Genomic DNA, 57,671 nt, shown 5'->3' with positions numbered 1-57,671 from the left:
GTAAATTTCCAGTACTTGTGGCCTGGACGATGCGTAAACAAAAAGGATTGCCATTAGATTATGGCGATAATTCTTTAGGATATGTTGAGAACGTTCTTAAAATGATGTTCAAAAAACCAAATGAAGAGTACACTCAAAATCCTATTCTAGTTAATGCTTTAGATAAATTATTAATCTTACATGCCGATCATGAACAAAACTGTTCTACCTCTACGGTGAGAATTGTTGGATCGTCTCATGCCGGTTTATTTGCCTCTCTTTCAGCGGGTATTTCAGCTCTATGGGGGCCTTTACACGGTGGTGCAAACCAAGCGGTGTTAGAAATGTTAGAAGCTATAAAAGAAGACGGTGGGGACACCAAAAAATTTATGGCAAAAGCCAAAGATAAAGAAGATCCATTCCGTTTAATGGGCTTTGGACACAGAGTCTATAAAAACTTTGATCCACGCGCAAAAATTATTAAAAAAGCAGCAGATGAAGTTTTAGCAGACTTAGGTGTAGAAGATCCTGTTTTGGATATCGCCAAAGGTTTAGCAGCAGAAGCTTTAAGTGACGATTATTTTGTGAAACGTAAGCTCTATCCAAACGTAGATTTCTATTCAGGTATTATATATAGATCTATGGGGATTCCTGTAGAAATGTTCACAGTAATGTTTGCCTTAGGACGTTTGCCAGGTTGGATCGCACAATGGAGAGAAATGCGTTTGCGAAAAGAACCCATTGGAAGACCAAGACAAATCTATATTGGGGAAACCCACAGACCATTTAAAGAAATTAGTAAACGCTAATATTTTTATATAAAATTGAAAAGCTTCATAATTTCTTATGAAGCTTTTTTTATATTTACACCATGCTAAAACTAAACGTAAAAAACGAGACCTCACGATTAAAAGCTGTTATACTAGGAACCGCTAAAAGTAATGGGCCTACTCCAAAAGAAACTGAAGCGTATGACCCTAAGTCATTAGAGCATATAAAAGCAGGTACCTATCCTTTAGAAAAAGATATGGTAGCAGAAATGGAAGCGGTGGCTAGCGTGTTTGATAAGTATCATGTCAAAGTCTATAGACCCGAAATCATTGAACATTGTAATCAGATTTTCACAAGAGATATTGGTTTTGTTATTGATGATGTGTTCGTTAAAGCAAATATTCTCCCAGATCGAGAGAATGAGCTCGATGCGATTCAATATATAATAGACCAGATAGATCCGGAAAAAGTAATTCGCCCGCCGGAAGAGGTTCATATTGAGGGTGGAGATGTTATTCTTTGGAATGATTATATCTTTATCGGGACTTACCGTGAAGCCGATTATCCAGATTATATTGTAGCGCGCACCAACATGCAGGGTGTGGCATTTATTGAAAAAGCATTCCCTCATAAAAAAGTGAAATCATTTAATTTGCGTAAGTCTCAAACCATCGCTCAAGACAATGCCTTACACTTAGATTGTTGTTTTCAGCCTATAGGGTCGAATAAAGCGATATTACATAAGGAAGGGTTTATCCAGGAAGAAGAATATGAATGGCTCTTAAACTACTTCGGAAAAGACAACTGTTTTATTATTTCCAAAGAAGAAATGTATCATATGAACAGCAATGTGTTTTCCATTTCTGAGGAGGTGATTGTTTCCGAAAAAAACTTTGTAAGATTAAACACTTGGTTACGTAAAGAAGGCTTTACCGTAGAGGAAGTTCCTTATGCAGAAATAGCAAAACAAGAAGGTTTACTGCGCTGTAGCACGCTGCCTTTAATTCGGGAGTAGATTTAGTCATATCGTTATTTCTCAACAGTAAAAAATCGCAATGTTTTGATATCAAAAACATCCATAGACCAAGTATATGAAACGGCTCGACTAGAGGAGGTTATTGGTGATTTTGTTCAGCTAAAAAAATCAGGAAGTAGTTTTAAGGGTTTGAGCCCCTTTAGTGAAGAGCGTACGCCAAGTTTTATGGTGTCGCCTGTGAAACAAATATGGAAAGATTTTAGTACAGGAAAGGGAGGTAACGTGGTTGCATTTTTAATGGAGCACGAGCATTTTACTTATCCTGAAGCCATAAAGTATCTTGCTAAAAAGTACAATATTGAAATTGAGGAAACCGAGCAATCTAACGAACAAAAAGAAGCACAAGATAAGCGGGAAAGTTTGTATTTAGTAAGCGAATTCGCTAGCCAATATTTTCAAAATATTTTACATAAAACAGATCCAGGTAAAGCGATTGGCTTAAGCTATTTCAAAGAACGTGGGTTTACAGAAGAGACCATAAAGAAATTTGATTTAGGATATTCGTTAGACCAATGGAGTGCGTTTACGGATGAAGCGATAAAAAAAGGCTACAAATTAGAATTTTTAGAAAGTACGGGCTTAACTATTGTAAAGGAGAACAAGCAATTTGACCGTTTCAAAGGGCGTGTAATGTTTCCCATACAAAGCATGAGTGGTCGCGTGTTAGGCTTTGGTGGTCGTATTTTAACCAACGATAAAAAAGCCGCTAAATACCTCAATTCTCCGGAGAGTGACCTCTATCATAAAAGTAAAGTACTTTATGGTATTTATCATGCAAAACAAAGCATAGCAAAAGAAGATAATTGCTACCTGGTTGAAGGTTATACAGATGTGATACAGTTTCATCAAACTGGAATACATAACGTGGTGTCCTCCTCCTGGAACCGCGTTGACCAGTGATCAAATTCGATTGATTAACCGACTTACTAAAAACATCACGGTACTTTTTGATGGGGATGCTGCTGGAATGCGCGCCTCTCTTCGTGGCATTGACTTAATTCTTGAGCAAGGCATGAACGTTAAAGTGTGTACCTTTCCGAAGGAGAGGACCCTGATAGTTTTGCTAAAACAAATATCTTAGAAGAACTGACGCATTATTTAAACGAGAATGCTAAGGATTTCATTCAATTTAAAGCGTCGGTTTTATACGAGGAATCTAAAAATGATCCAATTAAAAAGGCCGAAACGATAAGAGATATTATTAACAGTATTTCTAAAATACCGGACCGAATAAAAAAGGAAATTTACATCCAGGAATGTGCACGCATTATGGATATTCGTGAAGAGGTGCTTTTTAGTACTCGGCACAAATTAATAATAAAGAAGCTCAGGGTACACCAAAAACGTCGCAAAATCAGCCAAAAGCATTTGATGTAATTAAAAATCAAGAGCCTGTAAAAAAGGTCGATGTACAGTATGTTTTAGAACGTAAAATTATAGAAATCCTTTTGCTTTATGGTAATAGAACAGAGGAATTTGAAGATTTGGTTTTAAAAGAAAATGAGACCGGTGATTTGGTTTTAGAACCCGTTATTCATCAAACTAAGGTGTTTGAAAAAGTGTTTTTAGACCTACAAGATGATGAAATGGAGTTTTCGAACGAGCAATTTAAAAATCTATATTATAAAATTATTGAAACCTTAAATCAGAATCCGAATTTTCTTCAGAGGAGTTTATAAAAAATGTAGATGCAGAAGTAGGAAATCAAATCACTACCATTTTAATGGAAGATGAGCGCTATGAACTTTCAGATTGGAATCGTAAAGATATTTATCCTAAACCCAAGGATGAAACCATAGCACAGCTTGTAAGTGATACTATTTTAAGTTTACGTTGCCATTTAATAGATAAGAAAGTGATTGGCTTTCAACAACAAACCATGGCGATTAAAAACGAAGTTAATAAATCGATATTAGAGGAGGTTAAAGAGTATTCGGCCTAAAACGGTTGCTGTCTCGTAAACTTAATCGCGTCTTATAGGTGTAAAGAATTGGCTTGATTTACTAAATCTACTAAATTGGTGACATTGAGTTTTTTCATTAAACGCGCTCTATAAGTGCTCACTGTTTTTTCGTTGATATTTAATTCTTCAGCAATTTCCTTGTTTCTTCTTCCTGAAGCTAGAAGTTTTAGTACTTCCACTTCTCGGGTCGAGAGTTTTTTATAATAAGAGCCATTTTTTATGCCCTTAGAATTTATACTTAAGCGCTTATTTAACGTGTCGCTTAAATAAACTTTGTCGTCATTATAGACAGAAGTAATAGCGTTTTTCAGCGTTATAATGTCTGTAGTCTTCTGTACATAGCCATCAGCCCCCGCTTTGATAGCACTTACGGCATAGACGTCTTCGGGCTGCGCGCTAAAAATAATAACTTTAATATTCGGGTATTCTTGTTTTAAACGTCGCACAGCAGTAATGCCATTAAGTTTAGGCAAATCAATTTCTATTAAAATGAGATCGACACGATTTTCAGAAATGAAACTAAACAGTGTTTCACCATCAGAAACACTACCAATAAAATTTATTTCTTGAGTCGTGTTAAATATTAGCTCTAAACCTTTACTAATAATAGGATGCTGATCAACCACCAATAGTTTTATCATAATTAAATGTTTTGCTTTTGTTCAACTTAAACAAAAATGATAATAGATGTATTAAGGAGCTATATAAAGATAGTGTTTTTGTGTAAAATTATCAATATTTATTTGTATTCTTTAGGAATTTCGCAAATAGGAATGGCTTGCATTTTGTGTTTGTTCGAAGTATTATATCGCTTATATATTTTAAATACGTTTTTCTCGCGACCAGTGAAATCGTTTTCTGTTTTTCCAGCCTCATCCATTTGCATGGCCCATTCTAATTCGGGTAAGAAGCTCCTATTTGGTCCTCGTCACTACGAGCATCACCAAATAAGCCATCGCTTGGTGCTGCTTTCATTATCGAAGCAGAAACGTCTAGAAACGTACCAATTTTGTAAACTTCACTTTTTAGTAAATCTGCTATGGGACTCAAATCTACACCGCCATCACCATACTTTGTGTAAAATCCAACTCCAAAGTCTTCGACTTTGTTGCCAGTACCCGCGACCAATAAACCTAATAAGCCCGCGTGATAGTACAAAGTTGTCATGCGTAAACGCGCACGCGTATTGGCCAAGGCCATATCAACAATTTCTTTTTTGCCTGTAAGAGAAACTTCGGTTTTAAATTCCTCAAAGACAGGGGTTAAATCTGTTCGAGTATCACTTACATTGTTGAATTTTGATTTGAGTTGTGCTATGTGCTCTTGGGCACGTGAAACGTGGCTTTCTGCTTGATGAATTGGCATTTCAATACACAACACTTTCAAACCCGTTTGGGCACACAAAGTGGAGGTGACGGCAGAATCTATTCCACCGTAAATACCAATAACAAAACCATTAACATTGGCGTTAATGGCATACGCTTTTAACCAATTTACAATATGATTGACAACCTTTTCTGTTTGCATTTTATAAGAATTTTAAACAAAGAATAGTACCTTTGCAAAACAAAAATAGAGCAAACGCTTTAAGTATAAAAATGAATAGACCACTAACTAATATGTATAAATATATTTTTTTGATATTTTTGTTTTTAGCATTGACTTCTTGTAAAAATGATAGCACAGTGGAAGCAGAGATTGCCCAAATAGAGGTGCCTTTTAAAATAGAGCGTTTTGAAAGGGCTTTTGCCAAAACGACACCGAGATAAGCTTCATGATTTAAAACAAGCGTATCCGTTTATGTTTCCGAGAAAAGTATAAAGATTCCTTTTGGTTAGCACAAATGAAAGACACATTACAGCAAGAATTACAAACAGAAACACTAAATAAATTTCAAGACTTAAACACCGAGAAGCAGGAAATAGCATCTCTTTTTAAACATTTGAAATATTATTTTACAGCGTTTAATGTCCCTAGAGTGGTAACCACAACCTCCAATGTAGATTATAGAAATAAAGTCGTGGTAACCGATACTATTGTATTAGTGTCCTTAGACACTTATTTAGGAAGTGATCATCATTTTTATCAAGGGATCCAAGATTACATAAAATCTCATCTTGAACCTGGTCAACTTGTGGTCGATTTGGCTACTAAATATGGAGAGCGGTATACGCTTCAGCAAACACGAAAAACGCTATTAGACGAATTAATTTATGCAGGTAAGATTCTTTATTTTAAAGATAAGGTCATTCCTTTTAAAACAGATTTTGACAAAATCGGTTATACATCTGAACAGTTGGAATGGGCTAAGGCCAATGAAGAAGAGATTTGGCGTTACTTTGTAGATAAAGAATTATTGTTTAGTACAGATTCAAAACTGCCCAATCGTTTTATTAATCCAGCACCGTTTTCCAAATTCTATTTACAAGAAATAGATAATGAATCCCCTGGGGAAATTGGAAAATTTTTAGGATGGCAAATAGTGAGATCTTATATGGCAAATAATGAGGTTTCATTCGAACAAATGTTGGCAAAAGAGTCTAAAGAACTATTTGATAACGCAAAATATAAACCCGGAAAATAATGGCAAATATTACATCACAAATTACTTTAAATGTTGAGTTAGACGAAAACCGTGTTCCGAGAAAAGCTGCAATGGACCGCGCAAGATGGCGGCATTGATAAAGCCGAAGCAAAAGCAATGATGCTTTCGGTTTGGGATCATAAAGCCCAAGAATCTTTGCGTATTGATTTGTGGACTAAAGACATGCCTGTTGATGAGATGAAGGTGTTTTTTCATCAAACCTTAGTGGCTATGAGTGCTACTTTTAATCGTGCCACGCAGGATGAAAAAATGACTGCAACGATGAAAGATTTTTGCGATTATTTTGCCGAAAAATTAGAGTTAAAGAAATAAAAGAAGCATTAACCATCTTCCTTTTCAAGCTGTCTATTTATTTTTTCTATGGCATTCTCAATCGATTTTTCGGGTTCAATAATATTATATTCACCCCAAAATCTAGGGTCAGAAAAACCGAAGCTTTATCAACGAGTATACTATTAGGCCTTAAACGGTCTTTAGGGCTGCTCGTAAAAGTAGTTGTGTCTTGATTCCAGTCGGTAATGGCCATTTCACTTTGAAGTGTATAACGACTGTTGAATAATTTGTTCTCCCAGTTTACTTTAAAGGTCAATAATATATTACTATAGCCAAAATACCATTTGCCATTTTTAACTCTATAATTTATCCGATACGCTGCTTCTGTTGGATAGACTCTTGCTTTTCTTGGTTTCTTTCTAACAAATAATTTACTAGCGGCTTCTCGATCACTAACGTTTAAATTATAGGTTGCGCTCGTTAAAGCATAGGTTTCTGCATCAATAAATAGCTGACCATAATATAATGGCTCTGTTATTTCTTCTTTTTGTTTAAAGGCAACGACATAAATAAGATGATTATTTATTTGTGTTGAACGATTAAAGGTAAACTCATAATTACTTAAATTTTCTGCTGTGAAAATGTATTCTTGATATTTAATGATGTCTGTATATAAAGTGCTAAATGGACCACCTTGAAGTTTTAATGCAACAGTGTCTAAGCGTGAGTAAATGGTGTTTTTTCTTGCTTTCACAATGGAGATAGCATCTTTTTTGTTCGAGGTATAAGGTTGTTTATGAATTTTTAATACCGCCTCAGAGAGTGACGCATTTTTATTACGTTTTTTAATGGTTTCTCTATAGAAACTTGTCATGATTGCTTCTTGGTTTATGTAATTTTCTCCTTTTGATGCAAGTGTCCTTCTAACTAATGATTCAGCATCTTTAGGGGTGTTAATATCTACACGTGCTAAAACAGTGGCTGCCATAACCAATTTAATTTTTGTTTTATTAGTTTCAAATTCAGAGAGTGGTATCTCTTGACTTTTATATCCTAAAAAAGAAATTAATACAGATTTTGATACATGTTCATTAGGGACTTTTAATAAAAACTCACCATCAGCATTTGTGATCGTGCTGATGTTGGTGCCAACAACTAGTAGGTCAGCCAAAGCCAGTTCTTTGTTAGATTCAGAATCAACCACTTTTCCACGAAATTCTTTACTGTTTTGAGCGCATACAAATAGGGTACAAAGAATAAAAAATAAGCAAAAGAAAGAGAGGCGTTTATAGTAATGCACATTATTGGGAATAAAAGGTTTCATAGCTTTCTCTTTAAAATTAAATTACTTCAAATTACGTAAAATTAAAGATTTTACCTCTTCTTTTTGGTGTTAAATGTTTGAAGTTATATGTGTTTTTTGTTTAAATGTACTGAAAAAAAAGGATTCTAACAGATGTGTTAAATCAGTACTAAAATATAGAGATCGTATTTGAGATTTTAAAAAGACCGTATCTTTACCAAAAGAAGTTAAATTTTTTATGCCAACAGACAGTATTTCGTTTCAAGCCACGGGCTATTTCTCAAAATTAATAGCAGACTATTTAGCAGAGGCTGACGCGTTAAGCCCCCTTTACAACCGTTTTCCAAAACTTGAGAATTTTAAAATCCAAATGGAAGAAAAATCTTTGGAATTTTCAGAAGCATCCGAGAACCGTATTGTCAGAAACGCTGTTGTCTCAATATAAGAACCTTAATGCCTCTAGCATTACCCTAAATCACATTAAAAGTTTAAAAGATTCAAATACGTTTACAGTAACAACAGGGCATCAACTTAATTTATTTACAGGGCCCTTATATTTTTTACATAAAATAGTATCGACTATTAATTTGGCAACACAATTAAAGTCAAAGTACCCTAATTGTAATTTTGTTCCAATCTACTGGATGGCTACTGAAGATCATGATTTTGAAGAAATTAATTATTTTAATTTTAATGGTAAGAAACTACGGTGGAATCGCGAAGCAACAGGTGCTGTTGGAGAACTCGATACGGTGGGTTTAGACGCTGTTTATGATATTTTTTCTAAAGAATTAGGGATAGGAAAGAATGCCGAAACCCTTAAGGTGCTTTTTAAAAGCGCCTATGTAGGGCATAATAATTTGGCAGAGGCTACACGCTTTTTGGCTAATGAATTATTTGCAGATTATGGGTTAGTAGTATTGGAAGCTAATAATGCAGCCTTAAAAAGATTATTTATTCCACAGCTTAAGAAAGAATTAGTAGAGCAAGTATCCTTTAAGACCGTCTCTAAAACAAATGCCTTTATTGAAGATTTAAAAGGGGTGAATTATCCAATTCAAGTGAATCCACGAGAAATTAATCTCTTCTATTTATCTAATAATCTTCGAGAACGTATTGTTTATGAAAATAAGGTTTATAGAGTTTTAAACACTAAAATCGCTTGGTCGCAAAGTCAAATTTTAGATGAAGTTAACGCCTATCCGGAACGTTTCAGTCCTAACGTTATTCTAAGACCTTTGTACCAAGAAGTGATTTTGCCAAACTTATGTTATATAGGCGGCGGCGGCGAATTGGCCTATTGGTTTCAATTAAAGGCTAACTTTGAAGCCCACAATATAGTATTTCCTATGTTGTTGCTTCGTAACTCTGTTTTAATTAAAACAAAGCAACAAGCTGAAAAATTAGAAAAACTTGATATATCTAATGAAACTATTTTCTTAAAACGTGATGCTTTTATTAATAAACGCGTGCGTGCTATCTCGAATATTGACATTGATTTTTCGGAACAACTTGAACATTTAAAATCGCAGTTCCAAAAACTTTATAAACTTGCAACACATACAGATAAATCTTTTATTGGAGCTGTTGCTGCACAGGAGAAAAAGCAAATTAATGGATTAAAGCATCTAGAAAAGCGCTTGCTAACCGCTCAAAAAAGAAAACTTAAAGATCAAGTCGCGCGAATGACCGCCCTTCAAAATGAGTTGTTTCCTAATCAGACTTTGCAGGAACGACATAAAAATTTTTCAGAATTGTATTTAGAATTTGGAGACGTATTAATTGCCTCATTAATTCAAAATTTAGAGCCTTTAAAAGGCGAATTCACAATTTTAACATTGTAACTAAAGTTTGAGCATCGGTTTTTTACTGGCTTAATTAAAAACAGCAGGAGTGTCATGGTGTCAATAAGGCACGTGCCCACTTGAAATCCGGATGTTTTTTTGAGTAAAAATCACTGTTAATAAAACAATGGAAAATTCGCCATTTATAAATTAGTAATTATAAAATCAATTACTATTTTTGTGCATGCAACACGACAAGGTATTAATTTTAGATTTCGGATCGCAATACACACAGCTTATTGCGCGTAGAGTTAGAGAACTTAACATCTATTCCGAAATACATCCATTCAACAATCCTCCAAAAGACATAGACAGTTATAAAGCGGTAATCCTTTCGGGGAGTCCAATGTCTGTTAGATCAAAAGAGGCATTTCATCCGGAACTATCAGAAATTAGAGGTAAAAAACCTATGTTGGCGGTATGTTATGGGGCTCAATATTTAGCCCATTTTTCAGGAGGAGAAGTCGCCGAATCGAATACAAGAGAATACGGTAGAGCACACTTGAGTTATGTGAAAGACGATCCCTTTTTTAATGGGATTTCTAAAGGGAGTCAGGTTTGGATGAGTCACAGTGATACTATTAAATCTTTGCCTACAAAAGGAATGCTCTTAGCAAGTACACACGACGTGAAAAATGCCGCGTTTAAAATAGAAGGAGAAACAACCTACGCCATACAATTTCATCCCGAGGTTTATCATTCCACGGATGGCAAACAATTGCTTGAAAATTTTTTAATCAAAATAGCCCAAGTAAATCCAGATTGGACACCAGATAGTTTTGTAGACGAAACGGTAGAAGCCCTACAGAAAAAAATAGGAAAAGATAAAGTTGTTTTAGGTCTATCCGGCGGGGTAGATTCATCAGTTGCGGCGATGTTATTACATAAAGCTATTGGTGAAAATTTGTACTGTATTTTTGTCAATAACGGCTTGCTACGAAAGGACGAATTCACACAAGTCTTAGAACAATATAAGGGCATGGGTTTAAACGTGAAAGGGGTAGATGCTTCAACACGTTTTCTTGATGCTTTAGCAGGTAAAAGTGATCCGAACTTAAACGAAAAGCTATAGGTCGCGTGTTTATTGAGGTTTTCGATGATGAAGCACACCAAATACAAGACGTAAAATGGTTAGCGCAAGGCACCATTTATCCGGATGTTATAGAAAGTGTAAGTGCTACTGGTGGTCCAAGTGCGACTATAAAAAGTCACCATAATGTTGGCGGTTTACCGGATTTCATGAAGCTCAAAATCGTTGAGCCACTGAAAGCCTTATTTAAAGATGAGGTACGACGCGTCGGCGCCTCAATGGATATGGATAAGCAATTGTTGGGACGCCATCCTTTTCCAGGACCGGGTTTAGCTATTCGTATCCTTGGAGATATCACTGCAGAAAAAGTGCGCATTTTACAAGAAGTAGACGCCGTGTTTATTAATGGGCTTAAAGATGCTGGGCTTTACGATAAAGTATGGCAAGCCGGAGCTATTTTGCTTCCTGTGAATAGCGTTGGTGTTATGGGAGACGAAAGAACTTACGAAAAATGTGTGGCTTTGAGAGCTGTTGAAAGTACAGATGGCATGACCGCCGATTGGGTTAACTTACCTTATGAATTTCTACAAAAAACGAGTAACGATATTATAAATAAAGTCAAAGGTGTTAATCGTGTGGTGTACGATATTAGTAGTAAGCCCCCAGCAACTATTGAGTGGGAATAACCCCCCTTTAACATAAAAGAAGGGTATTTTGTTTGCATACTCATACCGTAATAGTGCTGCTACTTGGCGGTAGACAGGTTGCGGCTAATAGGTAAAGCTTTTAAGGTTTTTGAAATAAATTTTCTAGGCAATGCCTTATCTCTGTATAATGTTTTGAGGACATTTTCTTTTTGGAATGGTAATTGAATATTAAATAAAAACAGTAATTTGTCGTTCTATAGATAGAATTGCCAAACATAAATTTAAGCGTCCTGTTTTTCAGGAATAAAGCATTACATATTTTTAATGAAAAAAATAATAGTTATATTAAGTCTGTTCATTTGTTTCTCTTGCTCTTCAGTAAAAGCACAAAATTATAAGACACATAAAGTAAAAGAAGGAGAAACAGTAGAAAGTATTGCTAAGCAATATAACATGTCTACCAGCGACATCTATAAATTAAATCCGGATGCCCGAAGAAAACTACGCCCGAATGCTATTTTAATAATTCCGAAAGAAAGAACAACAGCGGGAACCACCACTACTATAGAAACACGCACAACGGAAACGACTCCGACAGTAACAAATGTTGCAGACTCTACTAAACAGGAGCAAACTGTAGAGAAAATATTTGAGCGTTATATCAATCATAGAGTGCATCGTAAAGAGACCTTATATGGTTTGTCTAAAACCTATAATGTGACGGAAGAGGACATTAAAAAACACAATAAATTTTTATATGCCAATAATTTAAAAAAAGGAGATAAATTAAAAATTCCGGTTTTTAAAAAAATCATAAGATTAGCGCCTGTAGAAGCTACTACCAAAACCTATGAGGTTAAACCAAAGGAGGGGAAATGGCGTATCGCTTATAAATATGGCATTTCGGTTGCAGAATTGGAAGCTTTAAACCCACAGCTGGATTCAATTTTACAGCCCGGTCAAATCATAAACATTCCTAATTTAGAAGCCGACCGCGTGAAAATGGTTGATGACCAATATAGCTACTATACCGTATTGCCAAAAGAAGGTTTTTATCGTTTAAAAATTAAAACGGGTATGGAGCAAGCTGAACTTGAGCAATTAAATCCAGGGTTAGCAGAATCCGGATTGAAAGTAGGAATGATATTGAAAGTAATTTACAACGAGGCTTTGAATACAGAAACTTCAGATGCTGTAATTGATGATCTGGATGAGATTGTAGATTTATCAAAAAAAGAGTTAGATCGCAGCTTGAAAAACATAGTGATAATGCTTCCTTTTAATACCAATAAAATGAAATCAGATGCGGTATTGGATATTAAGCAAAAAATACGAAGTGATAAAACATGGAGTATTACTTTAGATTTCTATTCGGAATGTTAATGGCATTTGATGAGTTGGAAAAGAAAGGGGTTAACTTAAATGTAAAGGTCTATGATACACAGTCCCGCGAGAATGAAGTCAATGCAATATTAAGGAATAATGATTTCACAGAAGCAGATGTCGTTATAGGACCACTTTTAGCACCAACTTTTAATGCCGCAGCAACTAACCTAGCGTATAAAAGTGTTCCTATGGTGTCGCCAGTGATTAAGAATGTAAATGTCGGGAACAATGTCTTTCAATCGAGACCATCAGACGAGATATTGAAGAATAAAATAATTGACTATGTAAAAAAAGATAGTACTTCCCATATCGTTGTCATTTCAGATTTAAAAAGGAAACCAATAAGCACTATGCTTAAAGAAAAGTTTGCTAATGCTAAACTGGTAAGTTCAAGGCTGGATAAAAAAACTCAAGAAGATGAATATTATATCTTAGAACAGGATTTAACCAGTGTGCTTAAGCCAGGGAATAATATGGTATTTTTAGAGACGGATCATCCTGGTTTTGTGTCTAATGTTGCCAGTATATTAAATGGTTTAAATAATGATGAAACGATGATTACATTAGTGACTACAAATCAAAACAAAGCTTTTGAAAACGAAGAAGTTTCTAATTATCACCTATCAAATTTACATTTTACCTACCCGTCCATTTCTAAAATTGTAAGTGAAGATTCTAATATTGATTTTGTAAAAAATTACAAAAAAGAATATCGTATTTCACCAAACTCGTATGCCATACGGGGGTACGATTTAACAATGGATGTGGTTCTTCGATTAGTGACTGCAGAGAGTTTGTTTTCTTCGGTAATGGAAACACCAATGACATCTTATATTGAGAATAAATTTGGGTATAAAAAGAAAATATTTGGAGGCTATTACAATAATAGCGTTTACATTGTGCGCTATAATGATTTAAAAATAGACGAGATTAAGCAATAATTTATTATATTGTTACCATTATTTAGCCCCCTAAATTATGTATAAATTAATACTTACGTTGGTATTCGCTGTCTGTTTCAGTAGTGACGTCTCATATTTTTCTTGGAATCAAGAACAAAAACTACAATGGGAAGATTTTAAAGGAGAAGCAAATCATAATATTGATGCAGTTGCCGTAACGGCTTCAGGAATTACCTTTAGTTATGGGATTCAAAAAAGCTCAACAAAAGGAATTGTAGGTTTTAAAACAGAAGCTTTTGCGCATTTCTATCCGAGCATTCTTGGTATAAGAAAGAATTAATTAACGATCATATTTTAGCGCATGAGCAGCTTCATTTTGATATTACAGAGCTAAATGTAAGGTACTTAAGAGAAAAAATAGAGCGGCTCAAAATATCTCCAACTGTTGCGCAAGAGTTGGATGGTTATCATGAAAAAGCGAATGCATCATTAGAAAAAATGCAAAAAAAATATGATACGGAAAGCCATTTCTCTATTAACAAAATAGGGCAGGCAAAATGGAAGAGCTTTGTAGAAAAGGAACTTTTACGGTTAGAAAGGTTTAAATCTTAATAATGCTTCAGCCGGATAGAGAATTTCTAATTAAATTAGCACACACCAAAATGCCTTATGGTAAATATAAAGATAGGGATCTTATAGATTTGCCTGAGTACTACGTGGTTTGGTATCACAGCAAAGGCTTCCCTAAAGGAAAATTGGGTGAAATGCTTGAAACGGTTTACACATTAAAGTTGAATGGACTAGAGCAAATAATTAAAAATATTAAGCGAAATTTTCCTAAGAAATAAAACTGAAAAGCCCCAACATTTCAACTTAAAATTGTAAATTTGCTCGCGTTTAACAACGCACAATGACAACTACAACAAAATACATATTTGTAACAGGAGGAGTGACCTCTTCACTTGGAAAAGGAATAATCGCAGCGTCCTTAGCGAAATTATTACAGGCCCAAGGTTACAGGACTACCATTCAAAAATTAGACCCATATATCAACGTCGACCCAGGGACCCTTAATCCTTACGAGCATGGAGAGTGCTACGTTACAGATGATGGGGCCGAAACCGATTTAGATTTAGGTCATTACGAGCGTTTTCTTAACGTGCCTACGAGTCAGGCCAATAATGTAACTACAGGGCGCATATACCAAAGCGTGATTGATAAAGAACGTCGTGGGGAGTTTTTAGGTAAAACCGTCCAAGTGATTCCTCATATAACTGATGAAATAAAATACCGCATTCAAATTTTAGGAAACTCCGGTGATTACGATATTGTAATTACAGAAATTGGTGGAACCGTTGGGGATATTGAATCACTGCCCTACATAGAAGCCGTGAGACAACTTAAATGGGACTTAGGAGAACATAATGCCTTGGTTATTCATTTAACATTGATCCCTTATCTTTCTGCAGCGGGAGAATTAAAAACAAAACCCACCCAGCACAGTGTTAAAACTTTAATGGAAAGTGGGGTGCAAGCCGATATTTTAGTGTGTAGAACGGAGCATGAATTACCTCAGGATATAAGAGAAAAATTAGCTCGTTTTTGTAATGTTACTCAAGAATCTGTCATTCAATCCATAGACGCTTCTACAATCTACGATGTGCCCAATTTAATGTTGGAGCAGGGCTTAGATAAGGTGGTTTTAAAGAAACTGGATTTAGAAAGTAACACACCAGATTTAGGGCGATGGAATGCCTTTTTAAAGTTACATAAAAATCCAAAATCGGAAGTTACAATAGGACTTATTGGCAAATATGTAGAACTTCAGGATTCTTATAAATCTATATTAGAGGCGTTTATTCATGCGGGAGCAGAAAATGAAGTGCGGGTGAATATAGAATCCATTCATTCCGAATATCTAAACGATGACAATATAAAACTTAAACTCTCTCATTTAGACGGTGTTCTAGTAGCGCCTGGCTTTGGTGAGCGGGGAATTGAAGGGAAAATTGCAGCAGTAAAATATGTGAGAGAACATAATATACCGTTTTTTGGCATTTGCTTAGGAATGCAAATGGCTGTTATTGAATTTTCACGAACGGTTTTAGGACTGAAAGACGCTAATTCAACCGAAATGGATGAAAATACCCCAGATCCTGTAATTGATTTAATGGAAGCACAAAAAACCATTACAGATAAAGGGGGTACTATGCGCTTGGGTGCTTGGGATTGTCAACTGGTAGCTGGTAGTATTGTAAAACAAGTTTATAATGCCGAAAGCATTAAAGAACGACACAGACACCGCTACGAATTTAATAGTAAGTATAAAGAAAGAATAGAAGCTGCTGGCATGATTGCTACGGGTTTTAATCCGGAAACCAATCTCGTAGAGATTATTGAAATCCCTAGCCACCCGTGGTTTGTGGGAGTCCAATATCATCCGGAGTACAAAAGCACAGTAGCCAATCCACACCCACTTTTTGTGGCATTTGTTAATGCAGCTCTCCAACACAATAAGAAGAACAAAGGTGTCACTATGACACAAAATAAATAAACGGATTGCTTTTTGAATAGTAAATCCACAGACCAAAAAAACAGCTCAAACCTGTAGGGTTTTTTAACCGGACAAGTTTTTGTGAAATAAATAATTAGATTACCGTCAAGGTTTATCTTGAGCACAGTCGAAAGACGATTATGATATGGAAGAAAAAAAATTAGATGTTAATTCAATTATAGGCTTCGTGCTTATTTTTGGGATTTTACTATTTATGTTATGGCAAAGTAAGCCATCTGAAGAAGAAATAGCAGCAGAAGAAAAAGCAAAACAAGAGCAATTAGATGCCCGTAATGCAAAAGAAACGACTAAAAAAGAAGCTACTAAGGTTGTGACAACTGAAGATTTTTCTAATGTAACTGTTTCAGATTCATTACAACAAATAGCATTTCAAAATAAACTAGGTGCTTTTGCTTATTCTGCGACCTTGCCTTCAGCTACAAACAAAGAAACCACTATTGATAATGGCGTACTAAAGTTAAAGTTCTCCAATAAAGGCGGGCATTTATCTGAAGTGAAATTAGATCAATTTGTAGATTTTGATTCGCTACCCATCTACCTAGTAAAAAATAAAAATGCGAGTTTTAACATCAATTTTGGAACTACAGACAGTCGCATTTTAAATACTGAAGATTTATACTTTCAACCATCCGTGTCAAAAAGTGGAGAAAACACGATAGTTTCTATGAAACTTAAGGTCTCTGAAACACAATTTTTAGAGTATTTATATGTCATCAAGCCAAATGATTATATGATAGATTTTTCTATCAAATCGCAAGGGTTGAGTGGTATAATAAACAGTTCTCAAGACATCAATTTAGATTGGACTCAAAAAACGATGCGTCATGATCAAAGTGTCTCTTACGAGAATCGTTATACGCGATTAACGTACCAACACGACGACGGTAATATTGATAAATTGGCTCAGGGAGGGGAAGATGAAGAGGTAGAAAAGGACGTGGAATGGTTATCTTTTAGACAGCATTTCTTTAGCTCAATTTTGGTGGCAGATAACAGGCCGTTTAAGTCAGTCGTTTTAGGTTCTAAAGATTTGGTTGAAGATGAAAAAGTGGATACACTTTTTACAAAACAATTTTCAGCAAAAACGGCTTTGGTGCTTAGCGGGAATGAGATTAATGAGAATTTAAAATTATACTACGGCCCGACCGATAGTAAAATTTTAAAAAAATATGATAAAAATTTAGAAGAAAGCATTCCCCTAGGTTGGGGGCTCTTTGGCTGGATAAATGAGTACTTGTTTATTCCGTTGTTTGGTTTTTTAAGCTCATTTCTACCCTTTGGTATTGCCATTATAGTTATGACGGTTTTAATCAAATTAGCCATGTCATTTGTACAGTACAAACAGTATTTGTCGCAAATGAAAATGAAAGTGCTTAAGCCGAACTAGATGCTATACGTGAGAAGCATAAAAACAATAAAATGAAGGCGCAGCAAGAAACAATGGCCTTGCAAAACAAAGCAGGAGCAAGTCCGTTAGCCGGTTGTTTACCAGCCTTAATTCAAATGCCTGTGTTTTATGCTTTGTTTATGTTTTTTCCAACAGCCTTTGCCTTAAGACAAAAAAGTTTCCTTTGGGCAGATGATTTGTCGTCTTACGATGAAGTTTTTAAACTCCCTGTAGATATTCCTATTTATGGTGATCACGTGAGTTTATTTCCAATTTTGGCTGCCATCGCTATTTTCTTTTATATGAAAATGACAACCGGTCAAAACTCTGCATCCATGGCACAACCCCAACAAGAAGGGATGCCCGATATGGCAAAAATGATGAAGTATATGATTTATTTTGCACCAATTATGATGATGGTATTCTTTAATAAGTACGCTTCGGATTGAGTTTGTACTATTTTATCTCTAATTTAATTAGTATTGGTATTCTCATTGTTATTAAAAATTATGTGCTAGACGAAGATAAAATTCATGCTAACATTCAAGTTCAAAAAGCGAAACCTAAAAAAGAAAATAAGTTTCAACGCAAAATGAAGGAGATGATGGAGCAGGCAGAGCAGCAAAAACAAAGTCAAAATAAAAACAAGAAATAAATAATAATCCATTAAAAAAAAGCTGCCACTTTATAAACTAATGTAGGCAGCTTTTTTTTATCCTAATCTAAGTATTGGAGCATCATTAAAACGCTTTTAAGGCTATTTAAGTATTATATTTAATATCCATTAGAAATCGAAGCCATTTAACAACTTAGTATACGCTTCAATTTTCCAGTGCGATGACAATGGAATAGATTTTGCTGTAGATGCTGCAGACGCATTACAATACAACACTTCAAATCACGTTTACTACTTATGAAACTAATTTACACCATTTTGTTGAGTCTATTTATAAGCTTCAGTTTTGCTCAGGACTTGAATCAGTTGGACTCCAACGGAGAGCGTCACGGTAATTGGAAAAAGAATTTCGAAGACACCAAAGTGCTACGGTATGAAGGTACATTTGATCATGGTAAGGAGGTTGGGACTTTTAAGTTTTATAAAAATATAAACGGTCAAGCCATATTAACGGCCACTAGAACTTTTAATTCAGATACTGATTTAGCACAAGTCAAATTTTATTCGTCCACGAAACATTTAATTAGTGAAGGACAAATGAGAGGTAAAACCTATGTTGGGCGTTGGGTCTATTATCACAACAAGTCAAAGCAAATTATGACTCAAGAGTTTTACAATAATAAGGGGGAATTGGAAGGAGAGAAGCGCACCTATTATTTAAGTGGTAAGATGGCTAAAAAAGAAAATTATGTAGGAGGCGTTTTAAATGGCGAATCCCGATCTTTTTCTGAAACAGAAAAACTAATCAGTGTTTTTAACTACACGAATAATGAATTACATGGTCCAGCTAAAATTTACGATACTAAAGGCGATTTACAAATGGAAGGTGTCTATCAAAAAGACCGAAGACATGGTCTTTGGAAATTTTACGAAAACGGAAAACTTAAGGAAGAAAAAGATTTAACAAGACGCAGCAATAATCCCGTTAAGAAAAGATTGTAACAAGAGTTGGTTACAGCTCAAAAAAAAAGCGCTTTGATATATTCAAAGCGCTTTCTTTGTATAAGGCTGTTTGCTATTAATCATCATAGAGAAGATATGCCTTATAAAAACATTATTATTCTAAAAGAACTTTATCGATGGCGTGAATCACTCCGTTAGAGGCTTGCACGTCGGTAGCAATAATATTACTCACTCTCATATTTGGATCTGTAAGGGTTGCTCCACCAGTGACATTCGCTGTTAAATCACCGCCTAAAGTTGCAATCATCATGCCATCAGATAATCCTGAGGCTTGTACATTTGCTCCAGCCACGACGTGTGTATTTAAGGTTGATTCCAAAGTAGCTGTTGGTATTGAGGCTAAATCGGCAAGCTTAATTCTGTTAATAAATCTGCGAAAGCAGCATTGGTTGGTGCAAAAACAGTAAAAGGAGCAGGGGCGGTGCCGTTCGCTGTGGATAACGTTGCAACATAAGTAAATGAAGCCTCTCTTGTTAAAGCAGCTACTAATGTTGAAAAATTAGGATCTGCGGTCGCAAAAGTAACCACTGTAGGTAACGTCACAACCGCATCAACAGCATGTACAATACCATTAGTGGCAACAATATCAGCTACGGCAACAGTAGAGATGCCATTAAACGTAACTCCGTTGGAGGTGTTATAGTAAAGGCTCATAGGGTTACTTCCTGCACCTGTTGCATTGGTGTTGGTATAACCAGCACCTCCAGCAACTAAATCAGAGGATGTTAAAAACGCGTTTATTGTATGATTAAATAATGTAGCCGTAAGTGCTGCGGTTGGTACGTCGTCTAAATCGGCATAACTGTTGTCCGATAAAAAGGTAGCAAAAGCATTATCTACAGGTGCTAAAACCGTGAGGGGATTTGTTTCTGTTGCTCCTGTAAGAGCTGAAAATACAGCCACTTGGTCGTTTCTCGGTTACTGCAGCTACTAAACTAGATAAGCTCGGGTTTGCAATAGCATGATCTACAATACTTGGCAACGTAATTACTTTATCTACAATGTGTACAATACCATTAGAGGCTGATACATCAGCAGTGGTAACTGTCGCTAAATCGTTGAATTTAACCCCACTTGAGGTGTTGTAATAAATACTTAGGTTTTGTCCTCCAGCGCCGTCGGCGAGCGTACTGGTATAACCGGAACCTGCACTAATAAGAGTACTTGAAGTCACCGTTCCGTAAATCACATGGTTTAAAAGGACTTGTGTTAAAGTTTCATCATCAATATCAGCTAAACTATTCCATGCAGGATTACTGTCTAAAAATTCTTCAAAGGCTGCATTGGTAGGAGCTAAAACAGTATAGGGTCCCGTTGCACTTAAAGTAGCTGTTAAATTTGCTTGAATAACGGCCTCTACTAAAATACTCAAATCTGCAGTAGCTTGCGCGGTTTCTACAATATTCAAAGAGGCGGTTGGAGGGTTAATAGGAGTCGAGCCGTCATCGTCATTGCTACATGACCATAAGACGAAGGTTGCTAACAATAGCATCGATAATTTTTGAATTGTTTTCATAATTTTTTTTTGTTTAATGGATTATTATTAATGTTTTACGAATTTATAAAAAGACTAAACAAAAAGAATTAAAATTTTGTTAAACCTTCCTGTAGATCTTCTAAACAAAATATACGTTCATTCTTATTGAATAGATTTTAATACTTGAACATTTTATTTGTGTTATCTTTGCAATCAGTTAAAAAAGAGATGAAAAAAAGAGTAATTGTCGGACTTAGTGGCGGAGTTGATTCTAGTGTTGCGGCCTATTTATTAAAGGCGCAAGGCTACGAGGTCATAGGACTTTTTATGAAAAACTGGCATGATGATTCTGTAACCATATCAGACGAATGTCCTTGGCTGGATGATAGTAATGATGCCATGTTAGTGGCAGAGAAGTTAGGAATTCCTTTTCAAACAGTGGATTTAAGTGAACAATATAGGGAGCGTATCGTAGATTACATGTTTAATGAATATGAAAAGGGCAGAACACCAAATCCGGATATATTATGTAATCGGGAGATAAAGTTTGATGTTTTTATGAAAATCGCTTTAGATCTTGGTGCCGATTATGTCGCCACAGGTCATTATTGTAGAAAAGGCATCCTAGATAGGGATGGAAACGAGGTCTTTCAGTTGTTGGCTGGAAAGGATAAAAATAAAGACCAGTCTTATTTTCTATGTCAATTATCACAAGCGCAATTGGCAAAAGCATTGTTTCCTATTGGCGAATTGCAAAAACCGGAGGTTCGAGCAATAGCTGCAAAAGCCGATTTAATTACCGCTGATAAAAAAGATTCTCAAGGGCTTTGTTTTATAGGAAAAGTAAGATTGCCCGATTTTCTTCAGCAACAGTTAAAACCTAAAGAGGGCGTTATTGTTGAAATTCCAAAGGAGCATTCACATTATAAAATAAGTCTAAATAATTTTGGTTCCAAGACCGAAGAGCTTCAGTATCTCTCTAGAAAAGCAGTGTATGCTATAGAAGATGGAGAGGTTGTAGGAAATCATCAAGGCGCACATTATTTCACCAAAGGACAACGTAAAGGACTTTCTGTTGGAGGAAAGGTAGAACCTCTTTTTGTTATAGATACAGATGTTGAAGAAAATGTGATTTATACGGGACAAGGTAAACAACACCCTGGATTATACAAAAAAGCACTATTTGTGACCCAAGATGAACTGCATTGGGTTCGACCAGACTTGGCATTGGAAGCTGGTGACACTCTAGAGGTTTTAGCACGAATTCGCTACCGGCAAGCTTTAGAAAAAGCGACTTTATACAAAACGGATTCCGGTATGTATGTAGAATTTGAAAATAGGCAATCTGCTATTACAGAAGGTCAATTTGTTGCCTGGTATTTAGAGGACGAATTGGTGGGTTCCGGTGTGATTTCTTAAAAAATTAAATATTAATCCCCAATATGCTGAGCCTGTCGAAGCATTTTTTAAACCAGTATATGCAAAATAAAATAACAACACTCTTTAATATAAAACACCCAATCATTCAAGCCGGGATGATTTGGAATAGTGGCTGGCGATTAGCTTCAGCAGCAAGCAATTCGGGAATTCTTGGACTTATTGGAGCTGGAAGTATGTATCCGGAAGTACTTCGCGCGCACATTCAAAAATGTAAAAAAGCCACCAGTTTGCCGTTTGGTGTTAACGTGCCAATGTTATATCCTAACATTCAAGAGATTATGGATATCATCGTTGAAGAAGGGGTGAAGATTGTATTTACCTCTGCAGGAAATCCTAAAACGTGGACTAAATGGTTACAAGATCAAGGCATTATTGTAGTGCATGTGGTGAGTAGTGTTAAGTTTGCCTTAAAAGCGCAGGAAGCCGGCGTGGATGCGGTAGTAGCAGAAGGCTTTGAAGCCGGCGGACATAATGGTCGCGATGAAACCACTACGCTTACTTTAATTCCTATGGTAAAAGAACAGCTGCAAATTCCGTTAATCGCTGCTGGAGGGATTGCGACAGGAAAAGCGATGTTGGCGTGTATGATTTTAGGCGCAGACGGCGTACAAGTGGGGAGCCGTTTTGTTGCCAGTGAAGAAAGTTCTGCACACCAAGCGTTTAAACAAGTTGTGGTGGATGCGAAAGAAGGTGATACGCAATTGACTTTAAAAGAATTGGCGCCCGTTAGGTTAGTAAAAAATAAATTTTATAACGATGTTCAAGAACTGTATAAAACGGCGCCTACACTAGAACAGCTTAAGGAATTTTTAGGTCGTGCTCGCGCTAAAAAAGGGATGTTTGAAGGAGATCTTGAAGAGGGTGAATTAGAAATTGGGCAAATTGCTGGGTTGATTCATGATATTAAGCCTGTGGCTGAGATTGTCAAGGAAATGATTGAAGAGTTTGAGACGGCTAAGGCAAGCGTTTCTATAATATAAATACCATCGCTATTTTTTCAAAATAGAATCTAAAGCAACCTTATACAGCCTACTCAGTCCGTTCTCATATTGAAAAAATTGGTTTTTAAGGGCGTCTATAGCAAGTGGTTTACTAAATACCGTTTTAGTATTATCCCGTTTACTAGTAAAGTAAAGGATGTTTTTTTTAACGTCAACAAAGGGGCAATATTCCATTTTTTCAGTATTCACTAAGGCACCAATATTTTGGGCTGGAGTCCAATCTGTTTCTGTTCTATAGCTCATATATAAATCGCCACTTCCCAATCCGTCTTTTCTGTTATAGCAGGTGTACAAAATATAGGATTCATCAGGGGAAATGAAGGCGTTAAACTCGTAACCTGTAGAGTTTATGTTTTCACTTAATACTTTTGGAGCGTTATATTTTCCATCACTAAATACGCTAACATAAATATCATCCTTACGCGCTAATTCTTTTTTATCTACAGTAAAATATAAATTCCCATTATCTGCCAATGCGGGGTAAAATTCATCATTTATTGTATTAATGGGACTTCCTATATTAATCGGCCCTGACCAAGGGTCTTTTAATGCTTTGCGCTCGACATACCGAGATATCAAAATCTTTAGTGTCATTTAAGGTGCTAATTAGAGGCCTATTTGAAGCATAGTAAAGTTTTAAGCCATCTTTCGAAAAGAAAGGTTCAATATCAAAAAATTGACCTGAAAAAGAAGCTACTTGTGGGGTACTCCACTTATTTCCGATTTTAGATAAAGTAATAATTGCCGATAAATTACCCATAACACTTTGTGCAGAGAACAGAATGTCTTCTCCATTGGGAGACACCGCAATATCTCGAACGTTAGGGAATTGTTTTACTATTTCCGGTATAAAAGCCTCAGGGGTGTGTTGCGAGAAACTAGAAAAAGGGAAAATTAAAAGCAATAAAAAACGTGTCATAATCTGATTAATTTATGGCAATATATGTTAGTTACTTGTAATTTTTAAAAAAGCTATGTTAAACTAAATCTAAAGGTTATTTTTGCCAAATGCTTCTATCCAACTATACTAAAGAATTTAAATACAATTGGCAACTGGCTGCACCAGTAATGTTAGGCATGCTCGGTCACACCTTTGTAAGCTTTGTAGATAACATCATGGTTGGTCAATTAGGCACCGCCCAATTAGCGGCCGTTTCTTTGGGTAATAGTTTTATGTTTATTGCCATGTCGTTGGGTATTGGGTTTAGTACCGCGATCACTCCTCCGGTGGCAGAAGCAGATGCGTCTCGGTAATTTTGCAGCAGGGAAATCAGCATTCAAACATGGCTTATTTTTATGTACTGTTTTAGGGGTTTTATTATTCTTGTTGGTCTTTTTAGCAAAGCCTTTAATGTATTTAATGAAACAGCCTGTTGAGGTGGTCGAATTGGCGATTCCTTATTTAAATTTTGTGGCGCTGTCTTTAATTCCTTTAATAGTTTTTCAGGGATTTAAACAGTTTAGTGATGGCTTGTCTATGACCAGGTACCCTATGTATGCTACTATTGTGGCCAACGTTATTAATGTTATCTTAAACTATGTGTTAATCTTTGGGAAATTTGGTTTTCCGAGTTAGGTATTGTTGGAGCCGCCTACGGAACACTGGTGTCTCGTGTCGTTATGTTATGGTATTTATGGTATCTTTTAAAGGGTAAAGCGCAATCGAAAGCCTTTGTGACCAACATTAAATTCTTTGTTTTAGATAAATTAATGTTGAGAAAAATTATCAATTTGGGTGCGCCAAGTGCTATGCAAATGTTTTTTGAAGTGGCTATTTTTACGGCAGCCATATGGTTGAGTGGTTTGCTTGGGAAAAACCCACAGGCAGCCAATCAAATCGCGTTGAATTTAAGTTCGATGACCTTTATGGTGGCCATGGGCTTAAGCGTTGCTTCCATGATTCGGGTGGGGAATCAAAAAGGATTAAAACAATATTTTGAATTACGTCGCATTGCCTTTTCACTATTTCTATTAGGCACTGTTTTTGCAATCGTTTTCGCCTTGATATTCTTAATTTTTCATGACTACTTGCCAAGAATCTATGTCGATTTTGATGATGCTATTAATTTTTCTGACAATATGGAAGTGATAAGTATTGCGTCACAACTGTTGTTGGCAGCGGCTATTTTTCAAATAAGCGATAGTATACAAGTGGTGGTTTTAGGGGCTTTAAGAGGGCTTCAGGATGTGAAGTTCCCTACACTTATTACCTTTATATCCTATTGGATGATAGGCTTCCCTATCAGTTGGTTTTTAGGTAAAGAAGACGCCTATGGTAGCTTTGGTATTTGGTTAGGCTTATTGGCCGGATTAACAAGTGCTTCCATTTTATTATTTATTCGATTCAATTATCTTACCAAAAAATTAATAGCCCAAGAAAACTAAATGCTAGTCATGGTTTGGTTATTAAGTTTGAAAAAGAACTCTTGGGTTTTGTCTACGTGCAACCTAACAAAAAACCTATATTTGTAAAAAAAAATAAAAAATGACACTTCCAAAATTTATATTAGGTGATAACACCGATTTTCCGGAGGCCATTTTCGTAATTCATACCGAATTCCCTATGTTTATTATAAATTTAGAGGATGATGAAGTGGAATGGTTAGAAGATTTTGATCAGCACGATCAAAAGGAGTTAGAGCTGGAAACTGAAAATTTAATTAAAGAAGCCACTGCTTTTTATGATCGTGAAGTCTCTCGCTATGATGAATAATGCATTAGAGATGTAAGCGGCACCCTTTTTTGTGTGTGCTAATGTGCAAAAAAGATAAAGCCTATAGTCTGCCCTTTAGATAACCCCCAAACAATAATAAATGTTAGAACAATTAATAGAAATAGATAAAGAGGTTTTCTTATTCCTGAATGGGTTAGGTAATGTGTATTGGGATGCCTTTTGGATGTTCTATACTGCAAAACTTCACTGGATTCCTTTGTATGCGGTTTTAGCATACTTGATGTACAAACGCTTAAACACGAAAATGTTTGTACTTACGTTGGTGGTTATTGTACTCATGATATCCTTTACAGATCAAGTTGCGAATTTATTTAAGCATGGTGTTATGCGGTTGAGGCCTTGTCATGATGCGAGTTTAATAGATAGTATGCGATTGGTGAAGTCTCGGTGTGGTGGGCAGTTTGGCTATTTTTCCGGACATGCAAGTAATTCTATGGCCGTGGCTATTTTTTCAGGGTTAATGCTTAAAGACAAATATAAGGGCTTGATATATGTTCTCATTATTTGGGCGGTTTGTATGGGGTATAGTCGGATTTATATTGGGGTCCATTTTCCCTTAGATGTATTGTCAGGTGCTATTTTTGGTGGGATGTCTGGTTTCGCCTTCTATAAATTAGATACGTATTTACAATCTCGATTTGCAGTGAAATAATTACTTCTTCGTAAGAATGTAAAACGTATTCAACAAGCGTTCGTTATATTGTTTTGAGCCTTGGCTCGCTTGATTTAAATTATAGATGCCCATGTCCTTGATGTGGTATTTTGAAGTTATCCTCTCTTTTTCTAATGGACTTATCACGTTGAACAGTATTCCGAAGGTGTTTTCTTTAGGAAATAAATAGCCAGTATCACCTCTTTGAATTGGAGTCACCATGTCTCCGTATTGCCAAACGCTTTCACGGAGCGACATAGTTAAGGGCATACAATTTGATGCCACGGAAATCATTTTCTTCTTTTAAGGTAGCTATAGATGTAAAGTCATCACTTAGAAACGCTTTTGAAAGTGGTAAACCAAAAATATAAAGTGATGCAAAAAAGAGGGCAGTTAATAGAAACACATTTTTAATCTTCTTTTTTATAGAGCTGAAATAATAAAATTAAGCCAATACTAATAGTCACTAATGAAAACAGCGCAAACGAAAACGTATACGCTTGTAATTCTGATTTAAAAATGAAGAAAATAGCTAGTGGTGCAGCCAAAGCGATAGTCCCAATCAATGCAAAATTAAAATAGACGGGAATGGTTTCTCGTTTGTCTTTCATAGTCTTGAAGGTTCTAAAAAGATATTCAATATAAAAACCAATATTAAAAGCTAAAGGGATGAGCACAGGCATTAAATAACGCGACTTTTTTGTTGGAATTAATGATAATAAAATCACAGCGATGATGGTCCATAAAAAGCTAAATTTATAGGCTTTCCAGTGACTGACCCGGCGTTTCATATAAGGATATAATAATGAAATAAATGCTGGAATGGTCCGAGATGCCACTTTGAACAAAGAAACTCCAATAGTAATAAATAGGTCCGGTATTATAACTGCCCCATTTGCCCGCTTCATCATTGGTAATCGATTCAAAGGTTATAGGATCTGCAAGTCTTACGTAAAGAAACCACCAGCCGCCAACAACTAATGCGATTAAAATAATGCTAATAAATGGAATTATTTTTTGCTTCACTTGTTTGTACTTAAAGGCAAAGCCATAAGCTATCAAAAAGGGTAATAGTAAGGCATAAAAAGCGATAGGGCCTTTTGATAATAGAGATAGGCCTATAAAAACACCTGCTAGAACCGTGTTTTTCCAAAGTATGGTTTTTGCTTTAAAAAGTTTGTATAGATGGTAAATAGCGATGAGCATAAAGCCATGTGTAAAAATATCCCAAGGGGCTTCTATAGTAATGAGAGAGACATATAGCGAGGTAATTAAAACGAGTGCATTAATTAGGCTTTGCGTTCTACTTTTTAAAATGCTTCTAGATAAATAGAACATAAAACAGGCCATAGCCATGACCATTAAAATAGCAGGTAAGCGCATTGCAAAGACGCTTTTTACGCCAAAAATAATCGCAGAGAGAGCAGAAAACCAAGTAGGTAATGGTGGTTTTTGATAGCGTGGTTCGCCATTCATTGTTGTTAATAGCCAATGATCATTAAGAACCATCTCACGAGCAGTTATAAAATTACGAGCTTCCATAATTGAGACTTGTATGGTGTCTAGATTTGGCAAGAGCATAATAGCTACAAATAAACAAATGGCAATTACAGGATAATTTTTAAGTGTTTTAAGCATTTTCTTTTCTTAATAATACAAGATTTCTAATATAAATGGTAGCCCCTAAAACATGCCCCACCAGTAATACCGGATCTTTTCTATACATGGCATACGCTAAAATAAGTAATGAGCCTACTAAACTTAAAGCCCAAAACCCAAAAGGTAAAGTCGAATTCTTATGCTTTTCTGAGTAGAGCCATTGATAAATAAAACGCAACGTAAATACGATTTGAGAGATAATACCTAACCAAAGGAGCCACGAGGGAATATTTTCATTTTTAAACAATAAATTAACATCAATCGTATTATTATTAAAATAAAAAACACTCACAAAAAAGGGCATTAATAGCAGTATCCATCGCATGCTGACATGAAATTTTTGCCATTGCTTTTGTAACTGTAAGTTTCTAATATAGATAAAATAAGTTAAGCCTTGCCCAAGCATGATGGCAAAATCATTTCGTAAATAACCATAGATGAAGAGTAAGAAAGAGGCAATTAAACTAAGCGACCAAAACAAAGTTGGGGTAACCACACGTTTCTGTTTTTCGCTGGACAACCATTGAATAATGAGTCGTGAAGAAAACAATATTTGAGCCAGGAAGCCAACGCTATATATTACCCAATCATTCATGAATCTTTTTTAGCGACTTCATAATTAATGTATTTTTTCTTCATCCATAAGTAAGCAAAGCAATCCATGAGTGGTCCAATAAGTCGGTTCCAAACACCAAATTTTGCCTGGCCTGCAAGACGTGGAAAATGCTGTACGGGAATCTGTTTTATTTTACCATGTTGTAGTAGAATCATAGCAGGTAAAAAGCGATGTAGCCCTTTAAACATAGGGATGCGCTTGGCGTATTCTGTTTTGATAACTTTTAACGGACAGCCCGTATCGTCCATACCATCGTGTGTAAAACTACGACGAATACCATTAGCGATTTTAGAGGACATGTTTTTTATAAAACTATCTTTTCTACTGGCACGAACGCCAGTCACCAAATCATTTTCTCCAATGTATTCTAATAATAAATTAAAATCGGAAGGGGCGGTTTGCAAATCACTATCAATGTAACCCACGAGTGCTGTTTCTGTATAGTCAAAACCTGCTTTAATAGCCGCACTTAACCCGCGATTTTCTTTAAAAAGTAAATATGAAAATTCGGATGTCGCGAACAGATACCTTCAATCAACTCCTGACTGTTATCCTTCGAGCCATCGTTTACAAACAAAATTTTAGTTGGTTTTGATGCTATTTTCATGTAGGCTAATAGTTCAGCTTCTACACGCAATAAATTGTCCTCTTCATTATAAACAGGAACCACAATAGTAAACTCGTAAGTCATAAATGCCAGTCAGATTGACTACAAATGTATTGTTTTTTTAATTATAGAAAATGAGTATCAAATAAAATATGTTTCTTTGTAGTGCGATACAACATTATATGAAGATATTAGTAACAGGAGCATCAGGTTTTATAGGGTCTCATGCTTGTGAACGATTAAAACAATTAGGTCACGACGTCATAGGTTTAGATAATTTTAATGATTATTATAGTTTAGAGTTAAAACAATTAAATGAAAAAGCGTTACAGGATAAAGGCATAACGGTTCTTAAGCAAGATTTAAGAGTGCGTTCGTTCGGGGAAGTATTGCCGGATGACATCAACTACATTTTTCATTTTGCGGCGCAACCTGGTATTTCGGCTGCTTCAACTTTTGAAGATTATTTTACCAATAATATTATTGCAACAAAAAATTTGATTGATTATGCCGTAACTCTTAAAGATTTTAAACTCTTTGTGAATATAGGAACCTCTTCAATTTATGGCTTAGAAGCCACTTTTCCTGAAACTACAGCGCCAAAACCAGCATCGCATTATGGTGTTACCAAATTGGCAGCTGAACAATTGGTGCTTCAAAAAAGCAGAGAAAACGTATTTGACGCTTGCTCATTGCGTTTGTATTCTGTGATAGGACCAAGAGAACGTCCTGAAAAAATGTATACCAAATTGATTGCTTGTGCTCACAATGATACCGAATTCCCATTGTACCAAGGCAGTGGCGCACATTTAAGAAGTTTCACCTATGTTGGGGATATTATTGATGGTATTGTTAGCGTGATAGGAAATGAGAGCAAAGTAAATGGCGAAATCATAAACCTGGGTACCGAGGTGGAGCACACCACACAAGAAGGAATTGAAGCGGTCGAGAAAGTGATTGGAAAGGCAATTAAAATAAACCCCGTCGCGGCAAGGACTGGTGATCAATGGCGAACCAAAGCTAATATTGATAAAGCGAAGAAGTTACTGAATTATAATCCGCAAACGACATTGTTAGAAAGTGTGAAAGCCCAGGTAGAATGGTATAGAGAAAATTTCATATAGAAGTGCTTTACACTTTAAAAATCTTATGCTTTATCGCATATACGACTAAGCCAATTCTGTTTTTTACTTCAAGTTTAGAGAACAAGGCGTCGCGATAGCCATCAATAGTTTTTGGGCTTAAAAACATTTTTTCTGCGATTTCTTTATAGGTTAACTCGGTGCATAAAAGTTTTAAAAATTCTAATTCTCGCTCTCTTAGTACGTTTTTAGACTTTTTATAATTTTCGCTTAATGTGTTTACCAAAATATCAGAAACGTCTTTGGTGTGATAATAACCATGATTAATCACTTCATTTAAAGCGGTTTCAAGAATACTTTTTTCTACATCCTTTAAAAGATAGCCTTTGGCACCTGCTCGAAGCATTTTGATTATAACCTCTTCATCTTCCTCAACTGAGAGGGCGATAACTTTTATCTTGGGATAATGTTCCTTCAAATATTGAGTGGTTTCAATACCATTCATTATGGGCATATTAACATCCATAAGAACAATATCAGGAATGTTCTCTAGAGTTTTTAATTTTGTCACTAACTCTTTACCGTTTTTACAAAGATAGAGTACCTTAAAACGCTCAAATGAATTCACAAGCACGCCAATAGCTTGTGAAAGCAGTACATGGTCTTCTACTATAACAACACGATTTTCGTTCATTTAAGTCCTGCTTTTAAGTGTGTAAGAAATATGTAATTGAGTCCCTTCATTTATAGTTGAATTTATTGATACTTTAGCATTAACCAACTGCGCTCTCTTTTTAATGTTTGTCAAGCCAATACCTTTGTTCTCCGGACGGTTTTTGTTAAACCCAGTACCATTGTCTTCTGCAAATACATTTAATTGCTCACCATTAAATATTATGGTTACTTTAAGATGTGTCGCTTTTGCATGCTTAATAGTATTTGAGAAAAATTCTTGAATCATTCTAAAAAAGACCACCTCTACTTCGTGATCAATACTGCGTTCCTCACCTTCAATGTGCAAGGAGGCTTGCAAATATTGTAGTCTGTTAAGACGTTCAATCTCTTGTTTTATTGCTGTCGCAAGTGTAATATTCTTAAGCGCTTCAGGGTTTATGGCTTTAGAGAGCGTTCGCAACTCTTTTAATCCTTTGTCTAAAGTTATGATAACTTCTTGATTATCACTAGAATTTTGGAGTTGAATTTTAGCCGGAGTTAACAATTGACCAATATTATCATGTAACTCCCAACTAATATTTCTAAAGGTCTCTTCTCTTATTTCTATCTGTGTTTTTGCAATCTCTCGATCAAATTGTTTCTCGGCCTCATTTTGTTTTAATAGCAGCTTATTCTTATGCTTTTGAAAAACAATAAAAAGCACTATTAATATGGTACATAAAAATACTAAAGTGAAAACCGCTACTAATATTGCTTGTCCTTCTTGCTGCATATAAAACCTATTATAAAACAAATATTCATTACAATACTTAAAATATATTCTGCTATCAATATATCTTCATAGTATGTTATGTTTTCCCAGTAATTTCTAACAATTCTCGTTGGGATTTTACCAACAAAATAAAGTAATAGCCCAATACTAATCCAAAATAATAGGTTTTTTGAAACGTAAAGAACTTTGTCTGTCTTTAAAACTTCTAAAAAATAAAAGGTAATACTTATTATAATAAAAACCGCGCCAATTATAAAAGGAATGGTTTGTATCTCTATGAGATAATTTTGCCATATTAAATTCAAGAAAAAACAAGCGATATACGTTATTGCAAAGGCTGTTATCCATTTCTTATGGATGTTTTCTTTTATATAAGTTCTAAACAGAGTAAATAAAAACGTAAAATTGATGAGGTGATATACATTATAGAGTAACGAGTTATTTCTTAGAATATAATTTTCATGTAAAAAGCGACATAGAAAACCATTTATCGTGGTGTACCATAATAAAAGCAAGAAGTATTTTAAAAACGTGTGCTTGTATTTATGGTAATATATAGTACCTAAAATAGCAGTTACTAGTTCAATATATTTAATGGACTTCCCAATGGTTGTAAATGATAGTTCTAATAGCATATCCTATTATTTAGGTGGAGGTGCTAAATCTCCTTCATTTAAAATGGTACTAGTGGTATTCTCGATCTTGAATGTGTTGAAGCTAAAAAGATTGAAACTGGCTTCTTGCTTACGTTGTTTTTGAAGAGTATAGTAGTTATTAATACGCTTTTTTTGATCTGAAGTATTTAAAACCAAATCCTTAAGTATGAAAAAATCACCTTTTATTGGGTTGTTCCGGCTGTAGGGCTCTATAGCAAAGGGGAGGTGATTTAAATTTGTGTATCTCGGAGTTTATACCAATATTTTCAACCGTTGGAACAAAAAACACGTTTTGCTGATTCGTATACTGTTTAGAAGTACGTCCATCGTATCTACCAAAATACACCCGAATACCGAGACACTTTTTCCGTGGGGTTTTCTTCTTGTATGGCGTCTATATAATTAATGTACTGTCTCATTTCATCTAGAGAAAACCATGAAAATACCGTGTCTTCAAAATGGGCATCATTGTATGTTTTTTGTAAGGCAGGGTTTATCACTTTAGTCTTAATTTCATTTTGAGCGTTATACATCGAGACTGCCTGCTCTACTGAGATTATTTGCTGGGGAGGTTTAGAATCATAATCTGGTTCTGTTGGTGCATTGTTGTCATCAACACAAGAAAAAGTCATTAACGTCATTAGAGATAATAACAAGATACTTACGAAATACAGTTTTTTCATCATTATGAGGGTTTTGGTTATCTACAAAGCTAAAGTATTTGTAAGCGTGATAAAAGAGTGTTTTCACCCTTTCTCAATCCCCATAACCTCCTTTTAATTCGGCTTATCACTATAACTATTATTGGGTAAATACTACATCCGTTTTTAGTGTTTTGGCTCTGTTTTTTTTACGGTTTTATCTCAATCATTTTAACGTGTAAAGCGATAACCGAAAAGTTTAAAAAAGAGTAGGTGTAAAATTAAAACCAAAACTAATGGCGACAGTTAACAACAAATATTGAGTATTAAAAAAGGAGCGAATACGAGTGATGTTATTGTCACTTATGATATTTGTTTCTCATTCTGTGAACGATTAGATGGTACTGTATTTATTGAATTGATAACATTAGAAGGTGATGATCTTATAACAGATAATCACTGTATTAAAGTCACCAAGGCTTGTGTGTCGCGTAAAATTGCTCGAAAAGTGAATAATAATGTTTTAGATGAAGACCCCAAAATACTTTAGATTCAACAATCAGATGAGGACTGTGTTAGAGTAGCATTAAAACCTTTTAAACCGTATGCAGCAACAAGAATTTCTAATATTGTAAATGCTTATTTTTAGTGAAGACCTAGCGAAAAAAAAGCTGTAAAAAGGGCTTCTGCGAGAGGTCTTTTTAATCTTTTATCCCGAGTAAATACTCGGCTGCCACAAAAGGGGTTGTCTCGTTATTTTCAACGAGATTTAATTGCTTTTCCAATTCTTTTTTAATGTTAATACGATTAAAGAACTCACTTTTTAGTCGGTCTTCAATGGTTTGTAAGAGCCAAAATTTATTTTGCTCATTGCGTTTTTTGTAGAAGTAGGAATTGTCTACTGTAAGCTTAAGGTAGTCTGAAATAATAGTATAAACCGCTTCCATCCCTTCCTTTTTTATAGCACTACAGGTGATTACTTTTGGTTGCCATTCCGACGCCTTTATGGGATACAAATGTAGGGCACGATTAAATTCTACTTTTGCCAGCTTGGCACTTTTTAAATTCTCGCCATCGGCTTTGTTAATGGCAATCATATCTGCCATTTCTATAATGCCCCGTTTTATACCTTGTAATTCATCTCCAGCTCCCGCCAATTTAAGGAGCAAAAAGAAATCTACCATACTATGTACCGCAGTTTCACTCTGCCCAACACCAACCGTTTCTATAATAATGGTATCAAATCCTGCTGCTTCACAGAGTATAATGGTTTCGCGCGTTTTTCGAGCCACACCGCCTAGGGATGTGCCGGAAGGTGACGGACGAATAAAGGCATTCTCGTTTTTAACCAAATCTTCCATTCGGGTTTTATCACCCAAAATGCTACCTTTTGTTATAGAACTACTAGGGTCGACAGCCAATACGGCGACCTTCTTTTCTATTCCGGTTAAATACGTGCCAAAGGCTTCAATAAAGGTGCTTTTTCCAACCCCAGGAACCCCCGTGATCCCAATGCGAACCGATTGATTAGCATGTGGTAAGCACTGTTTTATAATGGCATTTGCTTGTTCTAAATGTTTCGGGTTTTTGCTTTCTACTAGAGTAATGGCTTGGCTTAGTGCTGTCATGTTACCACTTAAAATGGCAGTCACTATTTCTTGAGTCGATTTTTGCTTTTTTCGGCGTGCTCTAATTTTTGAAATGGCATTGACATTGGTCATTTCACGGGGTGAAATACCTTCGTTTTCTTTTAATGCCGATGTGCTTGCTTTTCGAGTCAATATTTAAAATTTAAGTTTAAAGTTCCGTATTTAAAGTTTAAAATTCAAAGTTTAGCGGTAAAAGATTAAAATACATCATTTATTTAAACGCCTATTCCTCTTGAGTAAAAAATGAAAATCAGCTGCATTCGTATTGCTCCGCCTTATAAAAAAAATGAAATACTATTATAGTGCTGGTATGTTCTTATTTATAAGAACAACAAAAACACACCGGTACTAGAGTCTTATTTTAGTGGTACAACAACTTTTGCATGGTCCCAGGCCATAGTTAACGATAAATTATCAGTCGAATTGTCAAAAGCAATCGTAAATTGTTCCACAGGTTTATCTAATTTTTGTACTGGAGCCGTATAAGTAACAACATCAAAATCTGAAATTCGCATGGGTTTCATCGTCTCATCGACCCCCCATTTGTATTGCTTTGAATTAAACATCACTTGCCAAGTGGTGTCGTTTGGGATGGTCCAAAGGGTGTACTTGCCTTTGGGAAGTGAATCGTTTCCAATTTTTAAAGCTTTATTGGTTTCAAAAGTGGTTGCTTCATTGGCTCCCGTGCGCCACACTTGATTAAAAGGTACTAAAGCACCAAATACCTCACGGTTGCGTTTCGAAGGACGGTTGTAAAATACTTTCAAATCCAAATCATCAACAGTAAACACGACTGTTTTTTTTGGACTCTTACGTTGTTCAAATAGGCCCGTTTTAGTAAAATAAAGATAGCCCAAAAAGGTAACAGCGATAAACAATAAGAAAACGATAAATCGTTTCATAATTAATGTAATTTAGAGTTTATTTTAAAAGGTTAAAGATAATTTAATTGCTAGGGCTAGTCAATATATTAACGCAATTTTAAGCCAATTTCTTGTGGGATTTAGAAAAATAATGTCTTTTTTTTGTCACGCTAAGATTTAGGTGTCGTCTTTAGTATGAGCTTGTTTTTATTATTTAAGTGAAATGAAGACAGACTCAAAGAACAACAACCAAAAAACCAAAGAGTGAAAGTCGTTCAATCAAACATTATTGAATTGTGTAAACAGAACAATCGTAAAGCACAACTGCAATTGTATAACCAATATTGCGATGGCATGTATTGTGTTGCAAAGCGGTTTCTTAATCACACAGCAGAAGCCGAAGATGTTGTACAGGAGGCCTTTATTAAGGCGTTTTCAAAACTACACCAGTTTAAAGGCGATGTTACTTTTGGAGCTTGGTTAAAACGTATTGTTATTAATAAAAGTATCGATGTGCTCAAACTAAAAAAGCAGCGTTTAGTAGAGTTAGAAGAGGTGCACCTCAAAGTAGTAGATGCTTCAAATGATGACAAATGGTTAGTACACGACGATACCACTCTCGAGGAGATAAAAGCAGCCATTGATACGTTGCCGGAAAAGTACAAATACGTATTGCTGCTGTTTTTAATGGAAGGTTATGATCATCAGGAGATTTCTGACATTTTGAATATTACCGAAGTCGCTTCAAGAACACAACTCTCTAGAGGAAAGTTAAAATTACAACACGTATTAAAGCATAAAAGTTATGGCGAAAGATATTAGAGACTTATTTGATGCAGATAATAAACGGCCCAATGGCACCATGCCTAATAATCACGAAGCCCGTTTTTTATGTAAGCTTGATAACGCATTACCGCAAGAAAAGCAGGCTAAACTGAGTTGGATTAAAATAGCTGCAAGTATCGTAATACTCTTAGGCATCACTTTTGGAGCGTTTCATTATTTAAACAATCAAACACAAAGTGTTCAAGTGGTAGATGCCGGAGTGCCTGAAGATCAAACGAAAACTTTGGGAGACATCTCTCCGGATTTAAAAAAGGTTGAAGATTATTATGTGGCGCATATTAATTTAGAACTCTCAAAAATGAAACTCACGCCAGGAGAACAAAGAGTTATTTGATGGCTATATTTCACAATTGGAAAATTTGAAAAAAGAGTACAAAACGCTTTCTATAGAATTAACAAAGAATGGCCCGGATGAACTCACCGTAGATGCGCTCATAAACAATCTTAAATTTCGTTTAAACTTAATGTACCGTTTAAAAGAACAACTAAAACAATTGAATGCCATTAAGCCCTCTCAAAGTTAAGACAGTGCAAAACCTACTGAATCTGTTTTTAGAGGCACATCAAAAAACGAACAGTTTACTAAACCCGTTTTAGTAGCTGTAAAAAAAATCAAAAATCATGAAAACAAATATAAAATTATTACTACTTTTTTTGCTCGCAACCCTTGGCGTATCGGCACAACAAAAACTAAACAAAGCCACACAATCTATAAAAGCCAATCAAGGGGTGACTATCGATTTAAATGCCAGTCACACCAATATTGAAGTCGATACGTGGAATAAGGATTATGTTGAAGTGGAAGCCTATATTGAAAGTAAGAAGCTTACTCAAGACGAATTAAAAGCGTTTTTAGGCGATTGGGATCTGGACATCAGTGGGTCGGGTGATTATATTCGCATAGAATCAAAAGGCTCTCGAGGGCATTGGTCGAGCGATATGACTATCGATATTTTGGATAGCGAATCTTTAGAAGCCTTGTCCAACATAAATTTCGATATGGACTTGAATTTAAAACCTCTTTTAGAAGGTTTAAGCGGTCTAGAATCTTTAAAAAATTTACCGAAGCACTTAAGGTTTTACGTATTCCGGAATCTCCGAGATGGAAATTATAATATGGATTTTGATTTTGATAAATATCAAAAGGAAGGCGAGCAGTATTTAGACGCATGGAGTAAGAAGTACAGAACCGAATATGGTGAAGAGTATGAGCAAGAAATGCGCGATTGGGCCAAAAGCATCAAGCAATCTGATTTAGATCAATTTGAAAAGGAAATGGAAGCTTGGGGTGTGAAATTTGGTCAAGAATTTGAAAATGGTTTTGGTAAAGACTTTGAAAAAAGGATGGAAAAGTGGGGAGAAGCATTTGGTGAAAAGTTCGAAAAAGAATTTGCGCCGGCCATGGAGAAATGGGGTGAGGAATTTGGGAAAGCCTTTGAAGAAAAAATGGAAGCGGCCTTTGGGGAGAGCGATGCAAAAGGAAAAAAGGGAAAAAAGAAAGCACAGGATCTTATAAAAACTATAAAAATTAAAATGCCCAAAAAGGCAAAATTACAACTCAATGTGAGACATGGAGAATTAAAGATGGCAGCAATTATTCATAATGTACAGGCCAATCGGCACATGGGAAATTAACGGCGCAAACTATTGATGGAAGTAAAACTTCCATCAATGTGTCGTATAGCGATGTTGCAGTTGCCCAGTGGAATGCGGGCGCATTGAAATTAAAATATGTAGATCAGGCGTTTGTTGCTAATGTTCATGAATTAATTCTAAATGCGGTGTCTTCAAATGTTGCCATTGATAATTTAAAAGGGAACACAGTCATCGATGGCAGTTTTGGAGCATTGACTATTAACAATATTTTGCCAACATTCAATAATCTCAATATTGTATTAGAGAATAGTGATGCCCGATTAAAACTGCCTAAAACGGTAGATTATAAGCTGTTCTATAAAGGCAACCGCTCTACATTTAATAACGAAACCATTAGTAATAAAACCATAAATAATCTCCCAAATGTAACAAGTACGAATAATACCATTGTTATTAATGCAAAATTCAGCACTGTAATAACACAATAATCTACTATTTTTGGGTTTAAATTTTTTTTGAATGAACCCGGATGATTTTTCTTCTTTCTTAATGGCAATCACGCACCAAGACATTCAGGTTATTGATGCCATAATTCCTAAAAGCAGTTACATACCAATACGCCTTTCTGAGAGCAATTCAGACTTAGAAACCTTCGACATTGGGTCTTCTGAAGCTTGGGAAGTCTACATCACCAATTATCTCAAAACACACCATAAAAAGGTGGCCTTTGGAGGCTATCTTGAAAAACGCGGCATTTATAATCGCAGCGATTATTTCAACAATCAAAACCCGTAAACAGAACGCAATATCCATTTAGGCTTAGATTTATGGACCAACGCAGGAACGGCTGTTTTAGCTGCCTTTGATGGAGAAATTTATAGTTTTAAAGACAATACCAATTTTGGGGATTATGGTCCCACCATCATTTTAAAACATGCTATTAATACGATTGAGTTCTATACCTTATACGGGCATTTAAGTCGTGAATCGATTGCCAACTTGAATGTGGGCACCGTTTTAAAACAAGGAGAAACACTAGGTTATTTAGGGAAAGCTGAGGTTAATGGAGACTATGCACCTCATTTGCATTTTCAAATCATTAAAGATCTACAAGGTAATAGTGGTGACTATCCTGGGGTGTCTTCAAGTGGTGATTTAGAATTTTATAAAGACAACTGCCCAAACCCGGAGGTTGTTTTAGGTCTTGAATGGTAGCAGCAACAGGCTGCTTCTACACCACCAATAACCCAAAAGCATTCAATTTTAAAACAGGTTTTGAAAACCAAAATAATTCAAAATCTTCAAATTGCGATTCGTAATCCGTTTTTAATGCGGTATAGCTAAGGCCTTTGGTTGTTGAAGGGGTTAATTGCTTTAGCTGTTCTAAAAACCAGGTGCCTTCTGCTTTATTCAAAGTAATATGAAGCGTTTCAGTACTGTCATGAAAGGTCAATTCCAGTAATTCGTTAGTAAACCCTTTTTTAGTTTTTGTAATGCTTTTCACAATAGGTTGATGACCTATCCAAACGATTTTAGCGGAGGGCTTTATTTTAAAAGCGGTGGTGGTCTCTAAACAGTCTTCTATATAAAAAGGCGGGATGGTTGTTTGTGGAATATCAAAATCGAACCATTCCTGGAGGTCCATATCAAAACCAATCCCGTGCATAAAATTAAAAAGCGATTTTTTTAGCCCATAACTAAATTGGGAGTGATCGATACCTGTGCGGTCTGTAAAATCGATGTCATTGTTTGCAAACGAAATGCTTTTGTAATTCGGGGTAATCCCATACTCGGAAGGGTTTAAACCAATAGGACTATGTGCCGTTAATGCAAATTGGTGCCAAAAACCGGACTGAATGATGCCTAATTCAAACAATTGGCGCACCATTTCTAGACTATCAACAGTCTCTTGTAGTGTTTGTGACGGGTAACCATACATTAAATACGAATGTACCATGATGTCGGCTTCGGTAAAATAACGGGTTACTTGCGCCACCTGTTCTACAGTGACGCCCTTATCTATAAGTTTTAATAAACGGTCTGAGGCCACTTCTAATCCGCCGAGATACGGCAATACATCCGGATGCTTTTAGTAAGTGGCAAAGGTCTTTTGTGAAGTTTTTTTCGAATCTAATGTTGGTCCACCAGGTAACGGTAAGTTTCCGTTTTAAAATCTCGAGCGCTAAGGCTTTCATTAATGCGGGAGGGGCGGCTTCATCAACAAAATGGAATCCACGTTCACCCGTTTGCGCCATGAGTTGCTCCATGCGATCGACTAAAAGGGCCGCGGCAATAGGTTCGTAAATTTTAATATAATCTAAAGAAATATCACAAAAGGTACATTTCCCCCAATAACATCCATGGGCCATGGTGAGTTTGTTCCAACGTCCATCACTCCATAAACTGTGCATGGGGTTAGCAATTTCTATAACCGAAATATACCGATCCAATAACAAGTCATTATAATCTGGTGTGCCAACCTGTTGCTGTTTATAATCGGGCAGGGTGGCGTTGTTTTTATAGGTGACCACATCGTTCTCTAGAAGAAACGTTCTTTTAAAGGTTTTAGACGTTGGGTTTTGAATATGAGCGTTTAGCAGTTCGATTGGTAGTTCCCCATCATCTAAGGTTATAAAATCAAAGTATTCAAACACCCGTTGGTCTGTGACTGATCGTAGTTCTGTATTGGGAAAACCGCCTCCCATGGCTGTTTTTAAATCAGGATAATGCGCTTTAATGTATTGAGCACAACGAAAAGCAGCATATAAATTACCGGGAAACGGAACCGAAAAGCAAACCAGCTTTGGCTGTACTTGTTTTAAACAGCGCTCTAAAATACGAAGCGTAATGGCATCTATAAATGTAGGCTCGTTTTGCAACTGTTCATGGAGCTCATGAAAAGCATTGGCACTTTGCCCTAAACGTTCAGCATAGCGGCTAAACCCAAAATTTGGGTCGATACATTCAATAATGAAATCTGATAAATCTTCAAGGTATAAAGTAGCTAAGTGTTTGGCTTTATCTTGCATGCCCATTTCCCCAAAGGCCCAATCCATATCATCCAACTGATTAAAACGAGAGGCACGAGGTAAAAAATTACTGGTGCATATTTGCCTGGCTAGTGTTTGGTTTTTCCCTTGTAAAAAGGAAACAACAGCATCTAAAGGCGTTAAATAATCGTCTTTTAGGTTATATATGCGTTGAGCATTTTCAGAAACCACAGCATCCCTTTCCTTGGCGATATTAAAAAGGGTTTCAAACGTTTTTTTACTGAATAATTCCAAAATGACTTCAATACCTAAGTCCATTTGAAACGATGAAATGTTCTTAGTGTTCAAAAAGCCCTTTAAATAGGCCGTAGCGGGATAGGGCGTATTCAATTGTGTAAACGGCGGCGTAATGAGTAAAAGGTCTTTCAAAATAGTGGTTCAGAATTAAAGAACAAAGATAGCTGTATCCTATTAGGTTTTTAACCCTAGCGGGAATTTTTTAACGAACCATCACGTTTCGGAGTTCTAGAAAAACCATTAAAATTAGAGGAAACTGGTTATTTGCGCTCATTATTTAAAATGGCCGCTACCGCTTGCTGATATTTGTGAGGGTTCCCCGCTTTTTTTATGGCTTTATATGTTTTTTGCGGATTCGAAAACGACTGAGCAAAGAACTCCCAAAAGCCTAACATTTTCATTTTTATTGGGGTGGGGCCAGAGAGATACGCATCATATTGCGCATAAATGGTGTCATGAAAGGCTTTAAAAATATCCCAACGGTTGTCAGGGTATTCGGTAGTATTGTTTTTAATCATGCTTGGTAAAAAAGGATCGGCAATTAAACCTCGGCCAATCATAAAATGATCAATACTAGGGAAGCGGTCTTGTAGGATTTTAAACCCTGGAACACTGGTAATATCCCCATTATAATATAATTTGTGTTTCGTACTGGCGATGCATTTTTCAAAGGCTGTTAAGTCCACAGGGCCTTTATAGAGTTGCTTGCCAATTCCGGCGTGAATGGCAACGTTTTTAAGGGGGTATTGGTCTAAAATGGGTAAGGTTTCTAGAATTTCTTGGGCGTGCTCATAACCCATTCTCATTTTCATAGAGACCACAATATCGGTTTCATTATGCGCACGATGTAGAATGGCGTCTATTCGTGACGGATTACAAATTAAACCAGAACCCATTCCTGATTTTGTAACCATGGGATAGGGGCAGCCTAAATTCCAATTTAATTCTTTATAACCCAAACTTTGCACGTACTTAGCGACAAACAAAAACTCTTCAGCATCGTTGGTAATGACTTGCGGGATCACCTCTAAAGTAGCATTGTTTTCAGGCGCTAAATCAAGTTGATAGGACTGCTTAATTTTAAGGGTGCCATTTAAGCGAATGTAAGGCGCGTAAAAGGTGTCTATTCCTCCAAAATAATGATGAAAAGCATTACGGAATCTGAAATCGGTAAAGCCTTGTAAAGGAGACGAGAGTAAAGTGAAAGCCATTTAAAAATTAAGTTGCGCAAATATAGTTTTTATTCTTTATTCAAAATATAAAACAAAGGATCTAAAGCCTATTATTACATGAACGCGGCTATTGATTTGGCATTTGGTCTGTTTGCTTAATAGAAATTATATAAATCTCAGCGATTCATAGTTATTCAACATTTGGGAGCTTGTAGCTTTTGTAAGCCCCTAGGAGACCAAAAAGGGAAAGGGTTAAAATTACACCTTCTATAGAGATCAACGAAACAAGGGCACTTAAGCCTCCAGTTACCAACAAAATCAAACCAATGGTTGTATTACTTATCGCCACATAATCTGTTCGTTTATTGCCTGTTGCCATGTCAACGATGTAGGTTTTTCGTCCTAGTCTAACACCGCCATGTGCAATGCCTAATATAAAAAAGGCTACAGGATAAATCCATAGTATATGTTTTATAGTGTTAGAATACGTGATGATTAGAAAAGTAATAATCCCTAAAAAAGAGGCAATAAGTACGGCAATGGCCATGACATTTTTACTCGATTTATCTGAGAATTTACCCCAGATTGGAGCGCTAATAATGGAAGCAACGCCATTGGCGATAATAAATAAACCCAGTAGATAGGTGTCCTTGCCTATGTTGTTTTGAGCAAGAAGGATATAGTACGGAGCTGTTAATGCCGAACAGAGTAATAGGGAGCGCGCTACCACAAAATCTCTAAAAGGTTTGTCTTTTTTTAATAGATTGATTTTAGAGGAGAGGGTGGGTGTGTCTTTATCCGGTACCACAACTTCTCCAGGGAATTCTTTTATTCTTGAATAAATAATAGCAGCGATAAACCACATGGCAGCGGCAAAAAAAATAAGTGTGCTGTAGAAGGCAATCGTGGCTTCTGTTTTAGATTTATACAATAGAAAGAGCCCCACTGCCAAAACCAGCAGTCCGGAAACGGAAGCGGTATAACCTTTTAATCTTCCCCGTCCGGTTTTTGGAATGCTTTTTCCTAACACATCTTTCGACGAAATCGAGCAAATACTTCCGGACAGACTAAATAAAATGACAGCGACAATAATGAGTCCGCCGGCCTGTACCCCTTTATACTTTAAGGCAATAAAACCCATAGAGGCCACTGAGAGAAACTGTAAAAAAGAGCCCACAACCCAAATCCATTTTCTAATGGGTTTTTGACTCACATATTGTGAGAGTAGTATTTGAGGCAACATAGACCCCGACTCTCTTATGGGCACAATAAGACTGATGAGGTAAACTGGCGCATTAACGTAACTCATGAGCCAGGTCAATACGGTCTTTGGGTTACTTAACGTGTCTCCTAGTTTAGTAAATACGTTGCTAAAAATAATTAGAAAATAATTTTTAGCAACGTGCTCGCAAGCGTCATCTGTAATACCTTCACAAACGCGCGTGCCATTTTCGTTATTTAAATAATTATAAAGATTTTTCAATTAATACTTTAGTGTCTTTAGGGCGACTGTCTTATCAGTATTTAAAATTAATAATAAAAAATCCATTTAAGCGTTATTAGACTCATTATTTAGAAGCTTTTTTTAAAGACATCTTCTCCGCCAACCACTGGTAGTGTTAGATGCGTTTCATCTAAATCTACGGTAAGGGTTGTGCCGGGTTTTGGATGTAACGTAAATGCTTTGTCACTTGAAAAAATCACTAAACCTATTTGTTGTCCCGCTCTAATAATTTGGTCGTCTCGGCTGTAATTTAAAGGTTAACGTGTGAAACGTTCCAGATCTAATAGGCGTACTCTTGCTTAACGATTCATTATTTTGAGGATCCGCCCAACCGCGTGTGATAATATTATCGGTAATTAATTTGGAATCATTTTCCCATGGCAACGATACTAACCAAACCGATAGATTTACTGCTGGTTTATTGCTGGTTACACTAATGGTGATTTCACTTTCACCGAGAAGGTGTAAGTCTTTAGTTAAAATAGGTGTGGTATATAATAAACGGTTTTTAGAAGTTTTGGCTTTGGCGTGATCTTCACCGTGAAATAGAATAGTTGTCAATTAACGTTTCTGTTTTTTGACGACTCTTGTTTCTTCTTGTTAGCTCGCCCACTTCGTTGCCGCCTTTATTTAAATACAGTGTCACTGGTTGTGCTAATGGATTAGGATACGCACCATAAGCAGTAGGATTATCACGAGTGTCATTTTCTCTAACAATCCAGGCTTGCTTGTCATTTTCTACGCCATTTTGTTCACCATGTAAATATCTTGTAAACCAACGGTTCATCATGCGCATAGGTGGGGGGCCACCATGGCCGTTTTGGTGGTAATATATTTGTGTTGGTAAGCCTTGTTTTTTGGCTTGTTGATAGATGCGATTACTGTGCTCTCGGCATCACATTCCAATCATTAAAGCCATGCGACATTAATAACGCTGCCGTCATGTTTTCCATCTGATTTAAATAATCACGGCTAGCCCAAAAATCATTATAATCACCGGTAAGTCTATCCATACCATTCCGCATGTCATTATCGCGAATGGTCCTGTTGCTGTATGCGCGTTTGCTTTCATCGCCACTATGAATAAAATCATACAGTACATCTATATCTTCACCAAGATAACCCCCAGGCGAACGCACCAAGCCGTTAGATCTGTAATAGTGATAATACGAGGTATTAGGAGCAATTGGTATGATGGCTTCTAGGCCTTGAACGCCCGTTGTAGCAGCCGCTATAGGTAAGGTGCCGTTGTACGACGTTCCAGTCATGCCTACTTTTCCTGTGGTCCAGGTGGCATAAACTTCTTCATTTCCATCTCGGTGTGGTAAAGCCTTTGGCTCTGCCATTTAACCAATCGATCACTGCTTTTGGAGCTAAGGATTCATTGGGACCACCCACGGTTGGGCTACCTTGTGATAATCCAGTGCCCGGAGAAGAGGAATGCACTACAATATAACCGCGCGGGACCCACTCCTTAATTAGCGAATTAGAAATGATTGGGCGTTTTCCTGTACGTTTAACTTCAGGATGTGCACGAGCAATGGTTGAAGCTTCGCCAAGTTCATGTTCCACATTCCACATCATATTAGGGACATCCGGTGCGACACCGGAGTAATAAGGGCTGGTTTCGTAAACCACCGGGAGTTGTAAAGCTTCTGTAGCGGTTTGTAACGGTCTTGTGACTGAAACATGCATCCGGTCTCGGTTTAGCATCACCATCGGTGTTAAATGTCGTTTCTACCCAAAGATCATGCCTTATCCAATCTTCTCGGATTATTAAAGCCTTCAACAATTTGAGCTTCTCCATTTTCAAAAACAGGCACGGTTTGACCTTGTGTAATATAGAAGGTTCCAATACATAATAAGAGAACCAATAAACGGGATATTTGTTTAGCGTGTATCATAGGTTAGTAAAGATTTGTTATAACAACAAGTTAAAGAATTTTTTGCAAATTAATGCTAGAAAGGGGCTAATGATTTTTAAAATAAATTTACCGTAGTGAAAAAAACGCATTTTTATAGGGTGTTGGCGCCCAATAACTTAATTTAAGAGGTGGTGGCTTTTTAAAATTTAAGGGCTAATAAATAGCGCTGCCGTAAAGGGGTAAAGCCAGGGGGTAACAGGTGCTTTTTTGCAGACTGATGAATCCCCACAGGGTTTGTGCACAATAAAATAAAGGAATCAATACAGTACAAAAAGCAGCAGTCGCAAACTAAAAGAGGCTGTCTAAAAAGACGAGTTTATTGTCATATTGAGCCTGTCGAAATATTTTAACCTACTGGTAATCAATATTAGTTTCGACAAGCTCAACCTGACAAAGTAAATTTAAAAGTCTTTTTAGACAGCCTCTTTAATGTTATGCTGTTATTGAACAGAAAATTAGTCCATAGTTAAAATTAAGTCATCTTGTTTTACCATACTCCCTTCTTTTAAGGTCACCGCTTTTACTTTTCCCGATTTGAAGGCGGTTACTGTCGTTTCCATTTTCATGGCTTCGATAATAAATAGGGGATCGTTTTCTTTAATCTCTTGACCTCTTTTTACCAAGACTTTATATAAAGACCCCTGTAAAGGGGCGCCAATATGATTGGTATTTTCTGTGTCAATTTTTGCGTTTTCTTCTTTAGTAATATTTAGCGATTTGTCTAGAACCTCTACAAATCTATTTTCGCCATTCACCTTAAAAAATACGGTGCGCAAACCGTCATCGTTAGGAATCCCAACTGAAAGTAATTTTACAATAATGGTTTTTCCAGGCTCTAATTCGATTAAGGTTTCTTCACGCGGCTTCATGCCATAAAAGAAATTCTGTGTGGGTATTAAGGCTAAATTACCGTAGTTTTTATAATTCTCATGTGCGGCTTCAAATACTTTAGGGTATAAGGTATAGGATAAGAAATCTTCCATCTCTATAGCCCGTGTAAAGCCTTTTTGGAATTTCTTTTTAAAGGCTGCAAATGCTTCATCAAAATCAATAGGGTCCAAATGTGCATTCGGTCTATCGGTGTACGGCTTTCTGTTTTTTAGAATTATTTTCTGAAGTTTCTTTGGGAAGCCGCCAACCGGTTGCCCTAAATCGCCTTGAAAGAAACTAATCACAGAGTCGGGAAACGAAATTTCCTCGCCTCGGGTCATGATATCTTCGGTCGTAAAGTTATTGGTGACCATAAAAATGGCCATATCACCAACGACTTTAGAGCTTGGGGTTACTTTTATTAAATTACCAAAGAGCGTATTCACTTGGGCATACATGGCTTTAACCTCTTCAAAACGATCGCCAAGGCCTAGTCCTATGGCTTGCGGACGCAAATTTGAATACTGTCCGCCAGGAATCTCATGATTAAAGACTTCTGCGGTACCAGCTTTTAATCCAGATTCAAAGGGGTAGTACAACTCGCGGGTGTCTTCCCGGAAATTAGAAAACTGGTTTAAGCTGGTCATGTCAAAATCATGGGCGCGTTCTTGGTATTTTATCATCTCAACCACCGCATTAAAATTGGGTTGAGACGTTAATCCGGATAATCCGCCAAGCGCCACATCAACCACATCAACACCCGCTTCAATCGCTTTTAAATAGGTCGCGGTTTGTAAGGATGAGGTATCATGCGTATGTAAATGAATTGGCACGTTTACCGTGTCTTTTAATGCGCCAACCAATTCTGTAGCCGCATAAGGTTTTAATAAGCCTGCCATGTCTTTTATGGCAATCATATGTGCCCCGGCATTCTCCAAATCTTTAGCCAGTTGCATGTAATACTTTAAGTCGTATTTGGTTTGGTTGACATCTAAAATATCGCCGGTGTAACTTATCGCACCTTCGGCAATACCACCTGTTTTATTGCGCACATAACTAATGCTTGGAGCCATGGCTTTTACCCAATTTAAAGAATCGAAAATTCTAAAAATATCCACACCATTTTCCCAAGATTTCTCTACAAAAGCTTCGATTAAATTATCGGGATAGGCTTTGTAACCCACGCCATTAGACCCGCGCAAGAGCATTTGGAATAAGATGTTGGGTACCGCTTTACGTAATTCTCTTAAGCGGGTCCACGGACTTTCGTGTAAGAAACGCAAGCACACATCAAAAGTAGCACCGCCCCAAACTTCCATACTAAAGGTATTGGGATGGTTTTTAGCAAAACTTTCAGCTACCTTGAGCATGTCGAAGGTTCGCATTCGGTGGCTAATAACGACTGGTGTGCATCACGCATGGTCGTATCTGTATACTGTATTTTTTTCTCGTCTTTTAACCAGGCACAAAATTGTTCGGCCCCAGCTCTGTGAGTAAATCTTTAGTCCCTTTTGGGTAGGTTTCAATCGTATTGTGTTTTGGGACTTTTGGTTTTCTAAACACTTTGGTCTCATCAATAAACTTCACATCGGGATTGCCATTAACAATCACTTCTGCTAAATACCCTACGGCTTTAGAGGTGCGGTCTTGCGAGAGTTTTATTTTGAATAGTGACGGGGTGTTCTGAATAAAATTCACCGTGACTTTACCTTCCTGAAAGGTCTCGTGCTGAATCACGTTTTGTAAAAAGTGAATGTTGGTGTTTACCCCTCGAATACGAAATTCTTTTAAGGCCCGCGTCATTTTTCTTATGGCACCATCTAAAGTTCTACCATGCGCAGAAACTTTTACTAGCATCGAATCGAAAAACGGACTCACCTTATACCCTTGATAAATACTCCCGGCATCTAAGCGAATGCCCATACCTGAAGCACTACGGTAGGTGGTTACTTTACCATAATCTGGTGTAAAATTATTGCCGGGATCCTCTGTTGTTAGTCGGCATTGCAAGGCAAACCCATAAGTGGCTAAAGACTCCTGTTCATATATTTTTATTTGTTGGTCTGAGAGTTTGTAGCCTCCAGCAATAAAGATTTGTGTTTTTACCAAATCGATACCCGTGACCATTTCGGTAACGGTATGCTCCACTTGAATACGGGGATTCACCTCGATAAAATAGATGTGGTCTTTTTCATCGACGAGAAACTCCACGGTACCAATGTTATTGTAATTCACTTCAGTAGCAATGTCTACCGCATATTTATAAAGGGCGTCTTTAACGCTTTGCGACACGTTAAAAGAGGGTGCAATCTCGACCACTTTTTGGTGACGGCGTTGTACCGAGCAATCCCGTTCGAATAGGTGACGTATATTGCCATGTTTATCGGCGACAATTTGTACTTCAATGTGTTTGGGGTTTTCGACATACTTTTCTAAAAACATGGTGTCGTCACCAAAGGCATTTAGCGATTCGTTTCGTGCAGAATCGAAGTTAGACTCGAGATCTTCAGCTGTTTTTATAATACGCATGCCACGGCCACCACCGCCAGGAGGCCGCTTTAAGCATTAGGGGGTAGCCAATGCTATTGGCTTCACTAATGGCTACTTTTAAAGAGGTGAGTTTCTTTTTATTACTTTCTATAATAGGCACGTTACATTTTACGGCTATTTTTTTAGCCATAATTTTATCACCCAAGGCATCCATAACCTCCGGATCTGGACCAATAAAAATAATGCCTTGAGCCGCACATTTTCTAGCAAATTCAGAGTTTTCAGATAAAAAACCGTAACCGGGATGAATGGCATCGACCTGTTTCGATTTGGCGAGGGCAATAATGGCATCGCTATCTAAATAAGGTTTTAGGGGTTGGTTGTCTTCACCAATTTGATAGGATTCATCGGCTTTATTACGGTGTTGTGAGTAACGGTCTTCGTAGGTGTAAATGGCAACCGTTGTAATGTTTAATTCCGTACAAGCTCTTAGTACTCTAATGGCAATCTCGCCTCTGTTGGCAACCGAATTTTTTTAATGTTCATTGTCGTTGTGCTGTGTTTTTGAATAATATCGGGTTTTTTAGCTATTTAATGGTGTAATTATGGGTGTTTTTTGTGTTTTTTTGAGATGGGTATAAGGTAATTTTTAATTGTGAAAAATACAATGCATGCATAGTATTTTTTTAAATGAAGTATAAACCGGTTACTCTGGGCTTCTGTATTTATAAAACACGACTAAAAAGACATGTAGCCATGAAAAAAGCGACTGGCTGGTTTTTAGCTATAATTGCTTAACTTAGACCCAAAATAAAACGAAACCCTATGGCACTAGTACCAATAGCATCAGAGTTAGCGACTTTCGAAATTTTATCAGACTGTGATTCCATTCCGTTTGAGGCGCAAGTGTATGCTGTAGTTATTAAACAAGTCGCTAATGCCGTAGATGAAGCGATTATTACGCTTGTAGATGGCGATGCTAATACAGGGGCCTTTCCTATAGCAGACGCAGCAACCTTTGAGGTAGGGAGCGGTATTGAGATCAGGTTAGGCTATAACTCTATAAATAAATCTGTTTTTAAAGGCAGGGTACAGCAACAAAAAATAAGCATTATTGGAGACATGGGGTCTTTCCTGCTGGTCACTTGCGCAGGAGATTTGGTGCGTGAACTGGATATAGATACTACCACCGCGCCTGTGTTACAGCTTACTTATGGAGAAGACGTGTACGACGCCGAGATAGCGACCAACAAAGAAGAGACCACCAGCGTAAAGGGTACGCTAAAAGTTATGGGTAGCAGTATCCCAGCGGTGAATGACCGGGTTGGGCTGCATGAATTTGGGAAACGCTTTAGTAAAACGAGTCTCGGTTACAGGGGTGTTACAGGATGTAACCAAAGGTTCTTGGTTGACTACAGTAACGGTGGTTTAAGAGCTAGCGTTCCTTTTTAAAAGGCATGGCTTGCAAAAAAGAGATTTTCGTAAATAGGCGAGGACTAGCCATTAATTATACACGGCATCCGGCTTTTTATTCAGTTCTTTTAAATATTCATCTGCAATATAAAATGCAAATTTTCTTAATTCAGAGGTTTTTAGTTCAAGATTTAGTCCAATATTTCCATTATGACTGTCCTGTATAATTACACCTGTCCATTTATTATCTTCACTAATCGATTCAATTCTTTGATGAGCGATTCCATTCGCATTCGGGTTAATAGATTTTTTAAATCATTGTTTTTATCACGTCTGTCAAAATGAAAGTTAGGTGAGTTTAATATAAATTGAATTTCTCGGAATATCATTTAAATCTTTATTCGTAAAATTTAGTTTTCTTAATCTGGCATTGTGTTGATGTGGTAAAACAATTAAACTCAATATTCCATTCATTAAAAGTGTCAAATTGTATTAACCTTTATATGATTGAATTAGTTCTTTTGTTCTGCGAATTAATTCTGTATCGTATTTGCCATTTGGAATTCCCATAATTTTAGTTTTATTGGTCAAAATATAATTGAAAATGACCGTTTGGTCTTGTCAATCGAAAAGTAATTTCATCTAATTTCCATTTCCTTCCTGTCCATTCTTCTTCTTTAAATTCTTCATCTTTAATCTGTCCCAAATTCTCAATATCATCTCCAAGTATTTCACATAATTGTTTATATAAATGTTGGATTTCCATAGAATAAACTCTGTGGTTGCTTGGGCCATTTTGACTTAAAAGGATAAGAGTTTCGCTTCCATCATTAGGAGTTAGCACCATAATTTTATTAAAAAAGCCGAAGAAAAAGAATGGAACATAATATGTCCGCAAAGTAGCAGTTTCCATTACTTCTTTATAAAAGTCAGCTGTTTTGATTATTTCAAAAGGTATTCTGAAATTTAAAACAACCTCTTTTATATCGAGATATTTTTGATAGTATTCTACAAATTCAGATGGTTTAAGAACTATTGTATTAATGCCTAATTTTTCATAAATCAATTTGGTTTTCTTGTATGATTTATTGTCATTTATGATATAGAAATTACAAATAGAAGCAAAGGCAGCGTGAAATGCATCTTCAGTAGTATTTTTAAATGTTTCTTTTCTTCCTTTTTTTATATTCACTTTGTCTTCTTGATAACCGTGCATATCAAGCAAGAGATATTCGTTTGTGATTTCGTTAAACCATTCAGGTGCATTTTTTGAATTATCTATAAATTGATTTGGATTAGCACCAACTTTTTTATACTTATCATCTATTATTTTATATGGATTTTTTGAGTCAAAGATTTTATCTCTATTAATTCCCATTCCTCCTTGAATAGTTTTTCTTAATTCTTGATATCCATCAGATTCATTAAGGTTTAAAATCATTTGGCTGAAACTTTTGAAAAAACCTTCCATAGTCAAATTTTCTTTTAGTCCAGGGAACATTTTATCCATTTGTTCAGCACTTTCAGGATTTTCAAATGCTTGTTTGAATGATTCTTCGAGTGGTATTGATTTAAGTAAATTTATCAGTGATTTCCCAAGACTTTTAGTAAATTCGTCTTGCTCGAAAATGTTCATTAAACCATCAAGGCTTAAATCGTTAAAGAGGTCTTTTTCTTCAATTCTTTGTTCAAAAAGTTCTTTCGGTGGATAAAAATCAAGTACAACATCTTTTCCTGTGTTCATTAGACACTTGTTTTTGGTAAGCTCGGAAATAAAGTTTAAATCTGATTCAATATATTCTCTTTGTGTGCTGATTTCTTTGAAGCTAGAAAATATATCTCCAATATGAGAAGTAGAAAAGGGGATAAATAATTTTTCATTGTCAAGAATTATTTCTTTCAGTTCGGTATGGTCGCCATTTTTTATTTGTGACAATACGTTCCAATCGAAATAAGTCTTTATCATATGAAATTATGTTGTTTTTTCAACTGTTCGTTAAGGGACATGCTTTACACAAGTTAAAGATTAGACCTTACACTAAATTAGTTTCTAACCTTGTTGATTTTTGTTTTTAAATTATTCATTCTTAAAAGCCAAATTAACGATTTGGCGGTGTTTGTACATAGCACTCACCTTTCTTAAACCTCTGATCCCCCTATTTGCTATCTGCTGTGTTCGGTAGCGTTTTTTTAAAACCTATGAAAAACTGTTCAAGCTCCATTTGCATAGAAACGATATAATCTGAGACGTTGTACAAAAAGGGGATGTCAACTTGTTGGTTTATTTCAGTTAAACCCTTTTTTGCTTTTGCAGTAACTTTCTTTCGTTCAATTTTTTTCGTTTTCCAATCTTTTTTAATAGTTGAATGTAACATCTGATTCCTTAGTTCCTCACATTTTGTCAATGCTTTTAATAATTCTTTTAAATATCCCATCTCATAATCTGGAAGTGAATTGAAGTGGTAAGTATCTTTCAAATGATAATACAATGAAGCAAATAGATTAATTTTGTTTCTAAATGCCAGTTCTGATGTTATTATTTGACCGATTTTCGCTTCAACTTGCGTCATTTGGATAATTCTCTTTTCAATTTCTTCTTCAAGTTCTTGAAAATTCAAAGAAATCAATCCAATAACAGCTGGCAATTCCTCTGGTGGTCCGGATCTATCTTCAAAACTCGTTGGGTCTTGATTATTCTCAAAATCGAATATTTCAGATATATATTTTTCTAGTATGTTCATAAATGCTACCTAACGTGTTTGTGTCTGATTTCGTTGCGTGTTTTAAGTGCCTAATTTAGCAAATACAAACAGAAGAGAAAATTCGCGAGAATTTACGTAAGCAAGCTTGAACCAGCAATTAATTTAGGTGTTAGGCATCCGGCTTTGTTCATAATTAAAGTAACATATCTTTTAATGAAATCAATTCTACTGTAACTATTCGTTCATTTTTTATTTGTTCGTCAGTTTTATAAACTTCTCCACTTGCAGTCAAATAAATAGAGTTTATTTCTTTTTTAAATTTTGATGAATTAAAAGTTCGGCCAGTTCCGATTGTTAAGGTAGCTGATTGAATAAAGAAATATTGTTCACTATCTTCTTTATTTTTTATTTGTTCTTGATATTTTTTTAACCTATTTATATCAAGAACTTCTTGTTTTGGAAATGCTTTTAAAACATCTGTTAGAGTTATTTCTACAACTTGGTCTTTCTTTGCTTCAAAACTTCCAATAACGTAAGAACCATTTGCAGACATACCTTTTGCGAGATAATCTTTGAAAAGTACTCCATCTTCAATATAATCATTTTCTAATACCGTTCCTGATTTAATTAATTGAACTGGCGTCAAAATTTTGTAAGTATTATTTCCTGTCTTTTTTACAATTTTTCCAGGAAGAGTAAATAAGTCATAAGTAGTTGCTGATAATCCTTTGTAAAAGTCTCTTTCGTAAAATGTTTTAGGTAATTTCCCGTTTAGAAATTCAAATTCTTCTGATTTTTCAACTTTGATTTCATTAGTCGTTCCGGATGCACCATCCAAAAATTCTGAAAGTTGTTTGTCTTTTGCATCAATGAATTTATCAACTTCTGCTGTTTCGATTGCGTATTGTTCTTGACTGAATTGATATTCCTGTATAATATCACGCTGTTCCTTGTTTTTTACTTCTAATTCAGAATATTGTTTTTTTGAGATACAAGAAGAAACTAATAAAAATAAAAGAATTAATTTGATAGAATTTTTCATATTTAATTGGTTTTGGTTGTTTGTTCCGGTTTTTCTTCAGCTTGTGCCTAACGTTTATGTGTTGGTTAGTTGCGTGGTTAAGCAACTAATTTAGTAAACAAATACGAACCCGAGAAAATTCCGAAGGAATTTTCTAAATAAGCACTTACCAAAGCAATTAATTATACATGGTGTTGTGTGTAGTGCTTATTTTTTTCGTCTTAGGTTATTCTTTGTTCTTAAAGACCTCTATTTCTTGTTTGAGATTATTGTTTTCCGCTTCAAGTTTATAAATATTGCTATCTAATTTTTCTTTATCTGAATTTAATTTGTTGATTTTAGTTTGTAGCTCAAATTCAGATTTAAGAAAGGAATTCTCTTTTATCGTTTTTCCAAGCCAAAATGAAAATCCTATAATACCAAATAACGTTGTAAAAAGACCTATTGTTTGCCCAATAGGTAAATTCTTAATCAATCCTAAAAGTTTGTTAAGTGTTATTTTGTTCAACTGAACTGTATTCTCTTTCAGTGACTTAATTTCAACGCTTTTTGCGTTTATATCTGAAAGTAATTCATTTCTGTCCTCTAAAATAGTATTAGAGCTTGAAACAACGTCCATCATTTGAGACTTAAGAGTTTTGTTTTCTTGCTCAAAATACCTCTCATTTTCTTCTACTATACTGTCTTGAATTTCGGTAAACTCAATAATTTGTTCAATATATGAATTAAGATATTTTCTTGCTTGAAGTTTACCTGTAGCTAATACACTAGCACTTAAATCCGTAAAAGATGAATTAAAATTTATTCCATCTATTTGTGTCCATTTAAAATCTAATCCGCCAAATATTTCTTTCAGATTATCTTCTGTTTTATGTTTCCATACTTTTGGGTCAAATCCGGGTTCATCAATTTCTTTTTTTCTTTTTTCAAGAATTTCAATAGCTTTTTCTTTTCTTACTTTTAATTGCATTCTTCAATATTATTGGTTTCGGTCGCATTACACACAACAATGATATATAGTTAACTAAAAAAATAACCTTAATTGTTTGTATTAATTTTAGTGCTTATCCACGCGCTATATTACCGGTTCAAAAGGGGGCATTTTTATGCTATGGTGCTTTGCTATAGCCCAAATGGCAGTGTCCTAATTAAAACTGTTTTTTTCAATGGTCGTATTTGCTATTCTTAATTAACGAAGCTACAGGATTATTCTTAACTATCCTATACGTAGAATTACGTAGTTTTTGTAAAGTTATAAACGTTAGTTAACAATTTATTACGGGTAACCGTAAGGGGGTGGGATAGGTGGGTTTTAACTAAAAGACGCCTTTCGAGAAAAGCGGGTTTTTCTGTTAGTTGCTTTAAGCCTTACTACTTGGAAAGGGGCAGACTGTGTGTAATAAGTTGTTAAAACAGGTTTTTGCCATGGCTAAATCAGGCTTACTATAGGATGATAGGTATAAAAGCGTGCTAGTGAAGACTTAATGAGATTTTAGTTGTTTTTTGTTAGGGTGCTTTGTTAAGTGTAGTTATTTTTCAAATTGTATTTCATCATCTTGATTTAAAATCGGTTGAAACCAATTATAGTAATTAAATACATTTTTTCTAATATTGTACAATAAATAAATTCCGACGACTAAAATTAGGCTATATATGACTGTGATGATTAAAACAATACTATAGTCAGAATCATACTCATACATATTATCTAATTCACGATATGAATTGAAAATCGTAAAGACGAACCAAATAATACCTGGTAGAAAAAAGCGACCATCAAATTTCCAAATATTGATTGTAATATAAATTGATAAAATCAGCGAGATAAAGACTTTTATATTAAAGGATACTATTAAATTCAATATTCCAATTAACTCCAATAGAATAAAGAATCCCCAAATAATTGAAAGAATTAAATGCGCTTTTTTGAATTTCAACTTTAATTCATAAGATGGTCTTGAGGCTAAAATTTTTCTTAATGACTCATCCTTGATTTTATCTTTGAATTGATTATACAGACTAGACTTTGAAGTTCCTTGATTAAGTTTTTCGGTTATTTCAGATTTTATTTCTTGTTCTGTCATGAAATTTTGGTCATAATTACACCTAACGATATTGTGTATGGTTTGTGGCGTGTCTCGGCACGAACCTTTCCAAATAAAAACTGGTTTTAGAAAATTCGAAGGATTTTCCAAGTGAGGGCAGACCAAGCCATAGCTTGAATGCCGTGTTGTGCATTCGGCTTTTTCGTTTTCTTTTTGCCTTTCTAATTCTCTTTAACAGAGTCATTTATTTTTACCTTAAAATCCTTCAATTTCATTTCATTTCCGTCAATGATATAAAATTTTGATTTTTTGAAAATAGTTGTAATTCCTCCGATACCAGCACCGACAAGACCGCCACCAATCAAACCTACCGCTGCTTTATCAGTTGCTGAAAAAGAAATAATTCCAGGGTCATCATCTCCACTTATTAATCCTAACAAAGCAAGTGAGCCTCCTCCAATTAAAGCACCTTTTGCAACATTATTACCACCGGAACGCTTAGTTTTTATTTTTCCTATTTTACTTAAAGGAACTGATATTGTTTTGCCTTTTAAATATAACTCTATTGATGTTTCAGATATTGACTTTATCGTTCCCTTATTTATTTTTTTACCGTCTAAATTATAAATTCGAATAAAAATATTGGTATCTACTATTTTATTTTGAGCACTAACATTGATTGATAAAACTAAGAATATTGTGAATATTAAATATTTCATAATAGTTTATATATAATTTTTTTGAATTTAGGGTATATTTTCTTGCTGATGCACAACAAAGAGTTATGATTACTATTAACTATATCCCTCTTATATTTATATGCGCATGTGCTTTAATGCAACCCAAATGGCAGTGTCTTTATTAAAACTGTTTTTTTAGCGTCCTATTTGCAATCCACTAAACTACAGGATTATTCTTACATAACCTATACGTAAA

The 57,671-nt window shown here is 35.8% G+C and carries 49 protein-coding genes and 13 pseudogenes (1 of these 62 cut by a window edge); 30 read left to right on the top strand and 32 right to left on the bottom strand.

Translation table 11 applies throughout. From position 1 onward, the window contains the following. The 3 genes and pseudogenes from N7U66_RS08785 to dnaG all read left to right on the top strand — a co-directional run. A protein-coding gene (locus tag N7U66_RS08785; protein ID WP_267678159.1) for a citrate synthase crosses the window boundary here: on the top strand, window positions 1-788 show its 3' portion. It extends 499 nt beyond the left edge of the window; 788 of the gene's 1,287 nt are visible here — the last part of the coding sequence; its start codon lies beyond the left edge, outside the window; it ends in the stop codon at window positions 786-788. A 62-nt stretch (window positions 789-850) separates the two neighbouring features. After that, window positions 851-1,765, top strand: a complete 915-nt coding sequence (locus tag N7U66_RS08780) for a dimethylarginine dimethylaminohydrolase family protein (RefSeq protein WP_267678158.1) — start codon at window positions 851-853, stop codon at window positions 1,763-1,765. A 45-nt stretch (window positions 1,766-1,810) separates the two neighbouring features. Further along, window positions 1,811-3,766 (top strand): annotated as a pseudogene (dnaG, locus tag N7U66_RS08775) (DNA primase). Here dnaG and N7U66_RS08770 read toward each other — a convergent pair. Both N7U66_RS08770 and nadE read right to left on the bottom strand, forming a co-directional pair. Then, window positions 3,761-4,390, bottom strand: a complete 630-nt coding sequence (locus N7U66_RS08770) for a response regulator (RefSeq protein ID WP_267678156.1) — start codon at window positions 4,388-4,390, stop codon at window positions 3,761-3,763. The pseudogene dnaG and the gene N7U66_RS08770 overlap by 6 nt on opposite strands. A gap of 98 nt (window positions 4,391-4,488) precedes the next feature. Beyond that, window positions 4,489-5,276, bottom strand: a pseudogene (nadE, locus tag N7U66_RS08765) (NAD(+) synthase). A 92-nt stretch (window positions 5,277-5,368) separates the two neighbouring features. Between nadE and gldB the strand changes: the two are divergent. Together gldB and gldC are read left to right on the top strand one after the other, a co-directional pair. Continuing rightward, window positions 5,369-6,333, top strand: a pseudogene (gene gldB / locus N7U66_RS08755) (gliding motility lipoprotein GldB). Next, window positions 6,333-6,666 (top strand): annotated as a pseudogene (gene gldC, locus N7U66_RS08750) (gliding motility protein GldC). The pseudogenes gldB and gldC overlap by 1 nt, the downstream one beginning before the upstream one ends. A 46-nt stretch (window positions 6,667-6,712) precedes the next feature. On the opposite strand, the gene N7U66_RS08745 reads toward gldC, so the two are convergent. Then, entirely contained in the window at window positions 6,713-7,951 is a 1,239-nt protein-coding gene (locus N7U66_RS08745; protein ID WP_267678151.1) for a carboxypeptidase-like regulatory domain-containing protein, read from the bottom strand. A 217-nt stretch (window positions 7,952-8,168) separates the two neighbouring features. Here N7U66_RS08745 and bshC point away from each other — a divergent pair. The 10 genes and pseudogenes from bshC (at window position 8,169) to N7U66_RS08700 (ending at window position 19,319) form a co-directional block, all read left to right on the top strand. Beyond that, window positions 8,169-9,774: pseudogene (gene bshC / locus N7U66_RS08740) on the top strand (bacillithiol biosynthesis cysteine-adding enzyme BshC). 184 nt (window positions 9,775-9,958) lie between these two features. Continuing rightward, window positions 9,959-11,490 (top strand): annotated as a pseudogene (gene guaA, locus N7U66_RS08735) (glutamine-hydrolyzing GMP synthase). Between the two features lie 285 nt (window positions 11,491-11,775). Next, window positions 11,776-12,834 carry a LysM peptidoglycan-binding domain-containing protein gene (locus N7U66_RS08730; RefSeq protein WP_267678150.1) on the top strand — a complete coding sequence of 353 codons (1,059 nt, stop codon included), beginning with the start codon at window positions 11,776-11,778 and terminating at the stop codon, window positions 12,832-12,834. After that, window positions 12,798-13,778, top strand: a complete 981-nt coding sequence (locus N7U66_RS08725) for an ABC transporter substrate-binding protein (RefSeq protein WP_267678149.1) — start codon at window positions 12,798-12,800, stop codon at window positions 13,776-13,778. The genes N7U66_RS08730 and N7U66_RS08725 overlap by 37 nt, the downstream gene beginning before the upstream one ends. Before the next feature lie 37 nt (window positions 13,779-13,815). Further along, on the top strand, window positions 13,816-14,079 hold the full coding sequence (locus tag N7U66_RS08720) for a hypothetical protein (protein WP_267678147.1): 264 nt from the start codon (window positions 13,816-13,818) through the stop codon (window positions 14,077-14,079). Then, window positions 14,079-14,351 carry a DUF922 domain-containing protein gene (locus N7U66_RS22805; protein ID WP_449274498.1) on the top strand — a complete coding sequence of 91 codons (273 nt, stop codon included), beginning with the start codon at window positions 14,079-14,081 and terminating at the stop codon, window positions 14,349-14,351. Before N7U66_RS08720 ends, N7U66_RS22805 begins: the two co-directional genes overlap by 1 nt. A gap of 2 nt (window positions 14,352-14,353) precedes the next feature. Beyond that, a complete protein-coding gene (locus tag N7U66_RS08715) occupies window positions 14,354-14,587 on the top strand; it encodes a DUF3820 family protein (protein ID WP_267678145.1) in 234 nt (77 codons plus the stop codon). Between the two features lie 62 nt (window positions 14,588-14,649). Next, on the top strand, window positions 14,650-16,293 hold the full coding sequence (locus tag N7U66_RS08710) for a CTP synthase (RefSeq protein ID WP_267678143.1): 1,644 nt from the start codon (window positions 14,650-14,652) through the stop codon (window positions 16,291-16,293). Window positions 16,294-16,438: 145 nt separating this feature from the next. Beyond that, window positions 16,439-18,356, top strand: a pseudogene (gene yidC, locus N7U66_RS08705) (membrane protein insertase YidC). 258 nt (window positions 18,357-18,614) lie between these two features. After that, entirely contained in the window at window positions 18,615-19,319 is a 705-nt protein-coding gene (locus N7U66_RS08700) for a toxin-antitoxin system YwqK family antitoxin (RefSeq protein ID WP_267678141.1), read from the top strand. A 115-nt stretch (window positions 19,320-19,434) separates the two neighbouring features. Here the strand turns inward: N7U66_RS08700 and N7U66_RS08695 are convergent, their stop codons facing one another. The 3 genes from N7U66_RS08695 to N7U66_RS08685 are packed head-to-tail and all read right to left on the bottom strand — an operon-like array spanning window position 19,435 to window position 20,856. Next, window positions 19,435-19,659, bottom strand: a complete 225-nt coding sequence (locus tag N7U66_RS08695) for a fasciclin domain-containing protein (protein WP_267678139.1) — start codon at window positions 19,657-19,659, stop codon at window positions 19,435-19,437. A 20-nt stretch (window positions 19,660-19,679) separates the two neighbouring features. Then, window positions 19,680-20,243 carry a fasciclin domain-containing protein gene (locus N7U66_RS08690; protein WP_267678136.1) on the bottom strand — a complete coding sequence of 188 codons (564 nt, stop codon included), beginning with the start codon at window positions 20,241-20,243 and terminating at the stop codon, window positions 19,680-19,682. Further along, window positions 20,173-20,856, bottom strand: coding sequence for a fasciclin domain-containing protein (locus N7U66_RS08685; RefSeq protein WP_267678134.1), 684 nt, complete (start codon window positions 20,854-20,856; stop codon window positions 20,173-20,175). Before N7U66_RS08685 ends, N7U66_RS08690 begins: the two co-directional genes overlap by 71 nt. 168 nt (window positions 20,857-21,024) lie before the next feature. On the opposite strand from N7U66_RS08685, the gene mnmA reads away from it, so the two are divergent. After that, complete coding sequence (gene mnmA / locus N7U66_RS08680; RefSeq protein ID WP_267678501.1) at window positions 21,025-22,236, top strand: tRNA 2-thiouridine(34) synthase MnmA; 1,212 nt, start codon at window positions 21,025-21,027, stop codon at window positions 22,234-22,236. A gap of 59 nt (window positions 22,237-22,295) precedes the next feature. Continuing rightward, entirely contained in the window at window positions 22,296-23,237 is a 942-nt protein-coding gene (locus N7U66_RS08675) for an NAD(P)H-dependent flavin oxidoreductase (protein ID WP_267678132.1), read from the top strand. Window positions 23,238-23,246: 9 nt separating this feature from the next. Here N7U66_RS08675 and N7U66_RS08670 read toward each other — a convergent pair whose 3' ends face one another. Then, a complete protein-coding gene (locus N7U66_RS08670; RefSeq protein WP_267678131.1) occupies window positions 23,247-23,852 on the bottom strand; it encodes a hypothetical protein in 606 nt (201 codons plus the stop codon). Beyond that, entirely contained in the window at window positions 23,779-24,177 is a 399-nt protein-coding gene (locus tag N7U66_RS08665; protein WP_267678128.1) for a hypothetical protein, read from the bottom strand. The genes N7U66_RS08670 and N7U66_RS08665 overlap by 74 nt, the downstream gene beginning before the upstream one ends. An 89-nt stretch (window positions 24,178-24,266) precedes the next feature. On the opposite strand from N7U66_RS08665, the pseudogene N7U66_RS08660 reads away from it, so the two are divergent. The 3 genes and pseudogenes from N7U66_RS08660 (at window position 24,267) to N7U66_RS08650 (ending at window position 26,644) form a co-directional block, all read left to right on the top strand. Continuing rightward, window positions 24,267-25,643, top strand: a pseudogene (locus N7U66_RS08660) (MATE family efflux transporter). A gap of 100 nt (window positions 25,644-25,743) precedes the next feature. Then, on the top strand, window positions 25,744-25,971 hold the full coding sequence (locus tag N7U66_RS08655; RefSeq protein WP_267678126.1) for a hypothetical protein: 228 nt from the start codon (window positions 25,744-25,746) through the stop codon (window positions 25,969-25,971). 100 nt (window positions 25,972-26,071) lie between these two features. Next, a complete protein-coding gene (locus N7U66_RS08650) occupies window positions 26,072-26,644 on the top strand; it encodes a phosphatase PAP2 family protein (protein ID WP_267678124.1) in 573 nt (190 codons plus the stop codon). On the opposite strand, the gene N7U66_RS08645 is transcribed toward N7U66_RS08650, so the two are convergent. The 6 genes and pseudogenes from N7U66_RS08645 to N7U66_RS08620 all read right to left on the bottom strand — a co-directional run bounded on the left by N7U66_RS08645 (window position 26,645) and on the right by N7U66_RS08620 (window position 29,610). Continuing rightward, entirely contained in the window at window positions 26,645-26,902 is a 258-nt protein-coding gene (locus N7U66_RS08645) for a hypothetical protein (RefSeq protein WP_267678123.1), read from the bottom strand. It lies immediately after the preceding gene. Further along, entirely contained in the window at window positions 26,889-27,050 is a 162-nt protein-coding gene (locus tag N7U66_RS08640) for a hypothetical protein (RefSeq protein WP_267678121.1), read from the bottom strand. The genes N7U66_RS08645 and N7U66_RS08640 overlap by 14 nt, the downstream gene beginning before the upstream one ends. A gap of 4 nt (window positions 27,051-27,054) precedes the next feature. After that, on the bottom strand, window positions 27,055-27,435 hold the full coding sequence (locus N7U66_RS08635; RefSeq protein WP_267678120.1) for a hypothetical protein: 381 nt from the start codon (window positions 27,433-27,435) through the stop codon (window positions 27,055-27,057). Next, entirely contained in the window at window positions 27,401-28,282 is an 882-nt protein-coding gene (locus tag N7U66_RS08630; RefSeq protein WP_267678118.1) for an ArnT family glycosyltransferase, read from the bottom strand. The genes N7U66_RS08635 and N7U66_RS08630 overlap by 35 nt, the downstream gene beginning before the upstream one ends. After that, the gene (locus tag N7U66_RS08625; protein WP_267678114.1) at window positions 28,275-28,898 is read right to left on the bottom strand and encodes a lipid-A-disaccharide synthase N-terminal domain-containing protein; all 624 of its coding nucleotides are present in this window, start codon (window positions 28,896-28,898) and stop codon (window positions 28,275-28,277) included. The genes N7U66_RS08630 and N7U66_RS08625 overlap by 8 nt, the downstream gene beginning before the upstream one ends. Then, a pseudogene (locus N7U66_RS08620) lies at window positions 28,895-29,610 on the bottom strand (glycosyltransferase family 2 protein). Before N7U66_RS08620 ends, N7U66_RS08625 begins: the two are co-directional and overlap by 4 nt. A gap of 98 nt (window positions 29,611-29,708) precedes the next feature. Between N7U66_RS08620 and N7U66_RS08615 the strand changes: the two are divergent. After that, entirely contained in the window at window positions 29,709-30,650 is a 942-nt protein-coding gene (locus N7U66_RS08615) for an NAD-dependent epimerase/dehydratase family protein (protein WP_267678112.1), read from the top strand. A gap of 7 nt (window positions 30,651-30,657) precedes the next feature. On the opposite strand, the gene N7U66_RS08610 is transcribed toward N7U66_RS08615, so the two are convergent. The 4 genes from N7U66_RS08610 to N7U66_RS08595 all read right to left on the bottom strand — a co-directional run bounded on the left by N7U66_RS08610 (window position 30,658) and on the right by N7U66_RS08595 (window position 33,397). Further along, on the bottom strand, window positions 30,658-31,302 hold the full coding sequence (locus N7U66_RS08610; protein ID WP_267678110.1) for a response regulator transcription factor: 645 nt from the start codon (window positions 31,300-31,302) through the stop codon (window positions 30,658-30,660). After that, the gene (locus N7U66_RS08605) at window positions 31,303-32,055 is read right to left on the bottom strand and encodes a sensor histidine kinase (RefSeq protein WP_267678108.1); all 753 of its coding nucleotides are present in this window, start codon (window positions 32,053-32,055) and stop codon (window positions 31,303-31,305) included. Continuing rightward, window positions 32,028-32,690, bottom strand: a complete 663-nt coding sequence (locus tag N7U66_RS08600) for a hypothetical protein (RefSeq protein WP_267678107.1) — start codon at window positions 32,688-32,690, stop codon at window positions 32,028-32,030. Before N7U66_RS08600 ends, N7U66_RS08605 begins: the two co-directional genes overlap by 28 nt. Window positions 32,691-33,043: 353 nt before the next feature. Beyond that, window positions 33,044-33,397 carry a hypothetical protein gene (locus N7U66_RS08595; protein WP_267678106.1) on the bottom strand — a complete coding sequence of 118 codons (354 nt, stop codon included), beginning with the start codon at window positions 33,395-33,397 and terminating at the stop codon, window positions 33,044-33,046. A 274-nt stretch (window positions 33,398-33,671) separates the two neighbouring features. Here N7U66_RS08595 and N7U66_RS08590 point away from each other — a divergent pair, with 274 nt between their 5' ends. Then, entirely contained in the window at window positions 33,672-33,902 is a 231-nt protein-coding gene (locus N7U66_RS08590) for a hypothetical protein (protein ID WP_267678105.1), read from the top strand. Between the two features lie 151 nt (window positions 33,903-34,053). On the opposite strand, the gene meaB is transcribed toward N7U66_RS08590, so the two are convergent. Together meaB and N7U66_RS08580 are read right to left on the bottom strand one after the other, a co-directional pair. Then, window positions 34,054-35,073, bottom strand: coding sequence for a methylmalonyl Co-A mutase-associated GTPase MeaB (meaB, locus tag N7U66_RS08585; RefSeq protein ID WP_390886647.1), 1,020 nt, complete (start codon window positions 35,071-35,073; stop codon window positions 34,054-34,056). Between the two features lie 284 nt (window positions 35,074-35,357). Beyond that, entirely contained in the window at window positions 35,358-35,903 is a 546-nt protein-coding gene (locus N7U66_RS08580) for a DUF2911 domain-containing protein (RefSeq protein WP_267678103.1), read from the bottom strand. A 225-nt stretch (window positions 35,904-36,128) separates the two neighbouring features. On the opposite strand from N7U66_RS08580, the gene N7U66_RS08575 reads away from it, so the two are divergent. The 7 genes from N7U66_RS08575 (at window position 36,129) to N7U66_RS21600 (ending at window position 39,521) form a co-directional block, all read left to right on the top strand. Then, the gene (locus tag N7U66_RS08575) at window positions 36,129-36,686 is read left to right on the top strand and encodes an RNA polymerase sigma factor (RefSeq protein ID WP_267678101.1); all 558 of its coding nucleotides are present in this window, start codon (window positions 36,129-36,131) and stop codon (window positions 36,684-36,686) included. Next, window positions 36,670-37,044: a hypothetical protein gene (locus tag N7U66_RS08570; RefSeq protein ID WP_267678100.1), complete on the top strand. Its 375-nt coding sequence runs from the start codon at window positions 36,670-36,672 to the stop codon at window positions 37,042-37,044. The genes N7U66_RS08575 and N7U66_RS08570 overlap by 17 nt, the downstream gene beginning before the upstream one ends. A 25-nt stretch (window positions 37,045-37,069) precedes the next feature. Next, window positions 37,070-37,234 carry a hypothetical protein gene (locus N7U66_RS08565; protein ID WP_267678099.1) on the top strand — a complete coding sequence of 55 codons (165 nt, stop codon included), beginning with the start codon at window positions 37,070-37,072 and terminating at the stop codon, window positions 37,232-37,234. Window positions 37,235-37,331: 97 nt separating this feature from the next. Beyond that, on the top strand, window positions 37,332-38,345 hold the full coding sequence (locus tag N7U66_RS08560; protein WP_267678098.1) for a hypothetical protein: 1,014 nt from the start codon (window positions 37,332-37,334) through the stop codon (window positions 38,343-38,345). Between the two features lie 38 nt (window positions 38,346-38,383). Beyond that, window positions 38,384-38,794, top strand: coding sequence for a hypothetical protein (locus N7U66_RS08555; RefSeq protein WP_267678097.1), 411 nt, complete (start codon window positions 38,384-38,386; stop codon window positions 38,792-38,794). Window positions 38,795-38,825: 31 nt separating this feature from the next. Further along, window positions 38,826-39,101 carry a hypothetical protein gene (locus tag N7U66_RS21605; RefSeq protein WP_313791474.1) on the top strand — a complete coding sequence of 92 codons (276 nt, stop codon included), beginning with the start codon at window positions 38,826-38,828 and terminating at the stop codon, window positions 39,099-39,101. 12 nt (window positions 39,102-39,113) lie between these two features. Further along, window positions 39,114-39,521 carry a peptidoglycan DD-metalloendopeptidase family protein gene (locus N7U66_RS21600; protein ID WP_313791525.1) on the top strand — a complete coding sequence of 136 codons (408 nt, stop codon included), beginning with the start codon at window positions 39,114-39,116 and terminating at the stop codon, window positions 39,519-39,521. A 16-nt stretch (window positions 39,522-39,537) separates the two neighbouring features. On the opposite strand, the pseudogene N7U66_RS08545 reads toward N7U66_RS21600, so the two are convergent. The 5 genes and pseudogenes from N7U66_RS08545 to N7U66_RS08525 all read right to left on the bottom strand — a co-directional run bounded on the left by N7U66_RS08545 (window position 39,538) and on the right by N7U66_RS08525 (window position 50,100). Further along, window positions 39,538-41,725 (bottom strand): annotated as a pseudogene (locus tag N7U66_RS08545) (B12-binding domain-containing radical SAM protein). Between the two features lie 128 nt (window positions 41,726-41,853). Next, window positions 41,854-42,804, bottom strand: a complete 951-nt coding sequence (locus tag N7U66_RS08540; protein ID WP_267678096.1) for a tRNA dihydrouridine synthase — start codon at window positions 42,802-42,804, stop codon at window positions 41,854-41,856. Window positions 42,805-42,955: 151 nt separating this feature from the next. Beyond that, the gene (locus tag N7U66_RS08535) at window positions 42,956-44,248 is read right to left on the bottom strand and encodes an MFS transporter (protein ID WP_267678095.1); all 1,293 of its coding nucleotides are present in this window, start codon (window positions 44,246-44,248) and stop codon (window positions 42,956-42,958) included. A gap of 89 nt (window positions 44,249-44,337) precedes the next feature. Then, window positions 44,338-46,173: pseudogene (locus N7U66_RS08530) on the bottom strand (Xaa-Pro dipeptidyl-peptidase). A 476-nt stretch (window positions 46,174-46,649) separates the two neighbouring features. Continuing rightward, window positions 46,650-50,100, bottom strand: a pseudogene (locus N7U66_RS08525) (pyruvate carboxylase). Window positions 50,101-50,379: 279 nt separating this feature from the next. On the opposite strand from N7U66_RS08525, the gene N7U66_RS08520 reads away from it, so the two are divergent. Continuing rightward, the gene (locus N7U66_RS08520; protein ID WP_267678094.1) at window positions 50,380-51,006 is read left to right on the top strand and encodes a hypothetical protein; all 627 of its coding nucleotides are present in this window, start codon (window positions 50,380-50,382) and stop codon (window positions 51,004-51,006) included. Window positions 51,007-51,057: 51 nt separating this feature from the next. Here N7U66_RS08520 and N7U66_RS22520 read toward each other — a convergent pair. The 7 genes and pseudogenes from N7U66_RS22520 to N7U66_RS08485 all read right to left on the bottom strand — a co-directional run bounded on the left by N7U66_RS22520 (window position 51,058) and on the right by N7U66_RS08485 (window position 57,454). Continuing rightward, window positions 51,058-51,441 (bottom strand): annotated as a pseudogene (locus N7U66_RS22520) (HEPN family nuclease). Window positions 51,442-51,547: 106 nt separating this feature from the next. Next, window positions 51,548-52,933, bottom strand: a complete 1,386-nt coding sequence (locus tag N7U66_RS08510; RefSeq protein WP_267678092.1) for a hypothetical protein — start codon at window positions 52,931-52,933, stop codon at window positions 51,548-51,550. Window positions 52,934-53,123: 190 nt separating this feature from the next. Continuing rightward, the gene (locus tag N7U66_RS08505) at window positions 53,124-53,708 is read right to left on the bottom strand and encodes a hypothetical protein (protein WP_267678091.1); all 585 of its coding nucleotides are present in this window, start codon (window positions 53,706-53,708) and stop codon (window positions 53,124-53,126) included. A gap of 154 nt (window positions 53,709-53,862) precedes the next feature. Then, complete coding sequence (locus tag N7U66_RS08500) at window positions 53,863-54,711, bottom strand: hypothetical protein (protein ID WP_267678090.1); 849 nt, start codon at window positions 54,709-54,711, stop codon at window positions 53,863-53,865. A 205-nt stretch (window positions 54,712-54,916) separates the two neighbouring features. Next, window positions 54,917-55,660 (bottom strand): hypothetical protein, encoded by a 744-nt coding sequence (locus N7U66_RS08495; RefSeq protein ID WP_267678089.1) that lies wholly within the window; start codon window positions 55,658-55,660, stop codon window positions 54,917-54,919. Between the two features lie 559 nt (window positions 55,661-56,219). Beyond that, entirely contained in the window at window positions 56,220-56,774 is a 555-nt protein-coding gene (locus N7U66_RS08490; protein WP_267678088.1) for a hypothetical protein, read from the bottom strand. A gap of 182 nt (window positions 56,775-56,956) precedes the next feature. Further along, window positions 56,957-57,454, bottom strand: coding sequence for a hypothetical protein (locus N7U66_RS08485; protein WP_267678087.1), 498 nt, complete (start codon window positions 57,452-57,454; stop codon window positions 56,957-56,959). Between the last annotated feature and the right edge of the window lie 217 nt (window positions 57,455-57,671).

This window comes from Lacinutrix neustonica, from assembly GCF_026625145.1.
Classification (GTDB): Bacteria; Bacteroidota; Bacteroidia; order Flavobacteriales; family Flavobacteriaceae; genus Lacinutrix; species Lacinutrix neustonica.
Note: the sequence above shows the minus strand (reverse complement) of the source record. Positions and strands in the feature narration are given on the sequence as shown.

What these genes read in the sequence shown, in the direction of transcription:
- N7U66_RS08595 (WP_267678106.1), bottom strand. Translation starts at nt 33,397, where the DNA reads ATGATGAAAAAACTGTATTTCGTAAGTATCTTGTTATTATCTCTAATG.
- N7U66_RS08645 (WP_267678123.1), bottom strand. Translation starts at nt 26,902, where the DNA reads ATGTCGCTCCGTGAAAGCGTTTGGCAATACGGAGACATGGTGACTCCA.
- N7U66_RS08635 (WP_267678120.1), bottom strand. Translation starts at nt 27,435, where the DNA reads ATGAAACGCCGGGTCAGTCACTGGAAAGCCTATAAATTTAGCTTTTTA.
- N7U66_RS08730 (WP_267678150.1), top strand. Translation starts at nt 11,776, where the DNA reads ATGAAAAAAATAATAGTTATATTAAGTCTGTTCATTTGTTTCTCTTGC.
- N7U66_RS08580 (WP_267678103.1), bottom strand. Translation starts at nt 35,903, where the DNA reads ATGAAACGATTTATCGTTTTCTTATTGTTTATCGCTGTTACCTTTTTG.
- N7U66_RS08485 (WP_267678087.1), bottom strand. Translation starts at nt 57,454, where the DNA reads ATGAAATATTTAATATTCACAATATTCTTAGTTTTATCAATCAATGTT.
- N7U66_RS08500 (WP_267678090.1), bottom strand. Translation starts at nt 54,711, where the DNA reads ATGAAAAATTCTATCAAATTAATTCTTTTATTTTTATTAGTTTCTTCT.
- N7U66_RS08720 (WP_267678147.1), top strand. Translation starts at nt 13,816, where the DNA reads ATGTATAAATTAATACTTACGTTGGTATTCGCTGTCTGTTTCAGTAGT.
- N7U66_RS08710 (WP_267678143.1), top strand. Translation starts at nt 14,650, where the DNA reads ATGACAACTACAACAAAATACATATTTGTAACAGGAGGAGTGACCTCT.
- N7U66_RS08780 (WP_267678158.1), top strand. Translation starts at nt 851, where the DNA reads ATGCTAAAACTAAACGTAAAAAACGAGACCTCACGATTAAAAGCTGTT.
- N7U66_RS08510 (WP_267678092.1), bottom strand. Translation starts at nt 52,933, where the DNA reads ATGATAAAGACTTATTTCGATTGGAACGTATTGTCACAAATAAAAAAT.
- N7U66_RS08615 (WP_267678112.1), top strand. Translation starts at nt 29,709, where the DNA reads ATGAAGATATTAGTAACAGGAGCATCAGGTTTTATAGGGTCTCATGCT.
- N7U66_RS08625 (WP_267678114.1), bottom strand. Translation starts at nt 28,898, where the DNA reads ATGAATGATTGGGTAATATATAGCGTTGGCTTCCTGGCTCAAATATTG.
- N7U66_RS21605 (WP_313791474.1), top strand. Translation starts at nt 38,826, where the DNA reads ATGAACCCGGATGATTTTTCTTCTTTCTTAATGGCAATCACGCACCAA.
- N7U66_RS08600 (WP_267678107.1), bottom strand. Translation starts at nt 32,690, where the DNA reads ATGCTATTAGAACTATCATTTACAACCATTGGGAAGTCCATTAAATAT.
- N7U66_RS08770 (WP_267678156.1), bottom strand. Translation starts at nt 4,390, where the DNA reads ATGATAAAACTATTGGTGGTTGATCAGCATCCTATTATTAGTAAAGGT.
- N7U66_RS08630 (WP_267678118.1), bottom strand. Translation starts at nt 28,282, where the DNA reads ATGCTTAAAACACTTAAAAATTATCCTGTAATTGCCATTTGTTTATTT.
- N7U66_RS08650 (WP_267678124.1), top strand. Translation starts at nt 26,072, where the DNA reads ATGTTAGAACAATTAATAGAAATAGATAAAGAGGTTTTCTTATTCCTG.
- N7U66_RS08715 (WP_267678145.1), top strand. Translation starts at nt 14,354, where the DNA reads ATGCTTCAGCCGGATAGAGAATTTCTAATTAAATTAGCACACACCAAA.
- N7U66_RS08495 (WP_267678089.1), bottom strand. Translation starts at nt 55,660, where the DNA reads ATGCAATTAAAAGTAAGAAAAGAAAAAGCTATTGAAATTCTTGAAAAA.
- N7U66_RS08560 (WP_267678098.1), top strand. Translation starts at nt 37,332, where the DNA reads ATGAAAACAAATATAAAATTATTACTACTTTTTTTGCTCGCAACCCTT.
- N7U66_RS08675 (WP_267678132.1), top strand. Translation starts at nt 22,296, where the DNA reads ATGCAAAATAAAATAACAACACTCTTTAATATAAAACACCCAATCATT.
- N7U66_RS08570 (WP_267678100.1), top strand. Translation starts at nt 36,670, where the DNA reads ATGGCGAAAGATATTAGAGACTTATTTGATGCAGATAATAAACGGCCC.
- N7U66_RS08700 (WP_267678141.1), top strand. Translation starts at nt 18,615, where the DNA reads ATGAAACTAATTTACACCATTTTGTTGAGTCTATTTATAAGCTTCAGT.
- meaB (WP_390886647.1), bottom strand. Translation starts at nt 35,073, where the DNA reads ATGACCAATGTCAATGCCATTTCAAAAATTAGAGCACGCCGAAAAAAG.
- N7U66_RS08605 (WP_267678108.1), bottom strand. Translation starts at nt 32,055, where the DNA reads ATGCAGCAAGAAGGACAAGCAATATTAGTAGCGGTTTTCACTTTAGTA.
- N7U66_RS08655 (WP_267678126.1), top strand. Translation starts at nt 25,744, where the DNA reads ATGACACTTCCAAAATTTATATTAGGTGATAACACCGATTTTCCGGAG.
- N7U66_RS08725 (WP_267678149.1), top strand. Translation starts at nt 12,798, where the DNA reads ATGGAGTATTACTTTAGATTTCTATTCGGAATGTTAATGGCATTTGAT.
- N7U66_RS08745 (WP_267678151.1), bottom strand. Translation starts at nt 7,951, where the DNA reads ATGAAACCTTTTATTCCCAATAATGTGCATTACTATAAACGCCTCTCT.
- N7U66_RS08665 (WP_267678128.1), bottom strand. Translation starts at nt 24,177, where the DNA reads ATGACACGTTTTTTATTGCTTTTAATTTTCCCTTTTTCTAGTTTCTCG.
- N7U66_RS08685 (WP_267678134.1), bottom strand. Translation starts at nt 20,856, where the DNA reads ATGAAAACAATTCAAAAATTATCGATGCTATTGTTAGCAACCTTCGTC.
- N7U66_RS08610 (WP_267678110.1), bottom strand. Translation starts at nt 31,302, where the DNA reads ATGAACGAAAATCGTGTTGTTATAGTAGAAGACCATGTACTGCTTTCA.
- N7U66_RS08505 (WP_267678091.1), bottom strand. Translation starts at nt 53,708, where the DNA reads ATGAACATACTAGAAAAATATATATCTGAAATATTCGATTTTGAGAAT.
- N7U66_RS08520 (WP_267678094.1), top strand. Translation starts at nt 50,380, where the DNA reads ATGGCACTAGTACCAATAGCATCAGAGTTAGCGACTTTCGAAATTTTA.
- N7U66_RS08490 (WP_267678088.1), bottom strand. Translation starts at nt 56,774, where the DNA reads ATGACAGAACAAGAAATAAAATCTGAAATAACCGAAAAACTTAATCAA.
- N7U66_RS08670 (WP_267678131.1), bottom strand. Translation starts at nt 23,852, where the DNA reads ATGACACTAAAGATTTTGATATCTCGGTATGTCGAGCGCAAAGCATTA.
- N7U66_RS08540 (WP_267678096.1), bottom strand. Translation starts at nt 42,804, where the DNA reads ATGGCTTTCACTTTACTCTCGTCTCCTTTACAAGGCTTTACCGATTTC.